We start from the raw sequence: 57,149 nt of genomic DNA on the forward strand, positions 1-57,149 counted from the left end.
TGCCCGTGGCGGCGGCTGCATGTGCAGCTGGTGTTCCATGAAGCTGGACACGGTGTTGGTCAGCGCCACGCTGTAGATCAGCAGGATCGGGAAGATGGCGAAGAAGTACAGCACGGTGATCGAGGCACCGGCGTGACTGCCGAAATGCTCCTTGACCACCTCGGTGATGTCGCCGCCATCGCGCCCGGAAAGGACGAAGCGGGTCAGCCCGCGATGGGCGAAATAGGTCATCGGGAAGGCCAGCACGGCCAGGATCAGCAGCGGCCAGAAGCCGCCAAGGCCGGCGTTGATCGGCAGGAACAGTGTCCCGGCGCCGATGGCTGTGCCGAACAGGCCCAGCATCCAGGTGGTGTCGTGACGCGCCCAGCTGCCGAGGGTGGCGGGGGTCGATTCTACAAAGCGTTGTTCAACGCTCGGGGCCTGCTCATTCATTCCGGGTGAAGCTCCACTCGCAAGACTGCAACAGGCTGAGAATGGCGAAATAGACCTTTCGCCCAACTCAACCGGAAAAGAGGGGCGCGATTGTGCACGGAAAGGTTGCACTTGCGAAGCCCTTTTCCGAGGAGCGGTTGCACTTGTCTTTACAAGCGAGTTATACCAACAGGCTGCGGGTATGTCGCGAAAGGGCCACAAAGCGACCCTGGCAAAGCCTGCGGCGAAGCAACGAATAAGGGGGCGCTACGCCTACTGCCAGTCAGTTCACCGGGGTGGGGCTGGTAGGTGCTGGCCGTGGCTCTTTCAGCGCCTGTGGAATCGAGCGCCGCCCGCGCGGCGCATCGCGAGCTGCGCTCGCTCCTACGTTTTTTTCTGGCCAGTAACGCCTGTGACAGGCGCGCGCGACCGCCTGGTTTGTACGACGCGATATCGCGCCATGCGCCAAGGCGTTCGCGCGCAAATCCCACAGGCATAATTGGCCCGAAACAAACGTAGGAGCGAGCGCAGCTCGCGATGCGCCGCGCGGGCGGCGCTCGATTTCCCAGGCGCCAAAAGAGCAATGGCGGGCACCTATCAGCCCACCCCGGTTAACCGACCGGCACTACGCTCCGCCCCACCTTTCGCGCCGCAAGGCCGCGTCCACAGAGGGGCCGCGCAGGCCCCTTGGTGTGGTGGTGTTACTTCTGAACGGCAGCGAACGCTTCGGCAACCCGTTGCAGGTTGGCCGGGCGCAGGCCGGACATGCACACGCGGCCGCTGTCGATCAGGTAAACGCCGAACTCGTCCCGCAGGCGGCGCACCTGCTCGACGCTGAAGCCGGTGTAGCTGAACATGCCGCGCTGGCGCAGGAAGAACTGGAAGTCCTTGCCTGGCAGCAGCACGGCCAAGGCATCGACCAGCGCCTGGCGCATGTCGAGGATACGCTTGCGCATCACTTCGACTTCTTCGGCCCACTGGGCATTCAGGCCGGCATCGCTGAGTACGCCAGCTACCAGCTGTGCACCGAAGTTGGGCGGGCTGGAGTAGTTGCGGCGCACGGTAGCCTTCAGCTGGCCAAGCACGCTTTGGGCAGTGGCCTCGTCGTCGCAGACCACCGACAGGCCGCCAACCCGTTCGCCGTACAGCGAGAAAATTTTCGAGAACGAGTTGCTGACCAGGCAGGGCACGCCAGCGCGGGCCATTTCGCGGATGGCGTAGGCGTCTTCCACCAGGCCTTCGGCGAAGCCTTGGTAGGCGATGTCCAAAAACGGGATCAGCTGGCGCGCCTTGACCACTTCGACCACTTGCTGCCACTGGTGTTGTTCCAGGTCGGCACCGGTGGGGTTGTGGCAGCACGGGTGCAGCAGCACCACGCTGTTGGCCGGCAGGGACTGCAGGGTGGCCAGCATGCCGTCGAAGTCCACACCGCGGGTGGCCTGGTCGAAGTACGGGTAGGTGTGCACCTTGAACCCGGCACCCTCGAAGATGGCACGGTGGTTGTCCCAGGTCGGGTTGCTGACCCAGACTTCCGACTGCGGGAAGTAGCGCTTGAGGAAGTCGGCACCGACTTTCAGAGCGCCGGAGCCGCCCACAGTCTGCACGGTGGCTACGCGGCCGCCGGTCACGGCGGGGTGATCGGCACCGAACAGCAGCGCCTGGATCGCCTGGCGGTAGCTGGCCAGGCCTTCCATCGGCAGGTACAGGGAGGCTTCATGGTCCTGGCCGGCGATGCGTTTTTCCACCGCATCCACAGCCGCCAGCTGCGGCACCACGCCGGCCTCATCGTAGTACAGGCCGATGCTCAGGTTGACCTTGTCGGCGCGCGGGTCGGCCTTGAAGGTTTCCATCAACGAGAGGATCGGGTCGCCGGCATAGGCATCGACATGTTTGAACACAGCGTGCAGCTCCTTGGATCAGGACAGTACGAAAAGTCAGCCCTGAGCATACCCGGAGTGCGGGCTCAGGAACATCCACTAATGTGCAAGGTTGTCTATGCAACATTGCATGACTGGGAAATTGCTGCGCTGTCACGCAGAGAACACGGGTCAGCGCGGGAGCGGGCTTGTCCCGCGAAGGGGCGCGCGCGGTGCATGGCACCGGCTTTGCCCCTGTTCGCGGGACAAGCCCGCTCCCACAGCGGATCAGCCAAGCAGCTCTTTCAGTCCCTGCAACTCGTGCTCGGTCACCGCCACGCCCTCTTCCTCGGCCACCTCACGCTCACGATACCGCCGCTCGCCCGGCATCCGCGTCAGCCCCGCAGCCTGCATCTGCTCGACCAGCTCGCGACTGCGCTGGGCAAAACGCTCGCCTTCGGCCTTGCCCGGATCGATGACAATGATCAACTGCCCTGTCCATGGTGTTTTTGCCCCCGGGTGCCCGGACCAATCGAACTCCCAGGAGAAATTACCGCCGGTCAGCGCCGCTGCCAGCAGCTCGACCATCATCGACAGTGCCGAGCCCTTATGCCCAGCAAATGGCAGCAAGGCGCCGCCTTCGAGAATCGCCTTCGGCTCGGTGGTGGGCTCGCCACTGGCGTCCACGCCCATGCCCTCAGGCAACTGCTGGCCCGCACGCGCGGCAATCTGTACATCGCCGTGCGCCATGGCGCTGGTGGCCATGTCGAAGACGATCGGGTCATGTTCGGCACAGGGTGCCGCAAAGGCGATGGGGTTGGTACCGAACAGTGGCTTGCGCGCGCCATGCGGCACCACGCACGTCATGCTGTTGACCACACTCAGGGCCACCAAGCCCTCTTCGGCAAACGGCTCCACATCTGGCCACAGCGCGGCAAAGTGGTGCGAATTGTGAATCGCCAGTACGGCAATGCCCGCATTACGCGCCTTGGCCACCAGGAGGCCGCGGGCCGCTGCCAGCGCCGGTTGGGCAAAGCCGCCGGCGGCATCGACGCTGACATAGCCGGCAGCTATGTCACTCACCTTCGGCCGGGCCTGGCCATTGACCCAGCCACTGTTCAGCGTGGAGACATAGCCAGGCATGCGGAACACCCCATGGCTGTGGGCGCCATCGCGCTGGGCGCTGGCGCAGTTATAGGCCAGCACCTGGGCCACGCTGTCGCTGCAGCCGTGGCGCTGGAAAATGGCCTGCAACAGATCCTGCAGCTCGGTAAAAGGCACGCGCACGACGGTGCTGGTGGACGGTGCGGACATCTGAAGCTCCTTGTTGATTTTGGAATGGCTACAGCGTTGCAACGACAAAAACTTTCCTGCATGTGACAGCAATCTGTCAAATGTTGACTTGATGACAGAAAACATTCATTTTCTTCTCAAGCCTTACCCTCTGGAGCCGCAGCATGAGCCAACCGATCAAGCAACGCCTGGAAAACAGCCTCGAAGGGGCTGCTGCCTCAGGCCGCAAGATCGCTACCTACATGCTCGCCAACCTGCACGAGTTGCCGTTCCAGACGTCGGCCAGCATCGCCGCCAAGCTAGGCGTCAGCGAATCCAGTGTCGGGCGCTTCTGCCGCTCATTGGGTTATGCCCATCTCAAGGCACTTAAGCAAGACCTGCAGAACGACCTGGGCGATGGCCCGTGGCTGGTGGGTGACCGCTTGCAGGATTACCGCCAGAGCCAGGACGCCAGCGACAACGGCGGCAGCCTGGAGCTGGAAATCGCCGCCTTGGTACGCGTACACGAGTACCGCCAGAGCCCGGCCTGGCACAGTGTGGCGCAACGCCTGGCGAGCAAACCGCGGGTATTCGTCGCCGGCTTCCAGACCGAGCGTGGCGTCGCCATGTGCATGAGCCACTTGCTGCAATACCTGCGCGACGGCGTGCAACTGGTCGACCTTGGCGCCGGCCACTTCGGCGAAGTGCTGCTAGGCCGCGCCGAAGACAGCGCCCTGGTGGTGTTCGAGGCGCGCCGCTATTCGCGCCACGCCTTGCTGCTGTGCCAGAAGGCGCGCGAGGCTGGCATTGCGGTCACCCTGGTGACCGACACCTTTTGCGACTGGGCCGATGCCAACGCCGACGAGGTGTTCCGTATCCCCACCGAGTTCAATCTGTTCTGGGAATCCACCTCGGCGATGCTGTCGTGGGTGCACCTGATGGTCAACGAGGTCTGCAAGAAGCTCGGACCGGATGTTGAAAAACGCTTGGAAGCAACTGCCGCTCTACATAACGCATTCGTCGGCTACACCTCGTGGTCGGCGGGAAAACAACAATAGCAAGAGTGCAATGAGGTGCGAGATGAACAAGTCCATGGCCTTGGTGGGTGCGTGCGCCCTGCTGCTGGCGGGTGCCGCCAGCGCTGAAACCCTGCGGTTCGCCACCGAGGGTGCCTACCCGCCCTTCAACTATGTAGACGCCGATAACAAGCTGCATGGCTTCGATATCGACATCACCCACGCCCTGTGCGAGCAGATGAAAGTCGAATGCACGCTGGTGGCCCAGGACTGGGAAGGCATCATCCCCGCCCTGATGGCGCGCAAGTACGATGCGGTGGTGGCGTCGATGATCGACACCCAAGAGCGACGCAAGAAGATCGCCTTCACCGACCACTACTACCGCACGCCACTGACCGTGGCGGTTGCCAAGGACAGCAAGATCGACAGCGCCCAGACCGACTTTGTCGGCTACACCGTCGGTGCGCAGTCATCGTCGACCCAGGCCATCTACGCCGAAGACGTGTATGGCAAGGCCGGTGCCGACGTGAAACTGTACCCGACCATGGACGAAGCCAATGCAGACCTGGCGGCCGGCCGCCTGGACGGCGTGATTGCCGACAAATTCCCGTTGCACGAGTGGATGAGCAAGAACGGCGGGGATTGCTGCAAGATCCTTGGCGACGTGGCCGACACCAAGGCCGATGCCGCTATCGCTGTGCGCAAGGACGACGAAGCCTTGCGCCAGCGCCTGAATACCGCGCTGCAACAGATCGTGGCCAACGGTACGTATCAGAAGATCGCCAGCAAGTACTTCGCTTTCGATATCTACAACTGATCTTCAGGAAGTTGTGCGAACTCCCTGTAGGAGCGGCCTTGCGCAGCCCTTTCGCGACGCAAAGCCGCCCCCACAAGGCCGCATAACCTGCCCAAGAGGTTCGTCATGCTCGATCAATTGTCCTTGCTGTCTTTCGCCAGCGGAGGCTGGGGCCAGGCGTTGCTGGCCGGTGCGCTGGTTACCGTTTCCCTGGCCCTGGCCTGCCTGCCCATCGGCCTGCCCCTGGGCCTGGTGGTCGCGCTGGCGGCGCGCTCACGCAAACGCCTGCCACGGGCTTGGGCGACCACCTTTTCTACCGTGTTCCGCGGCCTGCCCGAGCTGCTGACACTGCTGATCATCTATTACGGCTGCCAGATTGCCGCGCAGAAGATCCTCGCCGCCATGGGCTACCAAGGTGAGTTCATCATCAACACTTTCCTCGCCGCCATGATCGCTTTCAGCCTGGTGTTCGCTGCGTTTTCCAGCGAGATCTGGCTGGCCGCCTTCAAGACCCTGCCCAAGGGCCAGCTGGAAGCCTGCTCGGCGCTGGGCCTGAGCAAGCGCACCGGGTTCTTCAAGGTGTTGCTGCCACAACTGACCCGCATCGCCCTGCCCGGCTTGTCAAACAACTGGCTGTCGCTGCTCAAGGACACCTCGCTGGTGTCGACCATCTCGCTGGTCGACCTGATGCGCCAGACCAACCTGGCGGTGAGCGTGACCAAGGAGCCGATGTTCTTCTATGGCGTCGCCTGCCTGGGCTACCTGCTGTTCGCGGCACTGTCCGGGCGGGTGTTCGCCTTCATCGAAAGGCGCAGCAACCGCCACCTGCAAGGAGCACGCGCATGAGCCTTGATCAACTGCTGGCACTGGTGCTCGACCCCGACTTGCTGGAGCGCTATGGCCCACGCTTCCTCGACGGCCTGCTGGTGACCGCCAAGCTGGTGGCCATTTCCTTCAGCCTGGGCGCCGTGCTCGGCCTGCTGCTGGCCCTGGCGCGCATGTCGCGCAGCCTGCTGCTGCAGCGCATGGCCGCCGGCTATGTGTATTTCTTCCGTGGCTCGCCACTGCTGGCCCAGCTGTTCCTGCTGTACTACGGCCTGGGCTCGCTCAAGGGCTTCTGGCAAGACGTCGGCCTGTGGTGGTTCTTCCGCGAGGCGTGGTTCTGCACCTTGCTGGCATTCACCCTGAACACAGCCGCCTACCAGGCCGAGATCTTCCGCGGCAGCCTGATGGCCGTCGCCCCTGGCCAGCACGAGGCTGCACGCGCACTGAATCTCAAGCGTTCGACCACCTTCTTCAAGGTGATCTTGCCGCAGTCGCTGCTGGTGGCGATCGGCCCGCTGGGCAACGAACTGATCCTGATGATCAAGGCCAGCGCGATTGCTTCGCTGGTGACCATCTACGACCTCATGGGCGTGACCAAACTGGCCTTCTCGCGCAGCTTCGACTTCCAGATCTACCTGTGGGCTGCCGTGCTCTACCTGGTGATCGTCGAACTGGTGCGGCGCCTGCTGAAACACCTGGAAGCCCGCCTGGGCCGCCACCTGAACTGACCGAAGGATACGTTCCATGCATTGCCAGACCCTTGTCCTCGGCGCCGGCATCGTCGGCGTCAGCACCGCCCTGCACTTGCAGGCCCGTGGGCGCCACGTGATCCTGATCGACCGCGACGAACCGGGCAGCGGCACCAGCCACGGCAACGCCGGGCTGATCGAGCGCTCCAGCGTTATTCCCTATGCGTTCCCCCGGCAACTGGGTGCGCTGCTGCGCTACGGCCTGAACCGCCAGCCCGATGTGCGCTACAGCCTGATGCACCTGCCCAAGGCCGCACCGTGGCTGTGGCGCTACTGGCGCCAGTCCGCCCCCGGGCGTTTGGCGGGGGCTGCCGCCGACATGCTGCCGCTCGTGCAACGCTGCGTTGAAGAACACGATGCGCTGATTGCAGCTGCCGGCCTTGAGGGCCTGGTGCACGCCAAAGGCTGGATCGAGGTATTCCGCGACCCGGCGTTGTTCGAGCAGGCCAAGGCCGATGCCAAGGGCCTGAGCCGTTACGGCCTGCAGTTCGAAATTCTCGAATGCGCCCAGTTGCAGGCCCGCGAGCACCAACTGGACGCCACCGTGGTCGGCGGCATCCACTGGCTCGACCCCAAGACCGTGAACGACCCCGGTGCCCTCACCCGTGGCTATGCCGCGCTGTTCAAGCAACGCGGCGGGGAGTTCCTGCATGGCGATGCGCGCAGCCTGCGCCAGGCAGGCGACAAATGGCAGATCGACAGCCGCCGCGGCCCGATCATCGCCGACGAGGTGGTGGCCTGCCTTGGCCCGCAGTCGGCCGACGTGTTCAGCGGCCTGGGCTACCAGATCCCGCTGGCGATCAAACGTGGCTACCACATGCACTACGGCACCCGTGATGGCGCGCAGCTGGAGCACTCGATCTGCGATACCCAGGGTGGCTACGTGCTGGCGCCGATGGCGCGCGGTGTGCGCCTGACCACCGGCATCGAGTTCGACGCCGCCAGTGCGCCTGGCAATGAGATTCAGCTGGGGCGCTGTGAAGCCCTGGCGCGCAAGTTGTTCCCGGCCCTGGGCGAACGCCTGGATGACACACCGTGGCTGGGGCGCCGCCCCTGCCTGCCCGACATGCGCCCGGTGATCGGCCCGGCGCCGCGCCACCCAGGGCTGTGGTTCAACTTCGGCCACGCCCACCACGGCCTCACCCTGGGCCCGGTCAGCGGCCGCCTGCTGGCCGAGCTGGTCACCGGCGAGCGCCCCTTCACCGACCCCGCGCCGTACAGCGCGACCCGTTTCGACTGAACCCACGCGGGAGAACAACAAGATGACCGCACCCTTGAGCCTCGCCAACCTTGCCCCCGAACCCGACCCGCGCCCGGTGCTGATCCGCATCGAAGGCCTGAACAAGCACTACGGGGCGTTCCACGTGCTGCGTGACATCGACTTGCAGGTGCGCGAAGGCGAACGCATCGTACTGTGCGGGCCGTCGGGCTCGGGCAAGTCGACACTGATCCGCTGCATCAACCGCCTCGAAATGGCCCAGCAGGGCAGCATCCTGGTAGACGGCATCGACCTCGCGTCCACCGGCCGGGAGGCAGCGCAGGTGCGCAGCGACATCGGCATGGTGTTCCAGCACTTCAACCTGTTTCCGCACATGAGCGTACTCGACAACTGCATGCTGGCGCCTACCAGCGTGCGCGGGCTATCGCGCAAGGACGCCGAGGAACGGGCGCGCATGTACCTGAGCAAAGTCGGCATCGAAAGCCAGGCGCACAAGTACCCCAGCCAGTTGTCTGGCGGGCAGCAGCAGCGCGTGGCGATTGCCCGGGCGCTGTGCATGAAACCGCGGATCATGCTGTTCGACGAACCGACTTCGGCGCTGGACCCGGAGATGGTGGCAGAGGTGCTGGATGTGCTCGTGCAACTGGCCGGCACCGGCATGACCATGCTTTGCGTGACCCATGAAATGGGCTTCGCCAGGCAGGTGGCCGAGCGGGTGCTGTTCCTCGAGGGCGGGCAGATCATCGAGGACAGCCCGCCGCAGGTGTTCTTCAACCAGCCGCGCACCGAGCGGGCCAAGGGGTTTCTGGCGCAGATACTGCACTGATCGGAGGCCTGTCACCCCGGCCCCACAAGGGCCGAGGTGACTTCAAGCGACCTAATCATTGCACGGCTGCAAAGACCCGACTGCATCGTTAAATATTATTGACCTTACCCCCCGCCAAACCCACGCCACGACAGGCCCGCATCGGTTTCAGCCCCCGAAAACCGGCGCCTCCCCTGCGGTAAAGCCCGCTTCCGTCGTTTGACATATCGAACGGCTCTGGCAAGCTATCTACAGGCCCCGACCGGAATCGTCACCACGACGAGCCGGCAGTGCTCGGGGCTACAGGCAGCACTCAGAGCCCCGCGCCGTGCGCCTGCACAACAACGACAGGCTGAACCTGTCCCAAGGTGACATATGTCCAACAGCAACATTGGCAACAAGCAACCTTCCCTGCGCAAACCCGTCGTCCTGATGACCATGGGCAGCCAAGAGCGCAAAGGCCATGACTATCAGGTCATGACCCACAAATACATTACCCCGCTGGTCGAATTCTCCGATTGCGTCCCGGTGCTGGTCCCCACCTGCTGCGGCACCGAAGACCTCGACACCTACCTGGACATGGCCGACGGCGTGTACCTGACCGGCGCTGGCAGCAACATCGACCCGGCCCTGTACGGCCAGGAAAACCAGACCCCCGGTAAAGGCCAGGACCAGAATCGCGACCTGTTCGATATTCCGCTGGTCAAGGCAGCGCTCAAGCGTGGCCTGCCCATCTTCGGCATCTGCCGTGGCATGCAGGAAATCAACGTGGCGCTGGGTGGCGACATCTACCAGAAGGTGTACGCAGAGCCTGGCTTCAACGACCACCGGGAAAACCCCGAAGACCCAGTCGAGGTGCAGTACGCCCAGGTGCACAGTGTGAAGATCAAGCCGGGCAGCTGGCTTCGTGACACCCTGGGTACTGACGAGATCCGCGTCAACTCGCTGCATGGCCAGGGCCTGCACAAGCTCGGCGCTGGCATCGAGGCAATCGCCCACGCCGAAGACGGCCTGGTCGAAGCCATTCATGCCCCGAGCATCTCGCCGTTCCTGTTCGCCGTGCAGTGGCACCCGGAGTGGCAAGCGGCGAAGAACCCTGATTCGATCAAGATTTTCCAGGCGTTCGGTGATGCCTGCCGGGCCCAGGTACGTAAGGCGCAGATCAAGCGCGCAGCCTGACCTTCGGTTTCCTCTGCTTTGATCGCGGGGCGGCGCAAGGCCGCCCCCGTTTCCCCGGTCACCCTCTGCTGGTCCCAGAACGCTTCCCGTGGAATCGGGCGGTAGGCTTGTGCCTGTCTCCGCGATCGTTTTTTCTCCCCACCTCAAGAGATACGATGACTGCTATGTGGTTGTCGTCATATCTGCTGCGCCGGTGAGATCGCGCGCCGCCCGCGCGGCGCATCGCGAGCTGCGCTCGCTCCTACGTTTGTTTCGGGCCAATTTTTCCTGTGGGATTTGCGCGCGTACGCCTTGGCGCATGGCGCGATATCGCGTCGTACAAACCAGGCGGTCGCGCGCGCCTGTCACAGGCGTTACTGGCCCGAAACAAACGTAGGAGCGAGCGCAGCTCGCGATGCGCCGCGCGGGCGGCGCTGGATATCCGCGCCACCGCCATTCTCGAACTGAACACCTCGACACCTGAACACCTGAACACCTGAACACCTGAACACCTGAACACCTGAACACCTGAACACCAAAACAAAAAATTCCGAAAAGGGACTAGTCATCTTTGAGGTTGTACGATAACTTACCTCCAACGCAAAACAACACCTTCACCCAAGCGCCACAGGATGCCAACAACAATGAACCCTCAAGAACTCAAATCCATCCTTTCCCACGGCCTGCTGTCTTTCCCGGTCACCGACTTCACAGCCCAGGGCGACTTCAACCAAGCCGGTTACATCAAGCGCCTGGAATGGCTTGCCCCGTACGGCGCCAGCGCCCTGTTCGCCGCCGGTGGTACCGGTGAGTTCTTCTCCCTGGCAGCCAGCGAATACAGCCAGGTGATCAAGACTGCCGTCGACACCTGCGCCACCTCGGTACCGATCCTTGCCGGTGTCGGTGGTTCCACCCGCCAAGCCATCGAATATGCGCAAGAAGCCGAGCGCCTGGGTGCCAAGGGCCTGCTGCTGCTGCCGCACTACCTGACCGAAGCCAGCCAGGACGGCGTCGCCGCCCACGTTGAAGCCGTGTGCAAATCGGTGAAGATCGGTGTGGTGGTCTACAACCGCAACGTCTGCCGCCTGAACGCCGACCTGCTGGAAAAACTGGCCGAGCGCTGCCCCAACCTCATCGGCTACAAGGACGGCCTGGGTGATATCGAGTTGATGGTGTCGATCCGTCGCCGCATGGGCGATCGCTTCAGCTACCTGGGTGGCCTGCCGACCGCCGAAGTGTATGCTGCCGCGTACAAGGCGCTGGGCGTGCCGGTCTACTCCTCGGCGGTGTTCAACTTCGTGCCGAAGACAGCCATGGACTTCTACAACGCCATCGCCCGCGACGACCACGCCACCGTGGCCAAGCTGATCGATGATTTCTTCCTGCCGTACCTGGACATCCGTAACCGCAAGGCAGGCTACGCCGTGAGCATCGTCAAGGCCGGCGCCAAAATTGCCGGTTACGACGCCGGCCCGGTACGTACCCCGCTGACCGACCTCACCGCCGAAGAGTACGAGATGCTCGCCGCGCTGATGGACAAGATGGGCCCGCAGTAAGCGTCGCCTGCGGCCTGCCAGATGCCGCGCCCGGAGTGGGCTAGCCCCACTCCGGTTACAATTCGTGAGCCCGCACAAAAATAACTAGTGGGAGTATTACCAGCATGCAAGCGACTAAGAAGACGCATGTGCGCTACCTGATCCTGTTCATGCTGTTCCTGGTGACCACGATCAACTATGCCGACCGCGCTACCATTGCAATCGCAGGCTCCAGCCTGCAAAAAGACCTCGGCATTGACGCCGTAACCCTCGGTTATATCTTCTCCGCCTTCGGATGGGCTTACGTGGCTGGCCAGATTCCTGGTGGCTGGCTGCTCGACCGCTTCGGTTCCAAGAACGTCTACGCCTTCAGCATCTTCACCTGGTCGCTGTTCACCCTGTTGCAGGGTTTTGTTGGCGGCCTGCCGGTGGCCTGGGCGGTGGTGACCCTGTTCACCCTGCGCTTCCTCGTCGGTTTCGCCGAAGCCCCGTCGTTCCCGGGCAACGCCCGTATCGTCGCGGCCTGGTTCCCTACCCAGGAACGTGGCACTGCCTCGGCCATCTTCAACTCGGCGCAATACTTTGCCACCGCCCTGTTCGCACCGATCATGGGCTGGATCGTGTTCAGCTTCGGCTGGGAGCACGTGTTCGTGGTGATGGGGGCACTGGGCATCATCTTCTCGATGGTATGGCTGAAGACCATCTACAACCCGCGCCAACACCCACGCATCAGCCAGGATGAACTCCAACATATCGAGCAGAATGGCGGGCTGGTCGACATGGACCAGAAGCGCGGCAACGATGGCCCGAAATGGGGCTACATCAAGCAACTGCTGACCAGCCGCATGCTGCTGGGCGTTTACCTGGGCCAGTACTGCATCAACGCCATCACCTACTTCTTCCTCACCTGGTTCCCGGTGTACCTGGTGCAGGAACGGGGCATGACCATCCTCAAGGCTGGCTTCATTGCCTCGCTGCCGGCGGTATGCGGCTTCATTGGCGGCGTGCTGGGTGGGGTGATCTCGGACTGGCTGCTGCGCCGTGGCAACTCGCTGACCTTCTCGCGCAAGCTGCCGATCGTCTGTGGCCTGCTGTTGTCGACCACCATGGTGTTCTGCAACTACGTCGACGCCGAGTGGATGGTGGTCGGCTTCATGACCCTGGCCTTCTTTGGCAAAGGCATCGGCGCGCTGGGCTGGGCGGTAGTGGCAGACACTTCGCCAAAGCAGATCGCCGGGTTGTCGGGCGGCCTGTTCAACACCTTCGGCAATATCGCCTCGATCACGACGCCGATCGTCATCGGCTACATCATCAGCGCTACCGGCTCGTTCAAGTGGGCCCTGGTGTATGTAGGCGCCAACGCCCTGGTGGCCGTGTTCAGCTACCTGGTGATTGTCGGCCCGATCAAGCGTATCGAGCTGCGCGACGATGCCCCGAAGCCACAGGCTGAGCCTGCCGCCAACGGCGAACTGGCCAGCTCGCGTCACTGAGTGAACACGCCCGCGCCGGCTGGTCCGGTGCGGGCGGATGTACAAAAAGCCTGAGAACCTGACAAGTAGGGCCCAAACATGCAGTTGATCGAACATTCCGACTCGCCCCGCTACGTCCGCCTGCACGACGACGATAACGTTGTGGTTGTGGTCAACGACGGTGGCCTGGGCGAAGGCGCCCGCTTCGCCGACGGCTTGACCCTGGTCGAAGGCGTGCCACAAAGCCACAAGGTTGCCACCGTGGCCATCGCCAAGGGCGAGCCCGTGCGCCGCTACGGGCAAATCATCGGTTATGCGCTGGAAGACCTGCGCCAGGGCAGCTGGGTGCAAGAAAGCCAGCTGGCCATGCCCGCTGCCCCGGAGCTGGACAGCCTGCCGCGCTGCGATGCCGTGCCACCGCCACTGCCGCCGCTGGAAGGCTTTACCTTCGAAGGCTACCGCAACGCCGACGGCACTGTCGGCACGCGCAATATCCTTGGTATCACCACCACCGTGCAATGCGTAACCGGCGTGCTGGAACACGCGGTCAAGCGCATCCGCAGCGAACTGTTGCCCAAATACCCCAACGTCGATGACGTGGTGGCCATCACCCACAGCTACGGCTGCGGCGTGGCAATCAACGCCCGCGACGCCTATATCCCGATCCGCACCGTGCGCAACCTGGCGCGCAACCCCAACTTGGGCGGCGAAGCACTGGTCATCAGCCTGGGCTGCGAAAAACTGCAGGCCGGCCAGGTCATGCACGACAACGACCCGTCGGTGGACCTCAGCGACCCGTGGCTGTACCGCCTGCAGGACGCCAGCCTGGGCTTCGTGGAAATGATCGAGCAGATCATGGCACTGGCCGAAACCCGGCTGAAGAAGCTCGACCAGCGCCGCCGCGTCAGCGTGCCGGCCAGCGAACTGATCCTCGGCATGCAGTGTGGCGGCAGCGACGCATTCTCGGGCATCACCGCCAACCCGGCGCTGGGCTATGCCGCCGACCTGTTGGTCCGTGCCGGCGCCACCGTACTGTTTTCGGAAGTGACCGAGGTGCGCGACGCCATCTACATGCTGACTTCGCGTGCCGAAAACCAGGACGTCGCCGAGGCGCTGGTCCGCGAGATGGACTGGTACGACCGTTACCTGCAGCAAGGCGCCGCTGACCGCAGCGCCAACACCACACCGGGCAACAAGAAAGGCGGCCTGTCGAATATCGTCGAAAAATCACTGGGCTCGATCGTCAAGTCTGGCAGCGGTGCCATCCAGGGCGTACTCGGCCCGGGCGAGCGCGTCAACCGCAAGGGCCTGATCTTCTGCGCCACCCCTGCCAGCGACTTTGTCTGTGGCACCCTGCAACTGGCTGCCGGCATGAACCTGCACGTCTTCACCACTGGCCGCGGCACCCCCTATGGCCTGGCCATGGCACCGGTCGTCAAGGTGTGTACCCGCACCGAGCTGGCCCAACGCTGGCCTGACCTGATCGACATCGACGCCGGGCGCATCGCCAGTGGCCGCTCGTCCATCGAGGAACTGGGTTGGGAGCTGTTCCACTACTACCTGGACGTCGCCAGCGGTCGCAAGCAGACCTGGGCCGAACAGCACCGCCTGCACAACGACATTACGCTGTTCAACCCGGCGCCGATCACCTGATGAGTCAGGATGCCTGAATAGCCTTCTTCCTTCCGCTACTTCTACAGGAGCACCCCTATGCCTGAAATCCTCGGCCACAACTTTATCGCCGGCCAGCGCAGCGCCGCTGGCGCCCAGCGCCTGCAAAGCCTGGACGCAAGCACAGGCGAAGCCCTGCCTTACAGCTTCGCCCAGGCCACCGAAAATGAAGTGGACCAGGCCGCCAAGGCCGCTGCCGCCGCCTTCGCCGAATTCCGTCAACTGGCCCCGGTTCGTCGCGCCGAATTCCTCGACGCCATCGCCGCCGAACTCGACGAACTGGACGACGCCTTCGTCGCCATCGTCTGCCGCGAAACTGCCCTGCCTGCCGCCCGTATCCAGGGCGAGCGCGGTCGTACCAGCGGCCAGATGCGCCTGTTCGCCCAGGTGTTGCGCCGGGGCGACTACCTCGGTGCACGCATCGACCTCGCCCTGCCCGAGCGCCAGCCGCTGCCACGCGTAGACCTGCGCCAGATGCGCATTGGCGTCGGCCCGGTCGCGGTGTTCGGTGCCAGTAACTTCCCCCTGGCCTTCTCCACCGCAGGCGGCGATACGGCCGCAGCACTGGCCGCCGGTTGCCCTGTGGTGTTCAAGGCCCACAGCGGCCACATGGCCACCGCCGACCTGGTAGGCTGCGCCATCGTGCGTGCCGCGCAGCGTACCGGCATGCCCAAGGGTGTGTTCAATATGGTGTTCGGTGGCGGTGTGGGCGAGTGGCTGGTCAAACACCCGGACATCCAGGCCGTTGGCTTCACCGGCTCGCTGAAGGGCGGCGATGCCCTGTGTCGCATGGCCGCCGAGCGCCCACAGCCGATTCCGGTGTTCGCCGAAATGTCCAGCATCAACCCGGTGATCATCCTGCCAGGCGCTCTGGCCAAGCGTGGCGAAGCCATTGCCCAGGAGTTGGCCGGCTCCGTGTGCATGGGGGCCGGGCAGTTCTGCACCAACCCGGGCCTGGTGATCGGCCTGCAATCGCCACAGTACAGCCAGCTGCTGGCCGACCTGGGCCAGCACTTGGGCCAGCAGGCCGGGCAGACCATGCTCAACGCCGGTGGCCTGCGCAGCTATGTCGGTGGCCTGGCGCACCTGCATGCCCATGCCGGTATCGAGCACCTGGCCGGCCAGGCACAAGAAGGCAACCAGGCCCGTGCCCAGCTGTTCAAGGCCGATGCCCGTTTGCTGGTCGAGTCTGATCCACTGCTGCAGGAAGAAGTCTTCGGCCCCACTACAGTGGCCGTGGAAGCACAGGACAACGACCAGTTGCGCGCCGCCCTGCTCGGCCTGCGTGGCCAACTGACCGCTACCCTGATCGGCGAGCCAGAGGACCTTGAGACCTTTGCCTGGCTGGTGCCGCTGCTGGAAGAAAAAGTCGGGCGGATCCTGATCAATGGGTACCCGACCGGTGTCGAGGTGTGCGATGCCATGGTCCACGGTGGCCCCTACCCGGCCACCTCCGACGCGCGTGGCACCTCGGTCGGCACCCTGGCCATCGACCGCTTCCTGCGCCCAGTGTGCTACCAAAACTACCCGCAGGCACTGCTGCCTGAGGCACTGCGCGACGGCAACCCGCTGGGGCTGCGGCGGTTGGTGAATGGGCAGTGGACTGACGGAGCGATCTGAATTCACTCCACTTGAAAACAGGAAAGCCCCGTATCAACGGGGCTTTTTCATGTGCCTGTACCGGGCTTCAGGCGCCTTGCGCCTCTGCCTCCTCATGCGCTTGACGCAAGCGCTCGCGGCTGTTGCTCAGGTGCATGCGCATGGCCATCTTCGCCCCTTCGCTGTCACGCCTGGCAATGGCTTCGTAGATGGCTTCATGCTCATGCCTCAAGCGGCTCATGTAATGGGCCTGGTCATCATGCGCCAACCGCGCCGAATTCAGCCGGGTGCGCGGGATAATGCTGGTACCCAGGTGGTTGATGATGTCGGCGAAATAATGGTTGCCACTGGCTTGGGCGATGCGCAGGTGAAACTGGAAGTCCGCCGACACTGCATCGGTGGCGTGCGCTGCCCCTTCGTTCAACTCGTCCAGCGCCGCACGCATGCCGGCCAGCTCTTCATCGCTGCGCCGTTGTGCCGCCAGGCCAGCCGATTCGATTTCCAGGGCTATGCGCAATTCCAGCACCGCCAGCACTTCACGCAGGGTGACCACAGTCGCCGGGTCGATGCGAAAGCCCCCGGTCGCCGGGGCATCCAGCACGAATGTGCCGATGCCATGACGCGTCTCGACCTGCCCGGCGGCCTGCAGCCGCGAGATCGCCTCGCGCACCACTGTGCGGCTGACGCCCTCTTCGGCCATAATCTGCGACTCGGTCGGCAGCTTGTCGCCGCGCTTGAGCTGGCCGCTGCGAATGCGCTCGGTCAGCACCGTGACCAGTTCCTGGGCCAGACTGCGCGGCTTGCGCCGGGTCCTTGCCTGTACCTGCTGCTCTGTCATTGCCCTGTATTTCACCTTGAAAGACAGCGCTCATCATAGCGCAAGCGGTTGTACGATCACATACACCTGGTGCGGTATTTATCACCCAGTTTTCCCGCGGGGTACCCCGAAAAAACGGCGGAAATACTGGCCTGGAGCCTGCGCAAGCCTGTACCGTGCAGGTTCACGCTCACCTATCCATGGAAGGAAACCGCAGCATGAAAACCCTCGACCGCCTGTTGCTCGGCAGCGGCTTGCTGATTCCCCTCTGGCTGCTGGCGGGGGTATGGCTCACCGCCCAGGCCTACCCCGGCTACGACCACCTGCAACAGGCGATGAGCCAGCTCGGCGCTGTAGGTTCGCCAACTCACGACTGGTCCCCACGGGTCAACAACTTCCCCCTCGCGGCGTTGTTCATCCTGTTTGCCTGGGGCCTGGCGCGACGCTGGCAGGGTTCTAAGCTGGCGTTGCTCAGCGCAGGCCTGGTGTTGCTGCATGGCCTTGGCAGCCTGGGCGCAGGCTGGTTTCCTTGCGACCAAGGTTGCGCCCCGGCCCAGCCGTCCACCTCACAGCAACTGCACAACCTGTCAGGCTTGCTGATGTTCCTCTCGCTGACACTGGCTAGCGCCCTGTGGGCCTGGCTGGGCAACCGTATCGCCGGCAGCCGGCCACTGGCGCTGTTTTCCCTCGCCTGCGTGATCCTGGCCATCGTCACCGTCGCGCTCATGGGCCAGGCGGCCCAAAGCGGGCAGCTATTCGGCCTGTACCAGCGCCTTAACTATGGGGTAGCGGTACTGTGGGTCGCCGGCCTGGCCTGGGCCAGCCTGCGCAGGCCAGCGGTCAGCCCGCTGCGCATGGCCGCGATCTGAGGGCAAATTGCTGGCCCCCAGCCTGTCAAAGCGAAGGCAAACTTCGTTCTCCTTCAGATGCTTAGGACAGCAACATGCGAGTACTTCTAGCAACGATGGCCGGCTGCCTGCTGGCCACGCTCGCCTTCGGCGCCCAGGCACGGGCGCTAAGCCAGAATGATCGCCACACGTGCGGCTGGGGTGCACAGATAGCGGGTGAAGCCCAACAGGCCAAACTATCCGGGGTAACCTTGTATGCCACGCGCAAGAAGCTTCAGGTGCGTAAATTCCCCAAGCCTTGGATGCGCATGACAGCATTCGGCATTACCGAGCAAACCTACAACAGCCGTTCAAGGCTGAAACCTGCGGCGATAAAGCAGACGTATTACGAGCAGTGTGTGCAGCATGCTGTAGCAAAACGATAACGTATTATTTTCATAGTGTTACGAATGAAAGTTAACGTTTTGCAACAGCACCGCTTGCAGCGGTTTTACAGCCATGCTGCGATACCGTCTCAGCAGCCGTTCAGCACCGCCGGGCGGCGTTCACCGGCAAAGAACAGCGGGCGCAAGCGCACGCCGATCAGGTTGCCCGTGTACGCCGCCACCAGCCACAGCCAGCCGTGCAGGCTGCCCGAGGCAATGCCGCTGAAGTACGCACCGATGTTGCAGCCATAGGCCAGGCGCGAGCCGTAGCCCAGCAACAGGCCGCCAATCACCGCAGCCACCAGCGACGGCAGCGGGATTTTCAGGCTGGGTGCAAAGCGCCCGGCCAGCCCCGCAGCCAGCAGGGCCCCCAGCACGATGCCCAGGTCCATGACCGTGGTGATGTCCTGCCACAGTGGCGAGGCCAATGCCTTGGCGTTAGCCGGTGCCTGCCAGAACACCCAGCTACCGACATCCACACCCAGGCCGTTGAGGGTTTTGGCACCCCACAAGGCGAAGGCCGAGGTAATACCCCACGGCCGCCCTGCCAGCGCCAGCGTTGCGTAATTGAGCAAGGCCAGGGCGACCGCGCCCCACAGCAGCGGCCATGGCCCCCGCAGGAAGCGGCGCAGGCCTTGGTGCTCACTGGCGACCGGCGCTTCAAGCCCGCCATGGCGGCGCTTTTCCAGCACCACCGTGGCCCAGGCGATCAACCCGAACACTGCCAGGCTCACCAGCAGCGCCGGCGCTACGCCCCAGGCTTGCACGATCGAGGTGGCCGGGAACGACGGCAAGGCGAACCACCAGTCGGCATGGTGGGTGGCCGTGACCGACCCGATGATGAAGAACAACAGGGTCACCAGCATGCGCGCATTACCGCCGCCCACGGTGAACAGTGTTCCCGATGCGCAACCGCCTCCCAGTTGCATGCCGATGCCGAAAATGAACGCACCGAACACTACCGAAACTCCTGCCGGGGCCACCAGACCAGTGACCGGATTGCCGAACAGGCTGCCCGCCGACAGCGCCGGGAAGAACAGCAGCACAGCCAGGGCCAGCATGACCATTTGCGCACGCAGGCCCGCCCCCCGGCGTTCGTTGATGAACACCCGCCACGCCGAGGTGAAGCCGAAGGCGGCGTGGTACAGCGTCAGGCCCAGCGCGGCGCCGACCAGCAGCAGCAAAACCTGCTTGAAGCCGGCATTGAGGTTGAGGAACCAGGCACCGGCCAGCAGCAGGCCCAAGGCGATCAGAGGGGCGCCGAGGCGACGCGGTTCGGGTGTGGCAGTTGCGGAAAGACCCATCGGATTACTCGGATATCAATGAAACGGATGCGGAGTATACCCCCAACAGCTGACGCGGTCCCTGTAGGGGGGGGGGGCCTCGAGAGGTCAAGGTATTTGTTAAGCTAATCGGCAGTGCCAGAACTGACCAAGAGCATTCACCTCATGGATGAACTGCGCAAGATCGACCTCAACCTGCTACTCGCCCTGCACGCCCTGCTCAGCGAAAAGCACGTGACCCGTGCCGCCCTGCGTCTGCACCGCAGTCAGCCGGCGGTCAGCCACGCCCTGGCACAGCTGCGCAAGCACTTCGACGACCCCTTGCTGGTCCGCCAAGGTGGCAGCATGACCCTGACCGCCCGGGCCCAGGCGCTGGCGCAGCCGCTGCAGGACGCACTGGGCAATCTGAACGGCCTGCTGGCCACGCCGCAGTTCGAGCCGGCCAACGCCCGGCGTCGGTTCCGGCTGTCGCTGTCCGACTACTCTTCGCGCATCGTCCTGCCACCGCTGATGCGTCACCTGCGCCAAGTCGCCCCTGGGATAGACCTGGCGATCAGCCAGGCCAGCCGTGAAACCATGCTGGCCCAGTTGCTCGACGGCGAACTGGACCTGGCCCTGGGGCTGTTCCCCGACCTGCCCCACGACATTACTGCCCAGCCGCTGTTCGCCGACAGCTTCGTCAGCGTGGCCGATCGCCAGGTGCTGCCCGCCAGCGGCGTCCTGGCCCTGGAGGACTGGCTGGCACGCCCGCATGTATTGATGGCCATGCGCCCTGATGCTTTCGATGAAATAGAACGTGCGCTGGCTGCCCAAGGTTTGCAGCGCCGTATAGCCCTGGCCCTGCCACACTGGAGCGCAGCCCTGGAGGTGTTGGCCGGTACCGACCTGATCCTGACGGTGGCCAGGCGCGCTGTAGGCTCGTTGCGCCAGCACAAGACGTTGCGTCAGTTCACCCCGCCGCTGGTCATCCCCGCGTTCGATTACCAGCAAGCCTGGCACAGCCGCAAGGACCGCGACCCCGGGCACCGCTGGTTGCGCGAAACCGTGTGGGCCTGTAGCCAGCCAGGGCGCTGATCACCCTTCAGGTTGTTTCACGGCAGCTGTGCTGCTGGCAGCAGGCCCAGCGCCCCAGTTGCCCTGTACCAACAGCATGCCGCACAGGATCAGCACAACGCCCGCCAGCCTGGCCAGGCTGAGCGGCTTGCCGCCCAGCCCCATTACCCCGAAGTGGTCGGCGAGCACTGCCGTGATGATCTGCCCCGCCACTACCAGCACCAGAAACCCGGCTGCACCCAACTTATGGGTAAGCGCCGCCGCGGCGGCCACGTACATCGCCCCCAGCACACCACCGATCCATAGCCACCAGGGCCCCTGCAGTGCCTTGCCCATGTCCGGCGCCGGTACTCTCAGGACCAGTAACGCGGCAATCACCACCAGCGAACTGACCGTCAACGATGCGAACGCCCCCCATAACCAGTGCCCCAGCGTCCGGCCCACGGCAGCGTTGGCCGCAGCCTGAAATGGCAGCACCGCGCCGGCAAGCAGCGCCATGGCCACCGGTAGAACCAGTACAAGCATTGTCTTACTGAACATGGCTAACGGCTTCCCACCTGTCGATGCCGTTCATGATCGCCAATCAGCGTTGCTGATGGAAATCAAAACCCTGCACCCAGGGCATTCGCAACATGCATGATTGAGCAGCTTCACAGGTGGCCAGCTGCTCGCTTGCCCTTCAACCCTCAGCGCGAGGTTTCGATGCGCAGCACTTCGGTATAGATCGCGTCCACTGTCTGCCCTACCTTGAGATTCTTCATGCGCGCCTGCAGGTCAGGGTTCTCGACCTTGACTACCTGCAGCTTGCCTTCCGGGGGCAGCAGGCTTACCTCATGCTTGTCGAGGTCGATCTTCTTGATCTGCGAGGTCACCCTGACCTGGCGGAATGCCTCGCCGCCAGGGTTGGGGTTTGCCGCTGTAGCACGAATGGTTCCGGACTCTTCAGTTGCCTTGGGTGCCCCGCCCACCTCGGTGTTCAGCACGTACGCCACCGCGCGCGTCACGTAGATGTCGACTTGGTCACCTACCTTGAGGTTGGGCAGCGCCTTGGCCTTTTCGGTCAGCTGGAACGTTACATCCTGCTTGTCATTCGGGCCCTTCACCGTGACCTGGCGGTTGGCCAGGTCAATCGCGGTGACTTGGGTGGTGACATGGCTTTCCAGCGCCTCGCTACCGATGGGGACATCGGCAGCCTGCACTGCGAAGCTGGCAACAGAGGCCAGGGTGGCAAGGGCTACAGCACGAGCGAGAGTGCGAATCGGGTTCATAGGCCTGCATCCGTGTAATCAAGTCCAAGGGCGCGTGAAACGTTCACGCGCCAACAAGCATAGCCATCCCCGGCAAGGTTGCCGGGGATGGCCTGGCTCAGCGGTTACGCGTGACTCGCCACAGGGTGTTGGCCAAATCATCGGCAATGATCAACGCCCCACGCGGGTCCACCGTCACCCCCACCGGCCGGCCACGGGTCTTACCGTCCTCACCGCGAAAGCCTGTCGCAAAATCGATCGGGTCACCCGCCGGCTTGCCATTGCTGAATGGCACGAACACCACCTTGTAGCCCACCGGGTTGGGCCGGTTCCAGCTGCCGTGCTCACCCACGAACACACCGTCGGCAAAGCGCTCGCCCATGGCCGGGATGGAGAAGTCGACACCCAATGCCGCCACGTGCGAACCCAGGCTATAGTCCGGCTTGATCGCTGCCGCTACCTTGTCCGGATTCTGCGGCCGCACCCGCTCGTCCACATGCTGCCCCCAGTAGCTATAGGGCCAACCATAGAAACCACCTTCGCGTACCGAAGTCAGGTAATCAGGCACCAGATCGGGGCCCAATTCATCCCGCTCGTTGACCACCGTCCACAACTGCCCGGTCTGCGGCTGGATGGTCAATGCCGTCGGGTTGCGCAGGCCAGTGGCGTAAGGGCGGTGCGCGCCGGTTTCGGCATCCACCTGCCAAACCATGGCGCGGTCGATCTCCACTTCCAGGCCACGCTCGGTGATGTTGCTGTTCGAGCCGATACCCACGTACAGATAGCGACCATCCGGGCTGACTGTCAGCGCCTTGGTCCAGTGGTGGTTGATCTCGGCCGGCAGGTCGGTGACCTTGGTTGGCGGGCCGTCGGCCTGCGTCTGGCCTGCCTGGTAATCAAAGCGCACCAGCGCGTCCTGGTTGGCGACATACAGCTTGCCATTGGCGTAGGCCAAGCCGTACGGTGCGTTGAGGTTCTGCGCGAATACCGTCTGCATCTCGTAGCTGCCATCACCATCGGCATCGCGCAGCAGCGTCAGGCGGTTACCGCCCTTGACCTGGGTATTGCCCTTGGCCTTGATCTGGCTGGCGATCACATCCTTGGGCTTGAGCTTGGCCGCGCTACCGCCCCGGCCTTCGGCCACCAGGATGTCGCCATTGGGCAACACCAGGCTCTGCCGCGGGATTTTCAGGTCGGTGGCGATGGCCGTTACGCTAAAGCCCTCAGGCACGGTCGGTTTCTGGTCACCCCAGGAAACCGGCTGAGCAATCTTCATGCTCGGCAGCAAGCCACGTTGCGGCTCCGGTAACTTCGGGTCGGGGCCATGTGCCTGGGTCGGCTCGCCGTCGCCACCACAGGCAGTCAGCAATACCGCCACGCCCAACAGACCAAGTGCGTGAACTGGCTTCATGCCACACCTCCCGAACGCAGGTTGCTCAAACCGGTCCACGCGGCCACCACCGCGAGCACGGTCACGATCACCGACAACACCAACCCGGCAGGCATCACCGCCCAGGCGTCCTTGGCATGTTCAAACGCATTGATCAGCCCAAGCACCCAGGTCACCAGCAGCAACACGAAGTACAGCGTAGGGCGCCCGCCCTTGGGCTGGGCACGGATCAGGTTGGCCAGCGCGAACAACAGTGCCAGCCCACAGAACACCAGGCCACCGGCAATCAGCCAGGCGGCGAAGTTACTCCACTGGATCTGGTAGCTGTTGTAGTAGGCGACATCGCTCAGCAGCGCGCCCAGGAACAACGGCACACTGCCTGCCAACAGCAGGGCGTGCAGCGGGCTGGGCGTACAGCGGTAGAGGGTTTGGTCAGATACGGTCACGGTGCCTCCCTTTCATTCAGTGACCCAGGGCTGATGGGCTTGTGCCATCAGGCGAGCGCAACGTGCGCTTAGCAAGGGAGCCCCTTGACGACGCGATAGTTCACCGCTTCGCTCGAATGGAATAGGGTGGAGGGGCAGGTTCACCCGTAAAGGTCGCAACACGGTGCATGGCACCGGCGTTGCCCTTGACCGCGAGTGAACACACGCCTACAGACGACAGCGCCCCTGCTGACACCGAGGAGACAACGCATGAGCAGCAAACCGATTGGCCCGTGCCCACCCTGGGTGCTGACCACCCTGCTCGCCCTCAGCCTGGTGCTCACGGCTGGATGCTCCAGCAAAGCCCGCTATGCCACACCTGCGGTGGGCTCCAACTGCTTCGCCAAAGCCGTGCCCACGACCGGTGAAGGGGGTCTGGCCTGGGGCAATACCCTGAGCATTGCCCGGCAGAAATCAATGAACAATTGCATACGCTATGCCAGCCGCTCGGGGGGCGCGCCGAGGACTTGCCAGGTGGTGATGGCCAAGTGCAAGAACTGAACAGCCGGCCAACTGCTACCTCCGGGTGAGCACCACCTCAAGGTATTCACTGGGTACCACCAACGACGAGGGGCCGGCGATGTTGCGCTCATCCAGCAACTGGGTCAGGTCCCTCTCCAACTCCCTGGCCGCCTCCTGCTCCAGCGAAGCGAACGCTTTGTGCACCGGCCCATACCAGGTACGGAACACCTCGATGAAATGCGCTGGCGAGCGGTAACGGAAGTTGAACTGCTGCCGGCTGACCTGCACATCACCCAGCGCCCCTTCGAACAGCACCCGCAACTGCTCCTCATCGCCCCAGCGTGACGGCGGCAGTGCGCCGGCTGGCGGCGGGACGTGGCGCCCGAGAACCTTGAACATCTGCCCGACAAAGCCTTGTGGGGTCCAGTTGGCCAAGCCGATGCGCCCACCAGGCCGACATACCCGCGCCAACTCACGGGCGGCCTGCGCCTGGTCTGGGGCGAACATCACGCCGAAAGTGGAAAGCACCGCATCGAAGGCACCCTCGGCAAACGGAAGCGCTTCGGCATCGGCAACCTGGAACAGTACATTCAGGTGTTCGGCCTGGGCCCGCTCCTCACCACGCTTGAGCAATTCGGGCACATAGTCGGTGGAGGTGACGCGGCAACCGCGACGGGCAGCCGCCAGGGTGGCATTGCCATTACCGGCGGCAACATCCAGCACCTGCTCGTCCCAGCGCAGGTCACAGGCTTCGGCCAAGCGTTCGCCGACCAGTTGCAGGGTGGTGCCGATCACCGCGTAATCGCCGCTGGCCCAGGCGGTTTGCTGGCGGGCTTTGAGGGCATTGGTATCCAAAGGGGTGCTCATGGTCTGCGCCTTCTAGTCGTGCGCGGCCGAGGTCCTTCTGGCGGTGTACGCGCCGTGGATCGAGGAGTGGGGGCAAAAACAGTACGCGCTTGGCAGGCGAAGCAGCAAGACCAAATGGGGATAAAGGCAAGATTCAAGCGATATATGAAGGCGGCTGCCCGTATCGCCGGCAGGCCAGCGCCCGCAGAATTGCAACAGGGCTGAGGCCTGCGCGACACCTGTGGGTGCTGGCTTGCTGGGGACGAGGCCGGTAACACCGGCCCCTACCGAGCGAACAGCGGTCGTCAGGCGAGCTTGGCCCGGGCGGCATGCAGTTTCTTGTAGCTCTCGATCAGGCGCAGGTGGCGATCGAGGCCTTCGAGTTTCATGCTGGTCGGGGTCAGGCCATGGAAACGCACGCTGCCATCCACCGAGCCCAGCACCGCGTCCATGCGCGCATTGCCGAACATGCGGCGGAAGTTGGCTTCGTAATCTTCCAGCGCCAGTTCGTCATCCAGCTGCACTTCCAGCACCACGTTCAACGCCTGGTAGAACAGGCCGCGCTCGACGGTGTTGTCGTTGAACTGCAGGAACGCTTCGACCAGTTCCTTGGCATCTTCAAAGCGCTGGACTGCCAGGCAGATCAGCAGCTTCAGTTCAAGAATGGTCAACTGGCCCCATACCGTGTTCTCGTCGAACTCCACGCCAATCAACGTGGTGATGGTGGTGTAATCGTCCACATCGCAGTTGTCCAGACGCTTGAGCAACAGTTTCAGCGAGCGGTTGTCGAGGCTGTGCAGGTTGAGGATGTCGGCGCGGAACGACAAGGCGCGGTTGGTGTTGTCCCAGATCAGGTCCTCGACCGGGTAGATTTCCGAGTAGCCCGGTACCAGGATGCGGCAAGCGGTGGCGCCAAGGTTGTCGTACACCGCCATGTACACTTCCTTGCCCAGGTCTTCGAGGATGCCGAACAGGGTCGCGGCCTCCTGCTGGTTGGAATCCTCACCGTGCCCGGAGAAGTCCCACTCGACGAATTCGAAATCCGCCTTGGCGCTGAAGAAGCGCCACGACACCACGCCGCTCGAGTCGATAAAGTGCTCGACGAAGTTGTTCGGCTCGGTCAATGCGTGGCTTTCGAACGTGGGTTGCGGCAGGTCGTTCAGGCCTTCGAAGCTGCGGCCCTGCAGCAGTTCGGTGAGGCTGCGCTCCAACGCCACTTCCAGGCTCGGGTGGGCACCGAACGAGGCGAACACGCCGCCGGTACGCGGGTTCATCAGGGTCACGCACATCACCGGGAATTCACCACCCAGCGAGGCGTCCTTGACCAGTACCGGGAAACCCTGCTCTTCCAGGCCCTGGATGCCGGCGACGATCGCCGGGTACTTGGCCAGGACTTCGTGTGGCACATCCGGCAGGCACAGCTCACCTTCGAGGATTTCGCGTTTCACCGCACGCTCGAAAATTTCCGACAGGCACTGCACCTGTGCCTCGGCCAGGGTGTTGCCGGCGCTCATGCCGTTGCTCAGGAACAGGTTCTCGATCAGGTTGGACGGGAAGTACACCACCTGCTGGTCGGACTGGCGCACGAACGGCAGCGAGCAAATACCGCGCGCGGTGTTGCCCGAGTTGGTGTCGTACAGGTGCGAACCACGCAACTCGCCGTCCGGGTTGTAGATCTCCAGGCAGTGCTCGTCGAGGATCTCGGCCGGCAGCGCGTCGCGCGGGCCCGGTTTGAACCACTGCTCGTTCGGGTAATGCACGAACGGCGCGTTGGCCAGGTCCTCGCCCCAGAACTGATCGTTGTAGAAGAAATTGCAGTTGAGGCGCTCGATGAACTCACCCAGCGCCGAGGCCAGCGCGGCTTCCTTGGTGGCGCCCTTGCCGTTGGTGAAGCACATCGGCGACTGCGCGTCACGCACGTGCAGCGACCACACGTTAGGCACGATGTTGCGCCACGAGGCGATCTCGATCTTCATCCCCAGCCCGGCGAGGATGCCCGACATGTTGGCGATGGTCTGCTCCAGCGGCAGGTCCTTGCCGGGGATGTAGGTGCTGGTGTCCGACACCGGCATCAGCAGGCCCTGGGCATCGGCGTCGAGGTTGTCGACCACTTCGATGACGAACTCGGGGCCGGTCTGCACCACTTTCTTGACAGTACAGCGGTCGATGGAACGCAGGATGCCCTGGCGGTCTTTATCGGAAATGTCCTCGGGCAGTTCGACCTGGATCTTGAAGATCTGGTTGTAGCGGTTTTCCGGGTCGACGATGTTGTTCTGCGAGAGGCGGATGTTTTCCGTAGGGATATCGCGGGTCTGGCAGTACAGCTTGACGAAGTAAGCCGCGCACAAGGCCGAAGACGCCAGGAAATAGTCGAATGGGCCTGGGGCCGAACCATCGCCTTTGTAGCGGATGGGTTGGTCGGCGATCACCGTGAAGTCGTCGAATTTAGCTTCGAGACGGAGATTGTCGAGAAAGTTGACCTTGATTTCCATGCGGGATTACCGTGATTTAAGCGTGCAAAACGAAATTGCCGGCATTATCCGGGTTTTCACAGCGGAAGTCCTGTTTGACTGCCACGCTTGCGCATTCCACCGGATTGCTTGCCCGATCCTCTGAACCTGCATCCGCGACCAGACCAGCAGTCATTCCCCTGTGCTAGCGTTTCCCGATTGGGAACAACGTATTCCCCACTCGAAAATTACACAGCGACAACAACCGATGACTGGCAGGTGAACCATGGAACTACGCATCAACCAGAAGACCTACCAGGTCGAGGCAGACGCCGACACGCCCCTGCTGTGGGTGATTCGCGATGATCTGGGGCTGACCGGTACCAAGTATGGCTGCGGCCTGGCCCAGTGCGGCGCCTGTTCGGTACTGGTCGACGGCAACGTGGTACGCGCCTGCGTCACCCCGGTGGCCGGCGTGGTCGGCCGCGAGGTCACCACCATCGAGGCAATCGAGGCCGATGCCGTCGGCAAACGGGTGGTCGCGGCCTGGGTCGAGCACCAGGTGGCGCAGTGCGGCTACTGCCAGTCCGGCCAGGTGATGGCGGCCACGGCGCTGCTCAAGCACACGCCCAAGCCGAGTGATGCACAGATCGACGCCGCCATGGTCAACCTGTGCCGCTGCGGTACCTACAACGCCATCCATGCCGCCGTGCATGACCTGGCCCAAGGGGAGGAGGCCTGATGAACACGCCCGTCGATACCCCCGCCGAACTGCTCAGACTGCAGCTCGGCGAAACGGTCAACCTCTCACGCCGGCGCTTTCTGGCCGGCACTGCGGTCGGCGCCCTGGTGCTGGGTTTTGGCCTGCCCATGGGCGCGGCGCGCGTGCAGGCAGCAGCTGCGTCAACTGCAGAACGCGGTACCCAGGTGCCGGCGTTTCTGGAAATTCGCCCGGATGGCACGGTGCGCCTGCTCAGCCCGTTCGTGGAGGGCGGGCAAGGTCCGTTCACTGCCATGGCGCAGATCGTCGGTGAAGAACTGGACGTCGACCCGGCCCAATTCGTGGTCGACAGCGCGCCCCCCGGCGAAGCCTATGTGGTGATGGAAAACGGCATGCGCATCACCGGTGGCAGTATGTCAGTACGCATGAGCTACCCGACCATGCGCCGCCTGGGTGCCCTCGCCCGGGCCATGTTGTTGCAGGCAGGCGCCGCGCAACTGGGCGTGCCGGTCGAAGAGCTCTCCACCACCCCGGGTAACGTGGTACATACCACGACTGGCCGTTCGCTGCCCTATGGCGAACTCGCTGGGCGCGCCATGGACCTGCCGGTGCCCGACCCGGCTAGCGTCAAGCTGCGTGACCCCAGCCAGTTCCGCTGGATCGGCAAGCCCGTGCGCCGCCTGGATGCCTACGACAAGTCCACCGGCAAGGCCCAGTACTGCATCGACATCAAGGTAGATGACATGCTCCATGCCGCCGTGCAGCACGCACCGCGCCTGGGCATGACCGTGGGCAGCCTGCGCAACGAAGCACAGGTCAAGGCCATGACAGGCGTGCATTCGGTGCATCAATTGCCAGGCGCCGTGGCGGTGGTCGCCGAACGCTGGTGGCACGCCAAGCGTGCCGTAGAAGCCCTTCAGGTGGACTGGAAAGAGCCAGCCGCCGACAGCAAGTTACGGCCGATGCCGGCCGACTTCTCCAGCGACGGCTGGCGCGAGCACCTGGCCTCGGTCGACGGCCCCGCCCGGGATGAAGAGAACGAGGGTGATATCGCCGGCGCCCTGGCCAATGCCAAGACCAAGGTCGAGGCCAGCTACCACAACCAGTACCTCAACCATGCCCAGCTGGAACCACCGTCCGCCCTCGCCCGCTTCAACGCCGATGGCACCCTCGACGTGTGGTTGCCCAATCAGGCACCGGATATGTTCCGTGACGACATTGCCAAACGCACCGGCCTGGAAACCGGGCAGATCAACCTGCATTCGCCATTGCTGGGCGGCTTCTTCGGCCGCCACTTCCTGTACGACTCGGCCAATCCCTACCCGCAGGCCATAACCTTGGCCAAGGCGGTGGGCCGGCCGGTGAAACTGATCTGGAGCCGCGAAGAGGAGTTCCTGCGCGATGTGCTGCGCCCGGTCGCCGTGGTGAAATTCCGCGCCGGGCTGGATGCCGATGGCATGCCGGTGGCGATCGAAGCGGTAAGCGCCACCGAAGGCCCGACGGAGGCCCTCGCTGGCAAGCAAGGTGACAAGATCGACCCGACCGCGCTTGAAGGGCTGTCGGGCAAGGCCTACGCCATTGCCAACAAACGCATCGCCCAGATCTACGTCAAAGGCCCGGCCATGCTCGGTTACTGGCGCTCGGTCGGTAACTCGCTGAACGACTTCTTCTACGAATCATTCCTGGACGAACTGGCTGACAAAGGCGGCAAGGACCCATTTGAACTGCGCCTGCACCTGCTGCGCGACAACCCGCGCCTGACCAACCTGTTGAATGCAGTGGCCGACTTGTCCGGTGGCTGGAAGCGCGGGCCTTTCACTGCCGAGGATGGCAGCAAGCGGGCACGTGGCGTGGCCATGGCCTCACCGTTCGGCTCGGAGGCTGCAGTCATCGCGGAGGTGTCGATAGAGAACGGCCAGGTCAGGGTGCACGATATCTGGCAAGCCATCGACCCGGGCAGCATCGTCAACCCGGCGATCATCGAGCACCAGGTCAACGGCGCTGTCGCCCTGGGCCTTTCGCAGACGCTGGTGGAAGAAGCGGTGTATGTCGACGGCAAGCCGCGCGCGCGCAATTATGACCTGTACCCGATCCTGCCACCTTCGCGCATGGCCCGGGTGCATGTACGCATTGTCGAAAGCGGGGCGAAGATGGGCGGTATCGGTGAGCCACCGCTGCCCGCAGTGGCGCCAGCGGTAGCCAATGCGGTCGCGCAGCTTACCGGCCAGCGCGTACGCAGCCTGCCAATGAGCCGTCACACCTTCAGCTAGCGCACAAGGAATGCCCCATGACCCACCGTTTCGCAAGAACCGCTGGCTGGCTGGCGCTGCCGTGCCTGGTCGCGGCAGGCCTGCTGGCCTGGTATGTCACCCGCGAGCCCGCCTCGCCGTTTACCGATGCACAGGCCAGCAGTGCCGACCCGGCGCTGGTCAGCCGGGGCGAGTATGTAGCCCGGCTGAGCGATTGCGTGGCCTGCCACAGCGTGCCAGGCGGCAAGCCGTTTGCAGGCGGGCTGCAAATGGCCACGCCGCTGGGGGCCATTCATGCCACCAACATCACCCCCGACCAGGGCACGGGTATCGGCAACTACAGCCTGGCCGACTTCGACCGCGCCGTGCGCCACGGTGTCGCCCCCGCAGGTCGGCGACTTTACCCGGCCATGCCCTACCCGTCCTATGCCAAGCTCAGCGATGACGATGTGAAGGCGCTTTACGCGTTCTTCATGCACGGCGTACAGCCAGTGAAGCAGGCCAACCTGGCCAGCGACATCCCCTGGCCGCTGAACCTGCGCTGGCCCATCGCGCTGTGGAATGGGCTGTACGCCGCCAACACGCCGTACGCCGCCAAGGCCGGTCAGGACGCACAATGGAACCGTGGCGCCTATCTCGTCCAGGGGCCCGGCCACTGCGGCAGCTGCCACACACCACGCGGCCTGGCCTTCAACGAAAAAGCGCTGGATGACAGCGGCGAATCGTTCCTCGCCGGCGCACTGCTCGATGGCTGGTACGCACCCAGCCTGCGCACTGACCACAACACCGGGCTGGGGCGCTGGAGCGAGGCGGAAATCGCCCAGTTCCTGAAAACTGGCCGCAACCGGCATGCGGTGGTGTTCGGCTCGATGACCGAGGCGTTCAACAACTCCACGCAGTTCATGAGTGACGGCGACCTGGGTGCCATTGCCCACTACCTCAAGTCGCTGCCTGGCGACCCGCAGCGTGATGGCGCACCGTGGCAGTATCAGGCAGAATCGGCAGCCGTGCGGCTCGACACGCCGGGGGCACACACCTATGTAACCCGCTGCGCCTCGTGCCATGGCCTGGATGGCAAAGGCCAGGCCGAATGGATGCCGCCGTTGGCCGGGGCCACGTCGGCACTGGCGCAGGAGGACGCCTCGGCGATCAATATCACCCTGAACGGGTCGCAGCGGGTGGTGACTGCCGGGGTGCCGGATGCCTACCGCATGCCGGCTTTCCGCGAACAGCTGGGGGATCAGGAGATTGCCGAGGTGCTGAGCTTTGTGCGTTCAGCCTGGGGTAACCATGGTGGCGCGGTGAATGCGCAGGCGGTGGGCAAACTGCGCGGGCATACCGACCCGGCCAGCAGCAGTCCCATCATCTTGCATATGCGCTGACGCCGGGTGCCTGTGCCGGCCTTTGAATATCAGGGTTAATGGAGCCTCAATGGAAAGCATCGACCTGCTGGTCCTACGCACCACCCGAGACTGGCTCGCCGCCGGCCACCGCGCCCTGCTCGCCACCGTCGCCCGCACCTGGGGCTCCTCGCCCCGCCCGGTCGGCTCGATGATGGCCTTGCGCAGCGATGGGCGGGTGGTCGGCAGTGTGTCCGGCGGCTGCATCGAGGACGATCTCATCCACCGCTACACCCGTGCCTACGGCGGCCCGGGCATGCCCACCAGCCTGCCCCAGGTGGTGCGCTATGGCGTCAGCGCCGATGAAGCCCACCGCTTCGGGCTGCCCTGCGGCGGCACGCTCGAACTGGTGCTGGAGTTCGCCCCTTCATTACCGCACCTGGAGCAGCTGCTGGCCTGCCTGGATAGCGGGAGCCTGGTACGCCGCGACCTCGACCTGCGCAGCGGCGCAGCCAACCTCACCGCCACTGCCACACCTGAACTGTTCAGTTTCGATGGCCAGCGCCTGCTCAGCACCCTCGGCCCCGGTTACCGCCTGCTGCTGATCGGTGCCGGGGCACTGGCCGAGTATCTGGCCACCATGGCCTTGTTCAATGGCTTCAGCGTTTCGTTGTGCGACCCGCGCCCGGAGTACACGGCGGGTTGGAGCATCGCCGGGGTCACCTTGCTGCCCGGCATGCCGGACGATGTGGTCCGCGCCTTCAGCGCAGATGTGCGCAGTGCCATCGTCGCCGTCAGCCACGACCCCAAGTTGGACGACCTGGCGCTGCTCGAGGCCTTGCACAGCCCGGCGTTCTACATCGGCGCCATTGGCTCGCGACGCAACAGCCAGCTGCGCCGGGAGCGGCTGATCGAGCACTTTGGGGAAAGCGAAGCATCGCTGCAGCGCCTGCACGGTCCAATCGGCATTTATATCGGCAGCAAGACCCCGGCGGAAATCGCCGTCAGCGTCATGGCCGAGATTCTTGCGGCCAAGAATGATGTCAGTTTGCCCAGCGCCGTCGACGTGACCAAGGCCAAGGAAGCCAGACAGCTGGCGCAGTCCCTGTAGGCGCGTGCCCAGGCAGTCATTGCCAGCGCTCCAGGTTCTGCTTCACAAGCTGCTCGGGCAAGTCTCCACCCACGATCTTGGCCATCTCGCGTGCCAGTGCCTCGCGCAGCTGCGGCTGGTTACAGGGCGAATCGTGCGAAATTGCCAGGTACAACCCTTCGCTGGACACAGGGGGCTGCAGCACCTGCACAGCGCCTGCAATACCCAAGGTGCGCGCCAGCGCCATGCCGGGGTACTGCTCGTACACCACATAATCGCTGCGCTTGTGCATCAACTTCTCGAACGCCTGCCGGGCGCCGGGCACCGCTTCGAGGGTGAGGTTGGCGTGGGCGTACTCATCGAACTGCTGCCCGTGGCTGTTATTGACCAAAGTACCGCCCTTGCGCCCCTTGAGGTCGGACCATTGCCGGTAGGCGAAGGCATTGTCCTGACGCACCCAGATCACGCTGGGGGTGTACAGGAACGGCGGGGCGATGAAGTCCATCTGCTGACGGCGGGCGTCGGTCTGGAAATAACCGGCGAGCAAGTCGATACGCCCGGTGCGAACTTCTTCCTGGGCACGCGACCACGGCCCTCCGTAGACCACCTCGACTTCGAGCCCCAATTGCTTGCCCAGGTACTTGAGCAGGTCGGCATTGGCACCAATCAATTGCTGAGGGTTTAGCGGGTCACGCCACAGGTAGGGCGGGTATTCAGGGTTACCAGTAGCGGTCAGCCGTCGACAGGCATCGTCCGCTACCGCCGCGAGGGGCAGCAGCGACAGGCACAACAGGAGCAGGGCGTGGCGAAAGCAACGCTCGATCATCTACGACCCTCGGCACATGTAACATCCGGCGACCCGGCGCGGTGGCCAAAGGCTGCCACCTCCTGTGGTCGACTGCAGCAATCATCGATGCGTGCCAGAGACAGTCTGGACCATCAGCGGCGAGGAGGACAGCCTTTCATCGGCCAGAAGCACTGTGTGGGGGGGGCGTTCGCGAGCCTGCGCGCTCAGTCGGCATTCTGCCGCTTGGCCGCTTTCTTGGTGATGGCCTTCATACGCGTCGCCGCGCGTTGCACGGTGGCCATCTTCTCGGGGCGCTTCATGCCCCGCCATTTGCGGATTTCTTCTCGGGTACGGCCGCAGCTCACGCACAGCTCGCTATTGAGCTGGCATAACGAAACACAGGGGTTGTCGATGTCTTTGGCCATGCCACCACTCAGCCAGGCAATTCTGCCCGCGCATGCTCGCCGGCGTTATTGAATACCTGGCGCACTTCCTCGGCCTTGCCCTTGCTCACCGAGTGGGCAGCCACGAGTTCGTCGACAACACGCAGCCCCTGATCCACTGCAGTGGCCAGTTGCTCGGCATCGGAGGCGTCAGCGATATCACCCAGATAAGGAGCGATGAGGTACACGTAACGGTCCTGCAGCTTGAGCGTTTCCAGCGCGTCGAGGGCTTTCTGGAACCGATCGGCAGCGGCAGGGCTCATGCTCAATTTATCGAAATGAATCAGGCTCACACGGTCAGTGGCCATGTTGACGAATCTCCGTTTCCTGGTACGGCCAGGCCCACAGGCAGCAGCGCTTCTACGCGGCTCGAATGTGCGGGCCGGGGTAATGCCCATCAGGGTACCAGAAGCCGAGGCAGAATGGGCCACTGCCCCCAGAACTAAAAGTATTTGCCAAGTCGCGCAATGGACGCCCCAGGGCGTTATCGGGACAGGTGCCGCCGTTGACCGCGCAGGATAATCGCGCCAGCACTTCACCCCGCCGAGGCCATCAGCGCCCTCGGTAGCCCACACAACAACAAGCCTGCCCGCGCAGGTAAGCCACTCAGGGGCCTCATCATTCATGGCAAAGGAACACATCAACGAAACACTCGACCTTGGCGTGACCGACCCCTCGAAAACCGCAGAAGCCCGCCAAGACCGGCATTTCGAGGGCAAGCTGGACTGGATCGTCTTCGGTTTCACCAGCCTTTTGGCCATCGCCTTCGTGCTCTGGGGCCTGTTCAACCAGGCCAGCCTGGCCAACAGCGCCTCAGGTGCACAATCCTGGGTCATCCTGAATTTCGGCTGGTTCTTCGTGCTCACCTCCACGCTGTTCGTGGTGTTCGTGCTGTGGCTGGCGGCCAGCCGCTATGGCCGGGTACCGCTGGGCCGTGATGGCGAACAGCCAGAATTTCGTACGGTGTCGTGGGTGGCAATGATGTTCAGCGCCGGCATGGGCATTGGCCTGATGTTCTTCGGCGTGGCCGAGCCCCTGTCGCACTACGTGTCACCACCGCCAGGTTCGGCCAGCGGGCAGACCAGCGAAGCGATGCAGGTGGCGATGGCCACGACACTGTTCCACTGGACCCTGCACCCTTGGGCGATGTACGCCATCGTCGGCCTGGTGATCGCCTATGGCACCTTCCGCCGGGGCCGCTCACAGTTGATTTCTGCCGCGTTCCGGCCATTGATCGGCAAGCACGCCAACGGCCCGCTCGGCCGCCTGATCGACATGATGGCGATCTTCGCCACCCTGTTCGGTTCAGCCGCCTCGCTGGGCCTGGGTGCCCTGCAGATTGCCGGTGGCCTGGAATACAACGGCTGGGTCGAAAGCCCTGGCAAGCTGTTCTACATCTCGATCATCACCCTGCTGACCGTTGCCTTTGTGTCCTCGGCGGTGTCGGGCATCGGCAAGGGTATCCAGTGGCTGTCCAACATCAACATGGTGCTGGCGCTGGTGCTGGCGGTGTTCGTGTTCATGGTCGGGCCGACCCTGCTGATGCTCAACCTGCTGCCGACCTCGCTCGGCATCTATATCAAGATGCTCCCGGAAATGATGGCCCGCACCAACGCCAGCGGCGGTGAACAGATGGACAGCTGGCTGGCCGGCTGGACCGTGTTCTACTGGGCTTGGTGGATATCCTGGACGCCATTCGTGGGCATGTTCATCGCCCGCATCAGCCGCGGCCGCACCATCCGCCAGTTCGTTACCGGGGTACTGCTGGTACCGAGCCTGGTCAGCCTGGTGTGGTTCACCGTGTTCGGCGGCGCCGCCATCGATGCACTGCGCGAAGGCGCGTTCCAGCTGGCCAACGGCGCGGTCAACAGCAACCATGCGCTGTACCAGTTGCTTGACAGCTACCCGCTGGCTTCGGCGACCTCGGTGCTGGTAATGGTGCTGGTGGGTATCTTCTTCGTCTCCGGTGCCGACGCGGCCTCGCTGGTGATGGGCACGCTGTCGGAACATGGCACCACCACGCCCTCCCGGCGCACGGTGATTTTCTGGGGCGCGCTGACCGGCACGGTGGCGGCGATCATGCTGGCGATCGGCGACCCGCGTGACCCCGGAAAGGCGCTGACCGGGCTGCAGAACCTGACCATCGTCGTGGCCCTGCCGTTCGTGGTGGTGATGGTGCTGCTGTGCCTGGCGCTGTACCGCGACCTGCGCAAGGACCCGATGATGCTGCGTCACCTGCGTGGCAACGAGCTGATCGAAAAGGCCGTGCTGTACGGCGCCGTGAAACATGGCGAGGAGTTCTACATCGTGGTGCAGGAAAAGAAGGCTTCGCTGAAACCGGCGGCAGCAAGCGAAATGTCCGAAACCTGACCCTTGAGGCCTGCGCGGTCCCCTGCAGGACCGCGCAAGCTTTCACACGGGTTATTCGAACTCCAGGCTATACCCCACCCCATACACCGAGCGGATCGGGTCATGCGCCGGGGTAATCGCGGTCAACTTGCGCCGCAGGTTCTTCACATGGCTGTCCACCGTGCGGTCAGCCACCACCCGGTGGTCCTGGTAGATGTGGTTCATCAACTGGTCGCGCGACAGCACCTGCCCCGGGCGCACCGCCAGCGCCGCCAGCATGCGGAACTCCACGGGCGTGAGTTCCAGTGCCACACCGCGATAGCGTGCCTGGAACGCCCGAGCATCCAGCTCCAGGCCGAGGCTGCCAGGCTGCTCGCCACTGCGGCGCAGCACCGCCTTGACCCGCGCCACCAGCTCTCGCGGCGAAAACGGCTTGCAGATATAGTCGTCCGCGCCCAGTTCCAGGCCCAGCAGGCGGTCGATCTCGTCGACACGGGCAGTCATCATGATCAACGGCACGCGGCTGAAACCGCGGAGCTCGCGGCAAATATCCAGGCCGTCACGGCCCGGCAGCATCAGGTCAAGCAGGACCAGCGCGTACTGGCCCTGGCGAATGGCCGGAATCACCCCCAGGCCGTCGGCCAGGTGCTCGACGCTATAGCCGCCCGCGCGCAGGTAATCGCCCACCAATGCCGCAAGCTTGGGCTCATCTTCCACCAGCAGAATCCGGCTCATGCCTGCTCTCCCGCGACCGGCAAGGTCACCGCCAGCAACAGCCCACCCATGGCCGAGGCTTGAGCCGTCAACCGGCCGCCATGCACCTCGGCGATACCACGGCAGATCGCCAGGCCCAGCCCGGTGCCGCCACTGGCGCGGTTACGCGAGCGCTCAGCCCGGTAAAAACGCTCGAACAGGCGCGCCAGCGAGGCGCTGTCGACACCGGGGGCGGTATCTTCACACTGCACCAGCACCTGATCCCTCTCCTGGAATGCCCGCAACACCGTGTGGCCACCGGCATCGGTGTAGCGGCGACTGTTCTCCAGCAAATTGTGCAACAACTGGCCCAGGCGTGCCTCGTCGCCCAGTACCCACAACGGCTCGCCGGGTATTTCCACACGCAGTTCCAGGCCACGCTCGGTGAAACCGGCCTGAAAGGCTTGGGCAACAACCGACAACAGCACGCACAGGTCGATGCGTTCACGGCGATAGGTCGGGCCACCCACCTCGGCCAGTGACAGCTCGAACAGGTCGTCGACCAGTTTGCTCAGGGCCCCCACCTCGCCTTGCAACGAACGCAAAGCATTGCCATCGAGCGGGCGAATGCCGTCCTCCATGGCCTCCAGTTCGGCGCGCATCACCGCCAGCGGCGTGCGCAGTTCGTGGGAAATATCGGCCATGAAGTCGCGCCGCAGGCGCTCGTTGCTGGCCAACGTGGCGGCCATGCGGTTGAAGTCGCCGGCCAACTGCCCGGCTTCGTCTGCCGAGCGCACCGGTAGCTGAATGGCGTAATCACCCGCCGCCAGGCGATGGGTGGCGCGGGCCACTTCCCGAATCGGCCGCAGCAAGGCGCGGCTCAGCCACCAGGCGATCACGGCCGTGGCCAGCAGGCAGGCCAGGCCGATCAGCAGGCTTGAGCGCAGTTGGTTGAGCTGGAAGCGCTGGTCGCCAATGCTGGTCACCGACTGCAGCGGCGCCAGTGCCATCCAGCCGACCACCTGGCCCTGATGGCGAATGGGCCGCAGCAGCATGTCGGCGGGCGCCGCCTGGTAGCCAATGATCGGCTGGCGCTGGGCGTCGAGCAAGGCAAAGCGCACGAATGCCCCGGTGAGGTCCGAAACGGTCAACAGCCTGGGGTCGAAGGTCTTGTCTGGCTGGGCATCGTCTGGGCGCAGCAGCTCGAACCACTGGTCCTTGTCGCGGCGGATGAAATCCCAGCTGCCATGGCGCGCATAAGCCTGCTCGACCCGCGGCACGACACGCTCCATGCGTTCTTCCGCCTGCTGGTTGAGGTAGCCGAGAAAACCGTATTTCAGGCTCAGGTAGGCGGCAAACACCATGCCCAGCACGGCGAATGCGCACACCGCGAGCATGGCGAAGAAGAACTTGCGCGATAGGCTGACTTTCATGGCACCGCCGGCACATTGGAATGGCCCGTATTGAAGCGCGCAGGCCGGGGTGCCGCAAGGTATGCCGGGCAATCTCCTTGCTTTCTGCACATTGCCTGCACAATTGCCGCGCACGCTGGTGGCATCGAAACCCCTGGCTCGGAGCCTGCGATGCCTACGTTATTCCACTCCTTGATGTTCGCCCGTTCGCCGCTGGCGCGTGCCCTGCTGCTGGGGGCCGGCCTGCTGGTCATCGGCGGTTGCCGCGAGGCCGAAAGCCCTGCCGCGCAACCACCGCTGCAAGAGGTCGCGGTGTATGAAGTGACCAGCGCCGCCCAGGCCCTGACCACTACCCTGCCCGGCCGTGCCAGCGCCCACCTGATTGCCGAGATCCGTCCGCAAGTCGGCGGCATCATCCAGAAACGCCTGTTCAACGAAGGCGACAGGGTCAAGGCCGGCCAAGCGCTGTACCAGATCGACCCGCAAACCTACCAGGCCGCCCTGGCCCAGGCTGAAGCCACTGTCAGTTCCGCGCGCGCTACGCTCAAGGCTGCGCAGCTCAAGGCCAGGCGCGATGCACAACTGGTGAAGCTCGACGCCATCAGCGCCGAAGACAACGAAAGCGCACAGGCCGCCCTGCTAGAAGCCCGCGCCAGCCTGCAATCGGCCCAGGCTGCGCAGCGCACCGCGCGGATCAACCTCGACTACACCCGCATCAATGCGCCGATCGAAGGCCGCACCGGCACCTCGTCGGTCACCCCTGGCGCGCTGGTCACCGCCGAACAGACCACGGCGCTGACCACCGTGCAGCAGCTGGACCCGATCTACGTCGATTTCACCCAGCCCAGCAGCACCCTGCTGCGCCTGAAACGCGAGCTGGCCGAGGGCAAGCTGGCACCGAGCCCACAGCAGGACGCCACGCGCATCAGCCTGGAGCTGGAGGACGGCAGCACTTACGCGCATGCCGGCACCCTCACCTTCAACGGCGTGAGCGTGGATGAAAGCACAGGCAGCGTGACCTTTCGCGCCGTGGTGCCGAACCCCGACGGCCTGCTGATGCCCGGCATGTACCTGAAAGCCACGGTGCAGGAGGGCGTGCAGGCCGACGCGGTCCTGGTGCCGCAGCAAGGCGTGAGCCGCGATGAACGTGGCGACGCTACCGCACTGGTGGTGGTCGACGGCAAGGTGCAGCAACGCGAGCTGACCCTGGCCCGCGCCGTTGGCAACCGCTGGTGGGTCAGCCAGGGGCTGGCGCCCGGTGACCAGTTGATCGTACAGGGCCTGCAGAAGGTTCGCGTCGGCCAGCAAGTGCAGGTGCAAGTGCAGGACAGCAGCCTGACGGCCCGCAACGACAGCCAGCGAGGCGAATGAGATGGCACGATTCTTCATTGACCGGCCGATCTTCGCCTGGGTCATCGCCATTCTGGTGATGCTCGGTGGCGGCCTGGCGATCTTCCAGCTGCCGCTCGCGCAGTACCCCAACATCGCTCCGCCACAGATCAGCCTCAAGGCCAGCTATACCGGTGCATCGGCCAAGACGATGGAAGATTCGGTAACCCAGGTGATCGAGCAACAGATGACCGGCCTCGACGGCCTCACGTACATGTCCTCCAGCAGCAGCTCGGCGGGCAGTGCCTCGATCACCCTCACCTTCGAGGCCGGCACCGACATCAACACCGCGCAAATGCTGGTGCAGACCAAGCTGGAGCAGGCCAAGGCGCGGCTGCCCGAAGCCGTGCAGCAGCAAGGCATCGAAATCCACAACTCGGCCAGCGACTTCCTGATCATCCTGTCGCTGGTGTCGGACAACCCGGACGTCAGCGCCACCGATATCAGCGACTTCATTTCCAGCACCTTGTACGACCAGATCAGCCGGGTCAGCGGCGTCGGGCAGGTGACCACGCTGGGGTCGAGCTACGCCATGCGCATTTGGCTCGACCCGGACAAGCTCAAGCAGTATGCGCTGATGCCGTCGGACGTGAGCAGTGCCCTGGAGGCGCAGAACGTCGACACCTCCGCAGGCCAGTTGGGTGCCCTGCCCGCGCGTGCCGGCCAGCAACTGAATGCCACCATCAACGCCCGCAGCAAACTGCAGACCGCTGCACAATTCCGCGAACTGGTGCTCAAGCACAACAGCGCCGGTGCCGTGGTGACCCTGGCCGACGTGGCCCGGGTAGAGCTGGGCAGTGAAAGCTATGACGTGGTCGCCGAACACAATGGGCGGCCCTCCGGCGGCCTGGCGGTAAGCCTGGCTACGGGCGCCAATGCCCTGGACGTATCCGAAGCGGTGCAGGCGAAGCTGGCCGAGCTTGAGCAGTTCTTCCCCGGCAAGCTGCAATTGCGCAGCGAGGTGGCCTACAACACCGCGCCGTTCGTGAAGATTTCCATCGAGGAAGTGGTCAAGACCCTGTTCGAAGCCATCGCTTTGGTAGTGCTGATCATGTACTTGTTCATGCAGAACCTGCGCGCCACGCTGATCCCCGCCATCGCCGTGCCGGTGGTGCTGCTGGGTACCTTCGGCGTGCTGGCCATGCTTGGCTACTCGATCAACACCCTGACCATGTTCGGTATGGTGCTGGCCATCGGCCTGCTGGTCGACGATGCCATCGTGGTGGTGGAGAACGTCGAGCGCATCATGGCGGAAAAAGGCCTGTCGCCGCGCGAAGCAACGCGCCAGTCGATGAGCGAGATCAGCGCCGCATTGGTCGGCATTGCCGTGGTGCTGTCGGCCGTGTTCGTGCCGATGGCGTTCTTCGGCGGCTCAACCGGGGTGATCTACCGGCAGTTCTCGGTCACCCTGGTGGCAGCCATGGCGCTGTCGGTGCTGGTGGCCATGACCCTGACCCCGGCCTTGTGCGCCACCCTACTCAAGCCAGTAACCGCCCACGGCGAGCCGCGCCGGGGCTTCTTCGGCTGGTTCAACCGCACCTTCGAGCGCAATGCCCTGCGCTACCAGCAGGGGGTTGCCAAGGTGCTGGCGCGGCCGCTGCGTGGCCTGCTGGTCTACGCCTTGGTGCTCGGTGGCGTGGTGCTGATGTTGCAGAAGCTGCCCACCGCGTTCCTCCCCGAGGAAGACCAGGGCATGCTGATGATGCAGATGACCTTGCCAGTGGGTGGCACCGACCAGCGCCTGCAGGAAGTCAGCCGCCAGGTGCAGGACTACATGCTGCAGCAACCTGAAGTGGCTTCACTGCTGACCGTGCGCGGCCTGGGCAATGGCGGCAACGCACAGAACTCCGGGCGTGGCTTCGTCAAGCTGAAGGACTGGAGCGAACGCCAGGGCGAACAGCACAGTGCTGCCGCCGTGGCGCAGCGGGCCAACAGGGCGCTGTCGAAGATCCTCGACGCCAATGTCTTCGTCATCGCCCCGCCGGCCATCCAGGGCCTGGGCCAGAGTGCCGGCTTCGACGTGCAACTGCAGGACCTGGCCGGCCTCGGCCACGCCCAGCTGCTCAAGGCGCGTGACCAGTTCATCGCCTTGGCTGCCAAGGACCCCCGCCTGGCCAATGTGCGCGCCCAGGGCCTGGAAGACACGCCGCAACTGAACGTCAGCATCGATGACCGCAAGGCCGGCGCCATGGGCGTGGCGGCCAGCGACATCAACGACACCCTGAGCACGGTCATGGGCGGCAGCTACGTCAACGACTTCGTCGATGCCGGCCGGGTGAAAAAAGTCTACCTGCAGGGCGAAGCCGACAAGCGCATGCTGGCCGAAGACATCGGTGCCTGGTACGTGCGCAACGACAGCGATGCCATGGTGCCGCTGTCGGCGTTCACCCGCACCTCGTGGAGCACGGCTTCGCCGCTGCTGGAGCGCTTCAATGGCTTTGGTTCGTACGAACTGGTTGGCGAGCCGGCCACGGGCGTCAGCTCTGGCGACGCCATGGCGGCAGTCGAAGAGATCATGGCACAACTGCCTGAAGGTATCGGCTATGCCTGGGCCGGCCAGTCATACCAGGAACGCTTGGCCGGCAACCAGGCCCCGCTGCTGTATGCGATTTCGATCCTGTTCGTATTCCTGTGCCTGGCGGCACTGTACGAAAGCTGGTCGGTGCCGTTCGCGGTGATGCTGGTGGTGCCAGTGGGCATCCTGGGCGCGGTGTTGCTGACCGGGGTGCGCGGGCTGGCTAATGACGTGTACTTCCAGGTCGGGCTACTGACCACGGTGGGCCTGGCGGCGAAGAACGCGATCCTGATCGTGGAGTTCGCCAAGGAACGCTACGAGCGTGGCCAGGACCTGTTGACCGCCACCCTGGAAGCCGTGCGTGTTCGCCTTCGACCGGTGCTGATGACCTCGCTGGCGTTCATCCTTGGCGTGTTGCCACTGGCCCTGAGCAGCGGCGCCGGTGCCGGCGGGCGCCAGGCCATCGGTACCGGCGTGCTCGGTGGCATGCTCGCCGCTACCTTGCTCGGCCTGTTCTTCATCCCCTTGTTCTACGTGCTGGTGCAGCGCCTGGCCACGCGCAGCAACGCCCCACGCCGCAACGTTGTCGCAGGAGAAGCCTGATGCGCATGCCCCCTCTGTTGATGTTGGTGCTGGCCCTTGGCGGCTGCGTCAACCTGGCCCCTGACTACCAGCGCCCGGCGGCGCCCGTGGCCGAGCAGTGGCCAACCCCCACCGCCAGTAGCAGCACCAGTGCCGAGATCGGCTGGCAGTCGTTGTTCGTCGATACGCGCCTGCGCGACACCGTCGCCCTGGCTTTGGCCAACAACCGCGACCTTCGGGTAGCGGCGCTCAACGTCGAGTACCAGCGCGCGCAGTACCGTATCCAGCGGGCGGCACTGTTCCCGGCGGTGTCCGTCACCGCTGACGGCACCCGCCAGCGTAGCGTCAGCAATGGCAGCAACGCGGTCAGCAGCCAGTACAGCGTTGGCCTGGGGGTGAGCAGTTACGAGCTGGACCTGTTCGGCCGCCTGGGCAACCTCAAGGACGCCGCGCTGGAGGACTACCTGGCGCTGGAGCAGACCCGGCGCAGTATGCGGATCAGCCTGGTGGCGGAAGTCGCCAGCGCCTGGATGACCTTGGCCGCCGACCAGCAGTTGCTGGCGCTGGCCCGCGAGACCTATGCCAGCCAGCAGAAGACCCTCGACCTGGTGCAGCAGAGCCACGCGCTGGGTGGCGAGTCCGGCCTCAGCCTGGCACAGGCATTGAGTACCGTGGAGTCGGCGCGGGCGGATGTAGCCAACTACCAGAGCCTGGTTGAGCAGGACCGCAATGCCCTGGAACTGCTGGCAGGGTGCCGCGTGGATGACACGCTGTTGCCCAGAGGTGCCCGCCTCGATGCAGCGCTGCTGGTCGGCGTACCGGCGGGCCTGCCTTCGAGCCTGCTGCAACAGCGCCCGGACGTGCTGGCCGCCGAGCACACATTGAAGGCAGCCAATGCCGACATTGGCGCGGCGCGAGCGGCGTTCTTCCCCAGCGTCACCCTGACCGCCAGCGGTGGTACTGCCAGCAGCGAGCTGTCGGGGTTATTCGCTGGCGGCAGCCGTGCCTGGAGCTTTGCGCCGTCGATCAACCTGCCGATCTTCAATGCCGGCAGCAACCGTGCAGCGCTGGATGCGGCCAAGGTCAGCCGGGATATCGAGCTTGCCACTTATGAAAAGACCTTGCAGACCGCGTTCAGTGAGGTGGCGGATGCCTTGGCCGTGCGCGGGCATGTCAATGAGCGGCTGGACGCCCAGCGCAGCCTGACCAGCGCCACCGAGAAGAGCTACGACCTGTCGCTGGCGCTGTACAAACAAGGGTCGGAAAGTTTTCTGGAGGTGCTGGATGCGCAGCGTTCATTGTATTCGGCACAGCAGACGCTGATCAGCCTGGAACTGGTCGAACAACAGAACCGGGTGACTTTGTACAAGGTATTGGGGGGTGGCTGGCAGGGTTGAGCGAAAACCTGCCAGAGCCGCGACCTGGAGTAGCGTAGGCGCATCATTGGCGCCTGCGTCAGCCCGCCAGCGCCGCCTGGATAGCAGCCACATCAATCTTGCCCATCTGCAGCATGGCGTCGAACGCGCGCTTGGCCGCCGCAGGGTCGGGGTGGGCGAAGGCCTCGATGAGGGCCCGCGGCGTGATCTGCCACGAAATCCCCCACCTGTCCTTGCACCAGCCGCACACGCTGGCCTCGCCACCGTTGTTGACGATGGCATCCCACAAGCGGTCGGTCTCGGCCTGGTCCTCGGTACACACCTGGAACGAAAACGCTTCGCAGTGGCTGAACGCCTTGCCGCCATTGAGCCCTATGCAGGGAATCCCCATCACGGTGAACGCCACGGTAATCACATCACCTTGCTTGCCCGAGGGGTAGTCACCCGGTGCCTTGTGCACCGCACCCACCTGGCTATCGGGGAAAACGCTGGCGTAGAAATGTGCCGCTTGCTCTGCGTCGTGGTCATACCAGAGGCAGATGGTGTTCTTGGCAGTCATGGCCCTGCTCCATGAACGTGTATGAGCGTTTGAGTCTAGCCCTGCCATTGGCCATAGGGGCTTACGGCTATCCGGTATTGCGGGATACCCAGGGGGCTAAAGGGCGGGTGCTGCAACATTCTGCAGACATTTCCGACCTCCGGTGATGAACCTGCTGACAAAAATAAGGTCTTTCGCTGACGGTCAACCCACCGACCGGTTCACCGGCCCAGTCACCGGGCCTACTTTTGTCCTGTTTCAGCGAAGACCAACATGCCCGATTCCCGCCCAACTGCCTCCGCCCTCACTGCCCTGCGCGGCGGCCTGATCGCCACACTCGTGGCCCTGGCCGCACCGGTACACGCCGAAGAGCCTGCCAGCGATGCACGCTGGGTCAGCGACAGCCTGAGCACCTACGTGCGCAGCGGCCCGACCGACGGCCACCGCATCGTCGGCACGCTCAAGTCCGGCCAGAAGCTCACCTTGATCGGCAGCCAGGGCAACTACAGCCAGGTACGCGGGCAGAATGGCGACGTGGTATGGATCCTCAGCAACGATTTGCAGACGGTGCCCGGGCAGAACGAGCGGCTGCCGGAGCTCGAAGCCAAGGTCGCGGAACTCACCGGGCAGTTGAATACTATCGACGACAGCTGGAAGCGCCGCGTGCAAGGCACGCAGGAAACGCTCGACTCGCGCAAACAGCTGATCGACGAACTGGAGACCCGCAACAAAGCCCTGAACGAGCAGCTCGACCAAAGCCAGTCGGCGTTGCGCGATACCCAGGCACGCCTGGGGGACGAGAACAAGCAGGTGATGATGCGCTACATGGTCTATGGCGGCAGCATTGCCGGCGCGGGCTTGCTCGCGGGGCTGATCCTGCCGGCGCTCACCCGCGGGCGCAAGAAGAACGATCGCTGGTTCTGAGCCACCGGGTTGCGTAACCCTGCCGGGGGCGGGCGATGCAGAGCGGGCCTTAGAACTTCGCCAGCTCTTCCCGGCAGAACTCCACGAACAACTGCGCCGGTTTGGTCAACTGCACCCGCTTCAACCACGCAGCGGCCAGCCCCGACAGCGCTACCGGTTCGGTGATATCCAGCATGACCAGGCGTTGGCCGTCGTAGGTGTATTCCGAATGCGGGCGAGTCACCAGCAGCGAAAACCCGAAGCCTTGCCCCACCATGCCACGCACCATCTCGATCGAGGGTGAGCTGAAGACAATGTTCGGTGTCAGCCCTAATTCGTTGAACAAGCTGACGAAGTAGGTGCGACTGGGGGCAACGTCCAGCAGGATCATCGGCTCGGGGCACAGGTCGCGCAGCGATACCTGGGCCTGGCCGGCAAAACGGTGGTGCTCCGGCAGCAGCACGTAGGGTTTCTGCGGCGGCATCAAGGGCTCGGCCTCGATGGTGCCGTCCAGGTCGTGGTCATAGAGAAATGCCAGGTCGAATGTGCCGGCGGTCAGGCCCTGGATCAAATCCTGCTGTTCACCGTCGCGCAGGCGAATGTCCACGCCTGGGTAGCGCTGGCGAAAGCCGGCGATCAGGCGCGGCAGGTACAGCGGGGCCACGGTTTCGAAACAGCCAATGTCGATTTGCCCGGCGACGGTATCGTTGTCGGCCAGGGCGTTCTGTTCGAACTCATGGGCCATCTGCAACAGGGACTTGGTCTTGGCATAGAAACGTTTGCCGCTGGGCGTCAATGACACGCCCTGGGCGTGGTGGCGGATGAACAGCTGTACACCGAAACTTTCCTCCAGGCTTTTGATGGCCGTGGAAATGGACGGCTGGGCGATGTACAGCTGGCGTGACGCTTCGGCCACACTGCCCGCTTCCACGGTGGTGACGAAGTACTTCAGTTGTCGCAAGGTATAGGCAGCCACAGGGGACCTCTCCGACGCTGGTCTGGGCAGACTGGGATCATGCCTCACACTGTACCCCCGACTAGCGGTGGGTGGGCGCTGGGAGCTGAAGGATTTACCTATGCCTTGAGCAGGTTTTTTGTATGGGCCGGGTTGCCCCGGCCCAGTGCATCACTCAAACCCGGGGTTCGCCCGAATGCAGTCGTCCCCAATCTGCTTGTACCCCGGCTCACAGGGCATTCCGACAACTGGAGCCGCACCGCGCTTGCGTCGGGACAGCGTTGCAGACGGCGCGGTGGTTTCCGCTTGATCCTCATCATGGGTATCCGGCAGGTCTTTCATCGATTCTTCTTGCATGTATTTCACTCCTTGGTGGGTTGGTAACGCCAGGCCAACGATAGGACGCGCGTCTGCTGCCACCCAGCTGGAAACAAGCCCAAGGGGCGATGCAGCCACTGGTCAAAAACGCCTGAACGTCTTTACTGATAGTCATCGGCCCCAGGTAAACGGTGTGCGCTTATGAAGATTGTGGTCACCAGCATCCTCGTCGACGACCAGGCCAAGGCCCTGGCTTTCTACCACTACGTACTCGGTTTCGAGCCCAAACATGACATCCCCATGGGCCGGCATCGCTGGCTGACACTGACCTCGCCCAACGACCCCAATGGTGTCGAACTGCTGCTCGAACCCGACGCGCACCCGGCGGCCAAGGTGTACAAGGCCGCGCTCAAACAAGATGGCATCCCCGCCAGCTCGTTCGGCGTGCGTGACATCGGGGCCGAGTACACCCGGCTGTGCGCTGCAGGCGTGCAGTTCACCCAACCGCCTACCCGTCTGGGGCCGGTCACCGTAGCGGTGTTCGACGACACGTGCGGCAACCTGATCCAGATTGCCCAGAAGCACTGAACGCCCATTGTCCCTCCCCCAATGCGCACCAATAAGGAAAACAGATGCGCCATGAATTCAGCGAAGTGCTCAACGACCTGGTCGACTACTTTCTGCTCGGCGATATCCAGTTGCTCGAGCGCTTCAAACAAGACCATCAACTGCCCGACGACCTGGCTCATGCGTTCACCCACGGTGACAGCGGCGACCAGGCGGTGCGCGAAGGCATCGTGCTGCCGCTGGCCGGTGTCGACAACCTGCCCTACCGCATCCTGTTCACCCTGGACAACCACACCCCGGCCTTGCGCGAGGCCGGCAGCCGCCTGAAACACCGGCGCAACGGTTATGTACTGCGGGTCGAGCACGGTGCCCTGATGCTGTACACCTGGCGCATCCTGCAGCATTTCACGCCCAAGACCCTGGGTGACCTGATGGCGCGTTACCAGGTGCCGGGGCGGCCGGTCATCGAACTGGAAAATGGCTGGTACGACGTCGAGGTGCTGGCGGGAGCGGTGGTGCGCGACGGGTTGTACGAGCCGGCGTTCGAGTTCGTGCTCAAGAAGCGCTGGAGCCGCGGTGAGGCGACCGCTGTGGACACTGGGTATGCCTTCGGGCTGCGCGGTTACTTTGATTGATGGGTTGCCTGTGCTGGCCCCTTCGCGGGCAAGGCCGCGAAGGGGCCAGCACAGGCAAGCTCACCTTCAGGTGTGAGTGATGTCCCGGTCCTTGGTTTCCGGCAAGAAGAAGATCCCCAGCACCGCCGTCATCACGGCAATCACGATCGGGTACCACAACCCGTAATAGATATCCCCGGTCGCGGCCACCATGGCAAATGCCACGGTCGGCAGGAAGCCGCCGAACCAGCCGTTGCCAATGTGGTAAGGCAGCGACATGGAGGTGTAGCGGATGCGCGCCGGGAACAGTTCCACCAGCCATGCGGCGATCGGCCCGTAGACCATGGTGACGTAGATGACCAGGATGGTCAGCAGCAACAGGACCATCGGGTAGTGGATCTTCGCCGGGTCGGCTTTTTCCGGGTAGCCCGCCTCTTTCAATGCCCCACTCAAGGTTGCGGTAAACGCGTCGCTCTGCACCTTGAAGTCCGCCGCCGCCAGGCTGCTGCCCTCAAAACTCGGCAACACCCGTTCGCCAATGCGGATCTGCGCCACGCTGCCGGGCGCCGCCGCTTCATTGGTATACGGAATGGCGCGCTTGGCCAGCAGGCTCTTGGCGATGTCGCAGGAACTGGTGAATTTGGCCTTGCCTACCGGGTCGAACTGGAATGCGCATTGGCCTGGGTCGGCCACCACCACCACCGGGTTCTGCTCCTGGGCAACGAATACATCCGGGTTGCCGTACTCGGTCAGCGCCTTGAAGATCGGGAAGTAGGTCAGCGCGGCGATGATGCAGCCGGCCATGATGATCTTCTTGCGGCCGATGCGGTCAGACAGGCTGCCGAAGAAAATGAAGAAAGGTGTGCCGATCAACAGCGACCCGGCAATCAGCAGGTTGGCGGTTTGCGGTTCGATCTTGAGCATCTGCAACAGGAAGAACAACGCATAGAACTGCCCGGTGTACCACACCACGGCCTGGCCGGCGGTACCACCGAGCAGCGACATGATGACCACCTTGAGGTTGTCCCAGCGGGCGAACGATTCGGTCAGTGGCGCCTTGGATGCCTTGCCCTCGGCCTTCATCTTCATGAACACCGGCGACTCGTTGAGCTGCATGCGGATGTACACCGAAATCACCAGCAGCAGGATCGACAGCAGGAACGGTATCCGCCAGCCCCAGGCCTCGAACACCTCCGTCCCCATGGCCGTACGACAGGCCATGATCACCAGCAGTGACAGGAATAGCCCCAGGGTGGCGGTGGTCTGGATCCAGGCGGTGAAAAAGCCGCGTCGGCCCTTGGGCGCATGCTCGGCCACGTAAGTGGCAGCGCCCCCATACTCGCCGCCCAGCGCCAGCCCCTGCAGCAAGCGCAAGGTGATCAGGATGATCGGCGCGGCCACGCCGATGGTGGCGTAGCCCGGTAGCAGGCCCACCACCGCAGTGGACAGGCCCATGATGACAATGGTGATGAGGAAGGTGTACTTGCGCCCGATCATGTCGCCCAGGCGGCCGAACACGATGGCGCCGAACGGGCGCACGGCAAAGCCTGCGGCAAAGGCCAGCAAGGCGAAGATGAACGAGGTGGTTTCATTCACTCCGGCGAAGAAGTGCTTGGCGATGATCGCCGCCAGGGAGCCGTACAGGTAGAAGTCGTACCATTCGAATACCGTGCCCAGGGACGAGGCGAAGATGACCTTGCGCTCCTCCTTGGTGATACCGCGTTGGGGCGCGCTACTGCCCGTGGATGCGCTGTCGAGAACCGCCATGGGTTGCCTCCGTCATGTCATCATGCAGGCCGGAGCACCTCATACCCATTTCACCGTCGCACCCAGGCCCTAGGGCTTTCTTTGGTTGCGCGAAGCACGACGAGGCTGGCCGCCTCGGATCGCAGCAAGGTATCTGAAGCATAATCGGCTTTGGCGGGATATCCACCCCGCCTGGCCCTGAACAAAAAGGCGGCCTGGACTTCACGGCAGCACCGGGTGCTGGGCGATAGCGAGTTGGCTGACGATTCTGCGGGGGCGGTTTCACCCGCCAAGCACTACCGGCCCCTTCAACTCGACCTGATTACCATCCGGGTCGTAGCAGTAAAGGGAAAGCCCCTCGCCTTCGGCACCATAACGCTTCTCTGCAGGCTCCACCTTTACCCCGGCGGCTTCCAGATAGGCCGTCAACGCGGCCTCGTCGAACGGCTCGATGCGCAGGCAGAAATGGTGCAGGTTGCGCCCTTCCACGCCCGGGGCAGCTCCGCCTGGCCGCCCCAGCGGGCCATCCAGGGCCACCAGGTCGATCATCGCCGTGCCCGTGGCCAGGTGCACCATGCCCAGGTCTTCGCGCACGCGGCTGACGGTGCAGCCGAGCAGCTCGGTGTAAAAGGCAACACTGCGCGGCAGGTCGCTGACCCGCAACACAAGGTGGTCGATGTGCTTGATGGTGAAAGGCCGCATGCCGGGCTCCCTGTGGCGTGTTTGCGAATACGTTCGCCACCATAGCCCAGGTTCACGCGGCATGACCAGAATCAGCTACTCGTTCACCAAGCGTTGCAGAACGCCCCCTTCATGGCGCGTCAGGATACGCAGCAACTGGTCGACCAGCGCCCGGTCCGGCGCATCCAGGTGGAAGTGGTGCCCGCCCGGGTGCCACGAAACTTTCGCCTGGCCGGGCAGCGCCGCCTGGCGCCGGCTGAAGGCTTCGCCGGCAAATGCCCCCTGGCGGCCGAACATCAGGTATAACGGGCAGCGGATCTGGCTGAGCAAGTCGCACGCTTCGCGCTCGGTCAGCGGCATGGGCTCGGGCAGCACCAGGCGCGGGTCGTGGCGCCAGCAATAGCCATCGTCCAGCTGTAGCAGGTCGCGCAGTGCCAGCAGCCGAGCGGCACCCTCCGACAGTTCGGTGTCCAGCCGCTCGCGGCGTTGCGCCAGGGCGGTGCCCAGGTCGTCGAAGCGACCAACATCCGGCTCGGCAAAACCCGGCAACTGGCTACGCTGTACCATGCGCTTGAGCCGGTAAGCCCGCGCCAGGTGCTGCACGCGGTCATCCTCGGCCACCGTGAACGGTGCCCCCATGCCGTCGAGGAAGGTCATGCTGGCAATGCCACTGGTCATGGCCGCCAACAGCGACGCTATACCGGTACCCATTCCATGGGCCAGCACATGAAATTGCGCCAGGCCCAGACTGTCGGTCACCGCCAGCATGTCTTCGGCATGCTCCCACACGTAATAGCCGCTGTCGTGGCGACGATGCCCAGAACGGCCATGACCGATCAGGTCGGGGGCCACCACGAAGCAGCCGTCCAGCATCGGTGCCAGGCGCTCGAACGAGGCAGCGTTATCCAGCCAGCCATGCAAGGCCAATATGGGAATACCGTCTTCTGCTCCCCAGGTGCGAACCGCTATTTCAACGCCATCGAGGTCTAGCAGGTGGTCTTTCGGACTGCACAGCGAACGCATTGCAATTCTCCTTGGCTGAAGCCTGCACCATGACCTGCCTCACCCTCTCGCAGATCCTCCCTCGCTGCCAGCCCCCCACCGACCCGCGCATACGCAGGACCGACTGCTGCCAACAACTATCTACCGCACCCCGGCGCCTTGATCAGCGTGGACTATCTCCCCCCAAAAAAGAGATGGTGACCATGACAACCCCGACACCGTTGCATCAAAGCCAGATAACCCGATCGTTACCGAAATGGAGCAAGGCGCTCCAACCCACGCATACGCGCAAAGTGGTGCAGAGCCTGTACAAGGAGTACCTCGATGAAGATGGCACCCCTTACTCGTGGTATGCCACTGCCGATGGGCCAACGCGCGAGCAGTTGCACAACGCGTTGCAAACCCGCAACAAACAGCTGGCGCACGTCAAACAGGCGCTGGGCGAGTTCAAGGACATCATCGCGTTCTGCGGCCCTCTGTTGACCGAGCGGTTGAAGCTGAATGTGCCGGTAGACAGGGCGCAGTATGTCTTCCAGCCCTTTGAGTCAGAGGCCAACATCTGGGTTGGCGTTCCCGATGTGGAAACGCCTTTGGTCCCGGACGTGGAAGCGGACGTGCTGGCCACCCGCCCCGTAGGCCAGCCGCAAACACGCAGTTTGCTAGAGGCTGCCCTGCACAACTTCGAGGGGCTGGACGAAGTCGGCCCCTACAGCAGGCTCACCGATGCCGCTGGCAGCGACACGCCCCTGTCCGGCCTGACGATGGCGGACTTCGTCAGACATTGTCGGGCGCTGGACCTTGGCAAACGCTATCAAGACCATTTGCTTGCAACCCATGAAGGCGCCAATCGCGCTGAAATCCAGCGCCTGTCGATTGCAGCGAACCGTGAGGCCTTGAGGGTCCAGGCATTGATCGCCAAGCTCAAAGGCCTGCTGAGCGAGGCCGGGCTCGATGCGCTTGGGCAACTGTGCGACGGCAAGCCTCACCCCACCTATGAAAACGAGGCGTTGCATTGCTGGCACTTCAACCTGTTCGATATCCCCGTCCACGAAATACTGTTCATCGGGCCAGACAACCCTTACCGCAAGAACCCCTGCATTTTGTATGCCCCTGGCGACAGCGAGCACCCGGTAAGGGAGTTCGCTTCTCGTCAGGAAGCGGGCAAGCACCTGCGCAGCCGGCTATTGCAAAGCGAGTTTCGCCGCGCTTTGGTGCATTTAGCCTACAAGGACAGGCAAAAAGAACTCGCCGTAAAGCTGGAAATCGCGCTGTTCGAAGAGGATGAAGCGGGTAGACGCAAACCCCGAATCATGCCAGTGATCCCTTTCACGCTCTCGCCAATCAGGACCGACCCTTGGACGTCCTTGTACAACGCACACCTTGCGCGCATGAAGGCCGACGCAAAAACCATCGCTGTGCCTACCGCCGAAGTCGACGCCAACGCCCGCAACGAGCGTCTGAAATACTGGTTCGACCTGGGGATGAACGTGCTGAATGTCGCCGCGTTTTTCGTGCCGGGTTTGAACACGGTCATGCTAGGCGTTTTTGCTTACGACCTGATGAGCTCTGTTTTCACCGGGTTCGAGGCCTGGGAAGAAGGTGATACCCGGCAGGCACTGGCGCAGTTGGAATCGCTGGCCATCAACGCGGGCGTGATCGCCGGCTTTGCAGTGGGCACCAGGATCGTCCAGGCGTCTGGCTTTGTCGATGCACTGAAAAGTGTATGGCATGAAGACAAGGAGGTGCTCTGGCACCCCGACATGAAACCCTATGCGAGCACGGCGGCTATTCCTGAGGAGGCTCAACCCGATTCGCTCGGCCATGTACACGTCGATGGGAAGACCTACCTGAAGCTGGATGGGACCCTGTACGAGGTGTTTCAGGGCGCTGATCAGCAATGGCGCGTGCGCCACCCCGATGACGCTCAGGCCTATGCCCCACGCTTGCTGCATCATGGTCACGCCCGCTGGCAACTGGCCCATGAACAGCCTCTGGAATGGGACCGCGAACAGCTCGCGCGCCGCCTCGGCAGCCATAGTGCAGGCCTGGACGACAGCGAGCTGGACCATGCCATGCGCACTACCGGTACCGATCCAGACGTGCTGCGCCGTGCCCAGGCAGCGGGCCTGCCTACACCCGCTTTGTTGATCGACACGCTGCAGCGGTTGCAACTGGACAATCAGACACAACAGATCATCAACTGCGTACGCCATGGGTTGCCGCTGGCTGCGTACAAGAACTTTGCCTTGCCTGAGTTGCTGCGCCTGCCGGGGTGGCCCGAGGGGAACGTGCTGAAGGTTTACCAAGAGCCAGAACCCTGGGGCGAATCGGTGCGCTACGGCCCACCTCACACGCTGGGCCAGACAGAAATCGAAATTACCCGTACCGACCTGGACAATGGCCAGTTGAGCCAGACCGTGCTGGATCAGATGGATGAAGAAGCCATTGAGCAGTTGCTCGGTGACACACCCACTGAGCACCGATCGTCCGCACTGAACAACAAGCTCGCGCAACACCTGGAACAGCATCGCGAGGCGCTGTTCGAGAGCCTGCAACAACGACGCCGTCCCACACACGCACCCACTGCACAAACCCTCGCCCGGCAGTTTCCCGGGCTGCCGGAGAGCGCGCTTGAAGCATTGCTTGGCAATATCAGCAACGCCGAACGGGAACGCCTGACCAACGGCCGGGTGCCGCTTCGCATTGCCGAGGAAGCGCGCCTTTTGCAAGCTCGAGCGCGGCTTGACCGCGCCCTCCTCGGCCTGTTCAGGCCCAGCCTGGCCAACGACGACAGTCTACGCATCAAACAGGCGCTGCAAGCCGCGCACCCGCAGGCTGACCCGGCCCGGTTGCTGCAACTTGCCCTTGACGATCGCCAGCACTGCGCCTCACTGATCGGCCAGCAACCTATCAACCCCAGGTTCCGCTCCCCTTTGCGGTTGGCCAACGGCCAGCTGGGGTATCCTCTGAGCGGCCGTGGCCTGCAAGGACGAGCCTTGCCGGCTGCACGTCGACTCCGGGCGCTCTACCCCGAACTCAACAGCGAGCAAATCAGTGGGCTACAAGCCGAACTGGCTCGAGGAGGTGACCTGGGTAGCGCCATCAACCGGCTGGAGGTCGAGCAGCGTACCCTCAACCGAGATCTCAACCGCTGGGTAAGCACCGCCCGCACCCTTGAAGAGCGCTTTGATCGCCAGCAATGCACCGAGCGATTGATGAGTGCTTCCCGCCGTGAAGGCGGCGCGCACGCCAAAACACTGGTACTGGACCGTATGCAGCTCGAAGCGCTACCCGCTTTCACTGCACCCATGCCGCATATCCGCAATCTCAGGCTCGAGGGGTTACAGATGCGGCGCCTGGAGGGCAGCTTCCTGGCAAACTTCCCTAACCTGGAAACCCTGGAAATCATCGGTAACCCGGACATCGATGCCGAAACATTGTTCGAGGCGCTCAGGTCGGCACCACGGCTACGCGAGCTGGGCCTGACAGACAATGGCTTGACCACCCTTTCACCCACCGCCCAACAGGCCATCGGGGCTATGCCCGGCCTGCGGCTACTCTGGCTCAGCCGCAACCGGCTGCAACTCGACACCAACAGTTTAGGCTTCCTGACGCGCTTGCCCCTGGATGCCCTCGGCCTGGGCCACAATCGAATCACACTTGACGCAAGCCTTGCCGCCCAGTTCCAGGACATGATCCACCCCACTGTACTGCACCTGTCAGGCAACCCACTGCAACTGGCGCCCGACCTGCGCTTCATGGCCCGTCTTGTCCACCTGGAGCTTGAGCGTTGCGAACTGCAGCAGTGGCCCGACAGCCTGACCGTCCTGATGAGCCAGCCCCAGTACCAACTGCGCTATCTAAACCTGTCGTCCAACCGCATTCGTACCCTGCCGGACTTGCCTGGTGTGCTGCGTACCCCGTTTGCCCGCGATGTCGCCGCGCACTTGCCGGAGCGCCGCTGGCTGTTCAATTACAACACCCTGGAAGCCCAGACACGAGCACGCCTGGGCAGTAGCGGCGTCAACGTATTCGAGCACGCAGAAGACGTGCCACTGTGGCAAGGCATTTTCCGTGGCGAGGCGAGCATTGCCGAGGAGCAACTGTGGAGCGACCTGTTCGACCAAGGTGAAAACGCAGCGCTGCTGGGCGTACTCGAACGTCTTGCCCAGTCGGCAGAAGCGCAGCGTGATGGCGAGGCCCTGAGGGCACGCGTCTGGAAGCTGTTGGATGACGCGGCCCGCGACACCGCGCTGCGTGAACGCCTCGCCACCGTGGCCGGCGACTTCCCGCCAACCTGTGGCGACGCAGGTGCCGACGCGTTCAGTGCCTTGGAAATAGAAGTGCTGGCCCACGAAGCGGCAGCCGTCGCCGGTAGTCGACCCGCTGATCTACTGAGCCTGTATGGCAAGTTGTATCGACGCAGTCAGGTCAATCAACTGGCCGATCGCATCAGCTGGAGAAGGTCCTTGCGCAAACAGGCGCTGCTCGACGGGGCCTTCGATGAAAACCTCCCCCCCTACGATGAGCTGGACGACCCCTCAGCCTTTCCAGACAGCGAACTTCAAACGGGGCTGGTGGACGATGTCGAGGTACGTTTGGCCTTGCGCCAGTCGTTGGCCAGCGCGCTGGACTACCCTGAGCCGAGCCGAGGCATGCTGTACCGCAATACGGCCAGAATCAACGACACAATCATCGAAATGGTGAAAGCTGCGGTCCGTTCCCTGGACAGGGATGCCATCGCTCGGGAGCAATGGTTGACCCAGCAGCCGGGCTGGGTTGAGTACCTGAAGCGAGAGCATGCAGCGCAATTCAGCGCGATAACCGACTTTTGGCGGCCAGGGCTGGACTACCTGTATTACTGCCTGGATGAAACCGCAGACCCGGTGACGTCCCTGAACAAATCTTTGCTACAAGCCCTGGCCAGCGTCATGCCTGAAAGCCCACTGGATGCCAGCGGCATTCTGCGACGCGTGGCGATCAACGAGCAGCAGTATCGCCAGGGCGTGGACATGCTGACCGCCGAGCAGCAACAGGTTGAAACCGATCTGTTGATCAGCTTCACTCGCCAACTGCAGACACTCGGCAGTTAAACCGGACTCAGTCGCCGCGCAGGTCTTCGAAGAAGGCCTGCCTGCCATCCACCTGGCTCGACGCCCTTGGGGCAGCGGCCGCATCACCATTGGCGGGCT

At 63.7% G+C, this 57,149-nt stretch carries 50 protein-coding genes (2 of these 50 cut by a window edge); 27 read left to right on the forward strand and 23 right to left on the reverse strand.

What is annotated here, in order from left to right:
- The 3 genes from DMX11_RS08695 to DMX11_RS08705 form a co-directional block, all read right to left on the reverse strand.
- Window positions 1-432, reverse strand: the start of a protein-coding gene (locus DMX11_RS08695; protein WP_110744140.1) for a serine/threonine transporter. The gene continues 849 nt to the left of window position 1, outside the view; only the first 432 of its 1,281 coding nucleotides appear in the window; its start codon is at window positions 430-432; the stop codon falls past the left edge of the window.
- A gap of 680 nt (window positions 433-1,112) precedes the next feature.
- The gene (locus DMX11_RS08700; protein WP_110744141.1) at window positions 1,113-2,309 is read right to left on the reverse strand and encodes an amino acid aminotransferase; all 1,197 of its coding nucleotides are present in this window, start codon (window positions 2,307-2,309) and stop codon (window positions 1,113-1,115) included.
- A gap of 246 nt (window positions 2,310-2,555) precedes the next feature.
- Window positions 2,556-3,581 (reverse strand): Ldh family oxidoreductase, encoded by a 1,026-nt coding sequence (locus DMX11_RS08705; protein ID WP_110744142.1) that lies wholly within the window; start codon window positions 3,579-3,581, stop codon window positions 2,556-2,558.
- Between the two features lie 143 nt (window positions 3,582-3,724).
- Between DMX11_RS08705 and DMX11_RS08710 the strand changes: the two genes are divergently transcribed.
- The 11 genes from DMX11_RS08710 to DMX11_RS08760 all read left to right on the forward strand — a co-directional run bounded on the left by DMX11_RS08710 (window position 3,725) and on the right by DMX11_RS08760 (window position 16,402).
- Window positions 3,725-4,597, forward strand: a complete 873-nt coding sequence (locus tag DMX11_RS08710; protein WP_110744143.1) for a MurR/RpiR family transcriptional regulator — start codon at window positions 3,725-3,727, stop codon at window positions 4,595-4,597.
- 22 nt (window positions 4,598-4,619) lie between these two features.
- A complete protein-coding gene (locus DMX11_RS08715; protein WP_110744144.1) occupies window positions 4,620-5,372 on the forward strand; it encodes a transporter substrate-binding domain-containing protein in 753 nt (250 codons plus the stop codon).
- Window positions 5,373-5,477: 105 nt separating this feature from the next.
- Window positions 5,478-6,197, forward strand: a complete 720-nt coding sequence (locus DMX11_RS08720; RefSeq protein ID WP_110744145.1) for an ABC transporter permease — start codon at window positions 5,478-5,480, stop codon at window positions 6,195-6,197.
- A complete protein-coding gene (locus DMX11_RS08725; protein WP_110744146.1) occupies window positions 6,194-6,904 on the forward strand; it encodes an ABC transporter permease in 711 nt (236 codons plus the stop codon). The genes DMX11_RS08720 and DMX11_RS08725 overlap by 4 nt, the downstream gene beginning before the upstream one ends.
- A 16-nt stretch (window positions 6,905-6,920) precedes the next feature.
- The gene (locus DMX11_RS08730) at window positions 6,921-8,165 is read left to right on the forward strand and encodes an FAD-binding oxidoreductase (protein ID WP_110744147.1); all 1,245 of its coding nucleotides are present in this window, start codon (window positions 6,921-6,923) and stop codon (window positions 8,163-8,165) included.
- A gap of 22 nt (window positions 8,166-8,187) precedes the next feature.
- A complete protein-coding gene (locus DMX11_RS08735) occupies window positions 8,188-8,970 on the forward strand; it encodes an amino acid ABC transporter ATP-binding protein (protein ID WP_110744148.1) in 783 nt (260 codons plus the stop codon).
- 354 nt (window positions 8,971-9,324) lie between these two features.
- Window positions 9,325-10,128 (forward strand): gamma-glutamyl-gamma-aminobutyrate hydrolase family protein, encoded by an 804-nt coding sequence (locus DMX11_RS08740; protein ID WP_110744149.1) that lies wholly within the window; start codon window positions 9,325-9,327, stop codon window positions 10,126-10,128.
- 623 nt (window positions 10,129-10,751) lie between these two features.
- Window positions 10,752-11,663: a 5-dehydro-4-deoxyglucarate dehydratase gene (gene kdgD / locus DMX11_RS08745; protein WP_110744150.1), complete on the forward strand. Its 912-nt coding sequence runs from the start codon at window positions 10,752-10,754 to the stop codon at window positions 11,661-11,663.
- 104 nt (window positions 11,664-11,767) lie between these two features.
- On the forward strand, window positions 11,768-13,132 hold the full coding sequence (locus tag DMX11_RS08750) for an MFS transporter (protein WP_110744151.1): 1,365 nt from the start codon (window positions 11,768-11,770) through the stop codon (window positions 13,130-13,132).
- Window positions 13,133-13,210: 78 nt separating this feature from the next.
- On the forward strand, window positions 13,211-14,764 hold the full coding sequence (gene garD / locus DMX11_RS08755) for a galactarate dehydratase (RefSeq protein ID WP_110744152.1): 1,554 nt from the start codon (window positions 13,211-13,213) through the stop codon (window positions 14,762-14,764).
- Window positions 14,765-14,821: 57 nt separating this feature from the next.
- Window positions 14,822-16,402: an aldehyde dehydrogenase (NADP(+)) gene (locus tag DMX11_RS08760; RefSeq protein WP_110744153.1), complete on the forward strand. Its 1,581-nt coding sequence runs from the start codon at window positions 14,822-14,824 to the stop codon at window positions 16,400-16,402.
- Between the two features lie 67 nt (window positions 16,403-16,469).
- Here DMX11_RS08760 and DMX11_RS08765 read toward each other — a convergent pair whose 3' ends face one another.
- The gene (locus DMX11_RS08765; protein WP_110744154.1) at window positions 16,470-17,219 is read right to left on the reverse strand and encodes a FadR/GntR family transcriptional regulator; all 750 of its coding nucleotides are present in this window, start codon (window positions 17,217-17,219) and stop codon (window positions 16,470-16,472) included.
- 197 nt (window positions 17,220-17,416) lie between these two features.
- On the opposite strand from DMX11_RS08765, the gene DMX11_RS08770 reads away from it, so the two are divergent.
- Together DMX11_RS08770 and DMX11_RS08775 are read left to right on the forward strand one after the other, a co-directional pair.
- Window positions 17,417-18,067, forward strand: coding sequence for a DUF998 domain-containing protein (locus DMX11_RS08770; RefSeq protein ID WP_110744155.1), 651 nt, complete (start codon window positions 17,417-17,419; stop codon window positions 18,065-18,067).
- A gap of 74 nt (window positions 18,068-18,141) precedes the next feature.
- Complete coding sequence (locus DMX11_RS08775) at window positions 18,142-18,471, forward strand: hypothetical protein (protein WP_110744156.1); 330 nt, start codon at window positions 18,142-18,144, stop codon at window positions 18,469-18,471.
- Window positions 18,472-18,560: 89 nt separating this feature from the next.
- Here the strand turns inward: DMX11_RS08775 and DMX11_RS08780 are convergent, their stop codons facing one another.
- Window positions 18,561-19,775 (reverse strand): YeeE/YedE family protein, encoded by a 1,215-nt coding sequence (locus DMX11_RS08780; protein WP_110744157.1) that lies wholly within the window; start codon window positions 19,773-19,775, stop codon window positions 18,561-18,563.
- 144 nt (window positions 19,776-19,919) lie between these two features.
- Between DMX11_RS08780 and DMX11_RS08785 the strand changes: the two genes are divergently transcribed.
- Entirely contained in the window at window positions 19,920-20,828 is a 909-nt protein-coding gene (locus DMX11_RS08785; RefSeq protein ID WP_110744158.1) for a LysR family transcriptional regulator, read from the forward strand.
- Here DMX11_RS08785 and DMX11_RS08790 read toward each other — a convergent pair whose 3' ends face one another.
- From DMX11_RS08790 to DMX11_RS08805, 4 genes are all read right to left on the reverse strand, one after another.
- Entirely contained in the window at window positions 20,829-21,347 is a 519-nt protein-coding gene (locus tag DMX11_RS08790) for a DMT family transporter (RefSeq protein WP_110744159.1), read from the reverse strand.
- Between the two features lie 146 nt (window positions 21,348-21,493).
- Window positions 21,494-22,075: a hypothetical protein gene (locus DMX11_RS08795; protein ID WP_110744160.1), complete on the reverse strand. Its 582-nt coding sequence runs from the start codon at window positions 22,073-22,075 to the stop codon at window positions 21,494-21,496.
- Between the two features lie 97 nt (window positions 22,076-22,172).
- Window positions 22,173-23,465: a sorbosone dehydrogenase family protein gene (locus DMX11_RS08800; RefSeq protein WP_110744161.1), complete on the reverse strand. Its 1,293-nt coding sequence runs from the start codon at window positions 23,463-23,465 to the stop codon at window positions 22,173-22,175.
- Window positions 23,462-23,890, reverse strand: a complete 429-nt coding sequence (locus DMX11_RS08805) for a DUF2231 domain-containing protein (RefSeq protein WP_110744162.1) — start codon at window positions 23,888-23,890, stop codon at window positions 23,462-23,464. The genes DMX11_RS08800 and DMX11_RS08805 overlap by 4 nt, the downstream gene beginning before the upstream one ends.
- 249 nt (window positions 23,891-24,139) lie before the next feature.
- On the opposite strand from DMX11_RS08805, the gene DMX11_RS08810 reads away from it, so the two are divergent.
- Window positions 24,140-24,430, forward strand: coding sequence for a hypothetical protein (locus DMX11_RS08810; RefSeq protein ID WP_110744163.1), 291 nt, complete (start codon window positions 24,140-24,142; stop codon window positions 24,428-24,430).
- A gap of 15 nt (window positions 24,431-24,445) precedes the next feature.
- On the opposite strand, the gene DMX11_RS08815 is transcribed toward DMX11_RS08810, so the two are convergent.
- On the reverse strand, window positions 24,446-25,258 hold the full coding sequence (locus DMX11_RS08815) for a class I SAM-dependent methyltransferase (protein WP_110744164.1): 813 nt from the start codon (window positions 25,256-25,258) through the stop codon (window positions 24,446-24,448).
- Window positions 25,259-25,542: 284 nt separating this feature from the next.
- Window positions 25,543-27,729, reverse strand: a complete 2,187-nt coding sequence (locus DMX11_RS08820) for an OsmC domain/YcaO domain-containing protein (protein ID WP_110744165.1) — start codon at window positions 27,727-27,729, stop codon at window positions 25,543-25,545.
- 244 nt (window positions 27,730-27,973) lie between these two features.
- Between DMX11_RS08820 and DMX11_RS08825 the strand changes: the two genes are divergently transcribed.
- The 4 genes from DMX11_RS08825 to DMX11_RS08840 are packed head-to-tail and all read left to right on the forward strand — an operon-like array spanning window position 27,974 to window position 33,108.
- Window positions 27,974-28,429: a (2Fe-2S)-binding protein gene (locus DMX11_RS08825; protein WP_110744166.1), complete on the forward strand. Its 456-nt coding sequence runs from the start codon at window positions 27,974-27,976 to the stop codon at window positions 28,427-28,429.
- Window positions 28,429-30,678 (forward strand): molybdopterin cofactor-binding domain-containing protein, encoded by a 2,250-nt coding sequence (locus tag DMX11_RS08830; RefSeq protein WP_110744167.1) that lies wholly within the window; start codon window positions 28,429-28,431, stop codon window positions 30,676-30,678. Before DMX11_RS08825 ends, DMX11_RS08830 begins: the two co-directional genes overlap by 1 nt.
- Window positions 30,679-30,695: 17 nt before the next feature.
- Complete coding sequence (locus DMX11_RS08835) at window positions 30,696-32,039, forward strand: cytochrome c (RefSeq protein ID WP_110744168.1); 1,344 nt, start codon at window positions 30,696-30,698, stop codon at window positions 32,037-32,039.
- Between the two features lie 49 nt (window positions 32,040-32,088).
- Entirely contained in the window at window positions 32,089-33,108 is a 1,020-nt protein-coding gene (locus DMX11_RS08840; RefSeq protein ID WP_110744169.1) for an XdhC family protein, read from the forward strand.
- A 16-nt stretch (window positions 33,109-33,124) separates the two neighbouring features.
- Here the strand turns inward: DMX11_RS08840 and DMX11_RS08845 are convergent, their stop codons facing one another.
- The 3 genes from DMX11_RS08845 to DMX11_RS08855 form a co-directional block, all read right to left on the reverse strand.
- Complete coding sequence (locus DMX11_RS08845) at window positions 33,125-33,913, reverse strand: ABC transporter substrate-binding protein (RefSeq protein WP_110744170.1); 789 nt, start codon at window positions 33,911-33,913, stop codon at window positions 33,125-33,127.
- A 185-nt stretch (window positions 33,914-34,098) separates the two neighbouring features.
- Window positions 34,099-34,299, reverse strand: a complete 201-nt coding sequence (locus tag DMX11_RS08850; RefSeq protein WP_110744171.1) for a DUF1289 domain-containing protein — start codon at window positions 34,297-34,299, stop codon at window positions 34,099-34,101.
- 8 nt (window positions 34,300-34,307) lie between these two features.
- Window positions 34,308-34,625 carry a hypothetical protein gene (locus tag DMX11_RS08855; RefSeq protein WP_110744172.1) on the reverse strand — a complete coding sequence of 106 codons (318 nt, stop codon included), beginning with the start codon at window positions 34,623-34,625 and terminating at the stop codon, window positions 34,308-34,310.
- A gap of 316 nt (window positions 34,626-34,941) precedes the next feature.
- Between DMX11_RS08855 and DMX11_RS08860 the strand changes: the two genes are divergently transcribed.
- The gene (locus DMX11_RS08860; RefSeq protein ID WP_110744173.1) at window positions 34,942-36,687 is read left to right on the forward strand and encodes a BCCT family transporter; all 1,746 of its coding nucleotides are present in this window, start codon (window positions 34,942-34,944) and stop codon (window positions 36,685-36,687) included.
- 51 nt (window positions 36,688-36,738) lie between these two features.
- Here the strand turns inward: DMX11_RS08860 and DMX11_RS08865 are convergent, their stop codons facing one another.
- Entirely contained in the window at window positions 36,739-37,401 is a 663-nt protein-coding gene (locus DMX11_RS08865) for a response regulator (protein ID WP_110744174.1), read from the reverse strand.
- A complete protein-coding gene (locus tag DMX11_RS08870; RefSeq protein WP_110744175.1) occupies window positions 37,398-38,792 on the reverse strand; it encodes an ATP-binding protein in 1,395 nt (464 codons plus the stop codon). Before DMX11_RS08870 ends, DMX11_RS08865 begins: the two co-directional genes overlap by 4 nt.
- A 150-nt stretch (window positions 38,793-38,942) precedes the next feature.
- Between DMX11_RS08870 and DMX11_RS08875 the strand changes: the two genes are divergently transcribed.
- The 3 genes from DMX11_RS08875 to DMX11_RS08885 are packed head-to-tail and all read left to right on the forward strand — an operon-like array spanning window position 38,943 to window position 44,654.
- Complete coding sequence (locus DMX11_RS08875) at window positions 38,943-40,142, forward strand: efflux RND transporter periplasmic adaptor subunit (protein WP_256590547.1); 1,200 nt, start codon at window positions 38,943-38,945, stop codon at window positions 40,140-40,142.
- Between the two features lies 1 nt (window position 40,143).
- Window positions 40,144-43,278 (forward strand): efflux RND transporter permease subunit, encoded by a 3,135-nt coding sequence (locus DMX11_RS08880; RefSeq protein ID WP_110744177.1) that lies wholly within the window; start codon window positions 40,144-40,146, stop codon window positions 43,276-43,278.
- Complete coding sequence (locus DMX11_RS08885) at window positions 43,278-44,654, forward strand: efflux transporter outer membrane subunit (protein ID WP_110744178.1); 1,377 nt, start codon at window positions 43,278-43,280, stop codon at window positions 44,652-44,654. The genes DMX11_RS08880 and DMX11_RS08885 overlap by 1 nt, the downstream gene beginning before the upstream one ends.
- A 58-nt stretch (window positions 44,655-44,712) precedes the next feature.
- Here the strand turns inward: DMX11_RS08885 and DMX11_RS08890 are convergent, their stop codons facing one another.
- A complete protein-coding gene (locus tag DMX11_RS08890) occupies window positions 44,713-45,192 on the reverse strand; it encodes a VOC family protein (protein ID WP_110744179.1) in 480 nt (159 codons plus the stop codon).
- Window positions 45,193-45,444: 252 nt separating this feature from the next.
- On the opposite strand from DMX11_RS08890, the gene DMX11_RS08895 reads away from it, so the two are divergent.
- Window positions 45,445-46,095: a TIGR04211 family SH3 domain-containing protein gene (locus DMX11_RS08895; protein ID WP_110744180.1), complete on the forward strand. Its 651-nt coding sequence runs from the start codon at window positions 45,445-45,447 to the stop codon at window positions 46,093-46,095.
- Window positions 46,096-46,144: 49 nt separating this feature from the next.
- Here DMX11_RS08895 and DMX11_RS08900 read toward each other — a convergent pair whose 3' ends face one another.
- Both DMX11_RS08900 and DMX11_RS08905 read right to left on the reverse strand, forming a co-directional pair.
- On the reverse strand, window positions 46,145-47,050 hold the full coding sequence (locus DMX11_RS08900) for a LysR family transcriptional regulator (protein ID WP_110744181.1): 906 nt from the start codon (window positions 47,048-47,050) through the stop codon (window positions 46,145-46,147).
- Between the two features lie 150 nt (window positions 47,051-47,200).
- Window positions 47,201-47,386 carry a hypothetical protein gene (locus DMX11_RS08905; protein ID WP_110744182.1) on the reverse strand — a complete coding sequence of 62 codons (186 nt, stop codon included), beginning with the start codon at window positions 47,384-47,386 and terminating at the stop codon, window positions 47,201-47,203.
- A 162-nt stretch (window positions 47,387-47,548) separates the two neighbouring features.
- Between DMX11_RS08905 and DMX11_RS08910 the strand changes: the two genes are divergently transcribed.
- Together DMX11_RS08910 and DMX11_RS08915 are read left to right on the forward strand one after the other, a co-directional pair.
- Window positions 47,549-47,935 carry a VOC family protein gene (locus DMX11_RS08910; RefSeq protein ID WP_110744183.1) on the forward strand — a complete coding sequence of 129 codons (387 nt, stop codon included), beginning with the start codon at window positions 47,549-47,551 and terminating at the stop codon, window positions 47,933-47,935.
- Between the two features lie 44 nt (window positions 47,936-47,979).
- Window positions 47,980-48,549 (forward strand): hypothetical protein, encoded by a 570-nt coding sequence (locus DMX11_RS08915; RefSeq protein WP_110744184.1) that lies wholly within the window; start codon window positions 47,980-47,982, stop codon window positions 48,547-48,549.
- A gap of 66 nt (window positions 48,550-48,615) precedes the next feature.
- Here the strand turns inward: DMX11_RS08915 and DMX11_RS08920 are convergent, their stop codons facing one another.
- The 3 genes from DMX11_RS08920 to DMX11_RS08930 form a co-directional block, all read right to left on the reverse strand.
- Window positions 48,616-50,295 carry an MFS transporter gene (locus tag DMX11_RS08920; protein WP_110744185.1) on the reverse strand — a complete coding sequence of 560 codons (1,680 nt, stop codon included), beginning with the start codon at window positions 50,293-50,295 and terminating at the stop codon, window positions 48,616-48,618.
- Between the two features lie 261 nt (window positions 50,296-50,556).
- Window positions 50,557-50,976, reverse strand: coding sequence for a VOC family protein (locus DMX11_RS08925; RefSeq protein WP_110744186.1), 420 nt, complete (start codon window positions 50,974-50,976; stop codon window positions 50,557-50,559).
- Between the two features lie 75 nt (window positions 50,977-51,051).
- Window positions 51,052-51,978 (reverse strand): alpha/beta fold hydrolase, encoded by a 927-nt coding sequence (locus DMX11_RS08930; protein ID WP_110744187.1) that lies wholly within the window; start codon window positions 51,976-51,978, stop codon window positions 51,052-51,054.
- 182 nt (window positions 51,979-52,160) lie between these two features.
- On the opposite strand from DMX11_RS08930, the gene DMX11_RS08935 reads away from it, so the two are divergent.
- On the forward strand, window positions 52,161-57,050 hold the full coding sequence (locus tag DMX11_RS08935) for an NEL-type E3 ubiquitin ligase domain-containing protein (protein WP_371921784.1): 4,890 nt from the start codon (window positions 52,161-52,163) through the stop codon (window positions 57,048-57,050).
- A 7-nt stretch (window positions 57,051-57,057) separates the two neighbouring features.
- Here DMX11_RS08935 and DMX11_RS08940 read toward each other — a convergent pair whose 3' ends face one another.
- Window positions 57,058-57,149 carry the end of a UvrD-helicase domain-containing protein gene (locus DMX11_RS08940; protein WP_110744189.1) on the reverse strand. Its footprint extends 2,425 nt past the window's final position, so 92 of the gene's 2,517 nt are visible here — the last part of the coding sequence; its start codon lies beyond the right edge, outside the window; its stop codon occupies window positions 57,058-57,060.

It is taken from the genome of Pseudomonas sp. LB-090624, from assembly GCF_003205205.1.
Taxonomy (GTDB): domain Bacteria; phylum Pseudomonadota; class Gammaproteobacteria; order Pseudomonadales; family Pseudomonadaceae; genus Aquipseudomonas.

Excerpts from the sequence above, each read along its gene's own strand:
- DMX11_RS08705 (WP_110744142.1), bottom strand. The coding sequence starts at position 3,581 with ATGTCCGCACCGTCCACCAGCACCGTCGTGCGCGTGCCTTTTACCGAG.
- DMX11_RS08710 (WP_110744143.1), top strand. The coding sequence starts at position 3,725 with ATGAGCCAACCGATCAAGCAACGCCTGGAAAACAGCCTCGAAGGGGCT.
- DMX11_RS08715 (WP_110744144.1), top strand. The coding sequence starts at position 4,620 with ATGAACAAGTCCATGGCCTTGGTGGGTGCGTGCGCCCTGCTGCTGGCG.
- DMX11_RS08720 (WP_110744145.1), top strand. The coding sequence starts at position 5,478 with ATGCTCGATCAATTGTCCTTGCTGTCTTTCGCCAGCGGAGGCTGGGGC.
- DMX11_RS08725 (WP_110744146.1), top strand. The coding sequence starts at position 6,194 with ATGAGCCTTGATCAACTGCTGGCACTGGTGCTCGACCCCGACTTGCTG.
- DMX11_RS08730 (WP_110744147.1), top strand. The coding sequence starts at position 6,921 with ATGCATTGCCAGACCCTTGTCCTCGGCGCCGGCATCGTCGGCGTCAGC.
- DMX11_RS08735 (WP_110744148.1), top strand. The coding sequence starts at position 8,188 with ATGACCGCACCCTTGAGCCTCGCCAACCTTGCCCCCGAACCCGACCCG.
- DMX11_RS08740 (WP_110744149.1), top strand. The coding sequence starts at position 9,325 with ATGTCCAACAGCAACATTGGCAACAAGCAACCTTCCCTGCGCAAACCC.
- kdgD (WP_110744150.1), top strand. The coding sequence starts at position 10,752 with ATGAACCCTCAAGAACTCAAATCCATCCTTTCCCACGGCCTGCTGTCT.
- DMX11_RS08750 (WP_110744151.1), top strand. The coding sequence starts at position 11,768 with ATGCAAGCGACTAAGAAGACGCATGTGCGCTACCTGATCCTGTTCATG.
- garD (WP_110744152.1), top strand. The coding sequence starts at position 13,211 with ATGCAGTTGATCGAACATTCCGACTCGCCCCGCTACGTCCGCCTGCAC.
- DMX11_RS08760 (WP_110744153.1), top strand. The coding sequence starts at position 14,822 with ATGCCTGAAATCCTCGGCCACAACTTTATCGCCGGCCAGCGCAGCGCC.
- DMX11_RS08765 (WP_110744154.1), bottom strand. The coding sequence starts at position 17,219 with ATGACAGAGCAGCAGGTACAGGCAAGGACCCGGCGCAAGCCGCGCAGT.
- DMX11_RS08770 (WP_110744155.1), top strand. The coding sequence starts at position 17,417 with ATGAAAACCCTCGACCGCCTGTTGCTCGGCAGCGGCTTGCTGATTCCC.
- DMX11_RS08775 (WP_110744156.1), top strand. The coding sequence starts at position 18,142 with ATGCGAGTACTTCTAGCAACGATGGCCGGCTGCCTGCTGGCCACGCTC.
- DMX11_RS08780 (WP_110744157.1), bottom strand. The coding sequence starts at position 19,775 with ATGGGTCTTTCCGCAACTGCCACACCCGAACCGCGTCGCCTCGGCGCC.
- DMX11_RS08785 (WP_110744158.1), top strand. The coding sequence starts at position 19,920 with ATGGATGAACTGCGCAAGATCGACCTCAACCTGCTACTCGCCCTGCAC.
- DMX11_RS08790 (WP_110744159.1), bottom strand. The coding sequence starts at position 21,347 with ATGTTCAGTAAGACAATGCTTGTACTGGTTCTACCGGTGGCCATGGCG.
- DMX11_RS08795 (WP_110744160.1), bottom strand. The coding sequence starts at position 22,075 with ATGAACCCGATTCGCACTCTCGCTCGTGCTGTAGCCCTTGCCACCCTG.
- DMX11_RS08800 (WP_110744161.1), bottom strand. The coding sequence starts at position 23,465 with ATGAAGCCAGTTCACGCACTTGGTCTGTTGGGCGTGGCGGTATTGCTG.
- DMX11_RS08810 (WP_110744163.1), top strand. The coding sequence starts at position 24,140 with ATGAGCAGCAAACCGATTGGCCCGTGCCCACCCTGGGTGCTGACCACC.
- DMX11_RS08815 (WP_110744164.1), bottom strand. The coding sequence starts at position 25,258 with ATGAGCACCCCTTTGGATACCAATGCCCTCAAAGCCCGCCAGCAAACC.
- DMX11_RS08820 (WP_110744165.1), bottom strand. The coding sequence starts at position 27,729 with ATGGAAATCAAGGTCAACTTTCTCGACAATCTCCGTCTCGAAGCTAAA.
- DMX11_RS08825 (WP_110744166.1), top strand. The coding sequence starts at position 27,974 with ATGGAACTACGCATCAACCAGAAGACCTACCAGGTCGAGGCAGACGCC.
- DMX11_RS08830 (WP_110744167.1), top strand. The coding sequence starts at position 28,429 with ATGAACACGCCCGTCGATACCCCCGCCGAACTGCTCAGACTGCAGCTC.
- DMX11_RS08835 (WP_110744168.1), top strand. The coding sequence starts at position 30,696 with ATGACCCACCGTTTCGCAAGAACCGCTGGCTGGCTGGCGCTGCCGTGC.
- DMX11_RS08840 (WP_110744169.1), top strand. The coding sequence starts at position 32,089 with ATGGAAAGCATCGACCTGCTGGTCCTACGCACCACCCGAGACTGGCTC.
- DMX11_RS08845 (WP_110744170.1), bottom strand. The coding sequence starts at position 33,913 with ATGATCGAGCGTTGCTTTCGCCACGCCCTGCTCCTGTTGTGCCTGTCG.
- DMX11_RS08850 (WP_110744171.1), bottom strand. The coding sequence starts at position 34,299 with ATGGCCAAAGACATCGACAACCCCTGTGTTTCGTTATGCCAGCTCAAT.
- DMX11_RS08855 (WP_110744172.1), bottom strand. The coding sequence starts at position 34,625 with ATGGCCACTGACCGTGTGAGCCTGATTCATTTCGATAAATTGAGCATG.
- DMX11_RS08860 (WP_110744173.1), top strand. The coding sequence starts at position 34,942 with ATGGCAAAGGAACACATCAACGAAACACTCGACCTTGGCGTGACCGAC.
- DMX11_RS08865 (WP_110744174.1), bottom strand. The coding sequence starts at position 37,401 with ATGAGCCGGATTCTGCTGGTGGAAGATGAGCCCAAGCTTGCGGCATTG.
- DMX11_RS08870 (WP_110744175.1), bottom strand. The coding sequence starts at position 38,792 with ATGAAAGTCAGCCTATCGCGCAAGTTCTTCTTCGCCATGCTCGCGGTG.
- DMX11_RS08875 (WP_256590547.1), top strand. The coding sequence starts at position 38,943 with ATGCCTACGTTATTCCACTCCTTGATGTTCGCCCGTTCGCCGCTGGCG.
- DMX11_RS08880 (WP_110744177.1), top strand. The coding sequence starts at position 40,144 with ATGGCACGATTCTTCATTGACCGGCCGATCTTCGCCTGGGTCATCGCC.
- DMX11_RS08885 (WP_110744178.1), top strand. The coding sequence starts at position 43,278 with ATGCGCATGCCCCCTCTGTTGATGTTGGTGCTGGCCCTTGGCGGCTGC.
- DMX11_RS08890 (WP_110744179.1), bottom strand. The coding sequence starts at position 45,192 with ATGACTGCCAAGAACACCATCTGCCTCTGGTATGACCACGACGCAGAG.
- DMX11_RS08895 (WP_110744180.1), top strand. The coding sequence starts at position 45,445 with ATGCCCGATTCCCGCCCAACTGCCTCCGCCCTCACTGCCCTGCGCGGC.
- DMX11_RS08905 (WP_110744182.1), bottom strand. The coding sequence starts at position 47,386 with ATGCAAGAAGAATCGATGAAAGACCTGCCGGATACCCATGATGAGGAT.
- DMX11_RS08910 (WP_110744183.1), top strand. The coding sequence starts at position 47,549 with ATGAAGATTGTGGTCACCAGCATCCTCGTCGACGACCAGGCCAAGGCC.
- DMX11_RS08915 (WP_110744184.1), top strand. The coding sequence starts at position 47,980 with ATGCGCCATGAATTCAGCGAAGTGCTCAACGACCTGGTCGACTACTTT.
- DMX11_RS08920 (WP_110744185.1), bottom strand. The coding sequence starts at position 50,295 with ATGGCGGTTCTCGACAGCGCATCCACGGGCAGTAGCGCGCCCCAACGC.
- DMX11_RS08925 (WP_110744186.1), bottom strand. The coding sequence starts at position 50,976 with ATGCGGCCTTTCACCATCAAGCACATCGACCACCTTGTGTTGCGGGTC.
- DMX11_RS08930 (WP_110744187.1), bottom strand. The coding sequence starts at position 51,978 with ATGCGTTCGCTGTGCAGTCCGAAAGACCACCTGCTAGACCTCGATGGC.
- DMX11_RS08935 (WP_371921784.1), top strand. The coding sequence starts at position 52,161 with ATGACAACCCCGACACCGTTGCATCAAAGCCAGATAACCCGATCGTTA.